Source organism: Halalkalibacter urbisdiaboli, from assembly GCF_002156385.1.
In the GTDB taxonomy this organism is placed as follows: domain Bacteria; phylum Bacillota; class Bacilli; order Bacillales; family Bacillaceae_D; genus Halalkalibacter_A; species Halalkalibacter_A urbisdiaboli.
The window spans coordinates 346,028-403,698 of record NZ_MVJM01000002.1; the positions used below are offsets into that span (position 1 = coordinate 346,028).

Annotated in this window: 54 protein-coding genes, 1 riboswitch and 2 other annotated features (2 of these 57 running past the window's edge); of the genes, 5 read left to right on the forward strand and 49 right to left on the reverse strand. The window is 39.2% G+C overall.

Annotated features, from left to right (window positions below):
- Positions 1 to 223: the 3' portion of a helix-turn-helix domain-containing protein gene (locus tag B1R93_RS09565; RefSeq protein ID WP_088103754.1), read on the forward strand. The gene continues 2 nt to the left of window position 1, outside the view; the window shows 223 of its 225 coding nt (coding positions 3–225); its start codon straddles the left edge of the window (only 1 of its three bases is visible, at position 1); the stop codon is at positions 221 to 223.
- A gap of 130 nt (positions 224 to 353) precedes the next feature.
- Here B1R93_RS09565 and sdhB read toward each other — a convergent pair whose 3' ends face one another.
- From sdhB to B1R93_RS09585, 4 genes are all read right to left on the reverse strand, one after another.
- Positions 354 to 1,106 carry a succinate dehydrogenase iron-sulfur subunit gene (sdhB, locus tag B1R93_RS09570; protein WP_088103755.1) on the reverse strand — a complete coding sequence of 251 codons (753 nt, stop codon included), beginning with the start codon at positions 1,104 to 1,106 and terminating at the stop codon, positions 354 to 356.
- Entirely contained in the window at positions 1,103 to 2,875 is a 1,773-nt protein-coding gene (sdhA, locus tag B1R93_RS09575; protein WP_088103756.1) for a succinate dehydrogenase flavoprotein subunit, read from the reverse strand. The genes sdhB and sdhA overlap by 4 nt, the downstream gene beginning before the upstream one ends.
- Positions 2,876 to 2,888: 13 nt before the next feature.
- Entirely contained in the window at positions 2,889 to 3,518 is a 630-nt protein-coding gene (locus B1R93_RS09580) for a succinate dehydrogenase cytochrome b558 subunit (protein WP_088103757.1), read from the reverse strand.
- Positions 3,519 to 3,871: 353 nt separating this feature from the next.
- A complete protein-coding gene (locus B1R93_RS09585; protein ID WP_088103758.1) occupies positions 3,872 to 5,221 on the reverse strand; it encodes a TrkH family potassium uptake protein in 1,350 nt (449 codons plus the stop codon).
- A gap of 126 nt (positions 5,222 to 5,347) precedes the next feature.
- Between B1R93_RS09585 and B1R93_RS09590 the strand changes: the two genes are divergently transcribed.
- Positions 5,348 to 5,752 (forward strand): YslB family protein, encoded by a 405-nt coding sequence (locus B1R93_RS09590; RefSeq protein WP_088103759.1) that lies wholly within the window; start codon positions 5,348 to 5,350, stop codon positions 5,750 to 5,752.
- 215 nt (positions 5,753 to 5,967) lie between these two features.
- Here B1R93_RS09590 and B1R93_RS09595 read toward each other — a convergent pair whose 3' ends face one another.
- The 12 genes from B1R93_RS09595 to B1R93_RS09650 all read right to left on the reverse strand — a co-directional run bounded on the left by B1R93_RS09595 (position 5,968) and on the right by B1R93_RS09650 (position 21,164).
- The gene (locus B1R93_RS09595) at positions 5,968 to 7,203 is read right to left on the reverse strand and encodes an aspartate kinase (protein WP_088103760.1); all 1,236 of its coding nucleotides are present in this window, start codon (positions 7,201 to 7,203) and stop codon (positions 5,968 to 5,970) included.
- Positions 7,204 to 7,319: 116 nt separating this feature from the next.
- A riboswitch (Lysine riboswitch) is annotated at positions 7,320 to 7,506 on the reverse strand.
- Positions 7,507 to 7,580: 74 nt separating this feature from the next.
- Positions 7,581 to 9,353: an excinuclease ABC subunit UvrC gene (gene uvrC, locus B1R93_RS09600; protein ID WP_088103761.1), complete on the reverse strand. Its 1,773-nt coding sequence runs from the start codon at positions 9,351 to 9,353 to the stop codon at positions 7,581 to 7,583.
- Positions 9,354 to 9,481: 128 nt separating this feature from the next.
- Entirely contained in the window at positions 9,482 to 9,796 is a 315-nt protein-coding gene (trxA, locus tag B1R93_RS09605; protein ID WP_034745400.1) for a thioredoxin, read from the reverse strand.
- Between the two features lie 144 nt (positions 9,797 to 9,940).
- Entirely contained in the window at positions 9,941 to 10,714 is a 774-nt protein-coding gene (locus B1R93_RS09610; RefSeq protein ID WP_088103762.1) for an enoyl-CoA hydratase, read from the reverse strand.
- Between the two features lie 213 nt (positions 10,715 to 10,927).
- Complete coding sequence (locus B1R93_RS09615; protein WP_088103763.1) at positions 10,928 to 11,341, reverse strand: DUF350 domain-containing protein; 414 nt, start codon at positions 11,339 to 11,341, stop codon at positions 10,928 to 10,930.
- Positions 11,342 to 11,356: 15 nt separating this feature from the next.
- The gene (locus tag B1R93_RS09620; protein WP_088103764.1) at positions 11,357 to 13,711 is read right to left on the reverse strand and encodes an endonuclease MutS2; all 2,355 of its coding nucleotides are present in this window, start codon (positions 13,709 to 13,711) and stop codon (positions 11,357 to 11,359) included.
- A 32-nt stretch (positions 13,712 to 13,743) separates the two neighbouring features.
- Positions 13,744 to 15,465: a DNA polymerase/3'-5' exonuclease PolX gene (gene polX / locus B1R93_RS09625; RefSeq protein ID WP_133058632.1), complete on the reverse strand. Its 1,722-nt coding sequence runs from the start codon at positions 15,463 to 15,465 to the stop codon at positions 13,744 to 13,746.
- Between the two features lie 109 nt (positions 15,466 to 15,574).
- Entirely contained in the window at positions 15,575 to 16,114 is a 540-nt protein-coding gene (locus B1R93_RS09630; protein WP_088103766.1) for a CvpA family protein, read from the reverse strand.
- 3 nt (positions 16,115 to 16,117) lie between these two features.
- On the reverse strand, positions 16,118 to 16,393 hold the full coding sequence (zapA, locus tag B1R93_RS09635; protein ID WP_245308254.1) for a cell division protein ZapA: 276 nt from the start codon (positions 16,391 to 16,393) through the stop codon (positions 16,118 to 16,120).
- Between the two features lie 200 nt (positions 16,394 to 16,593).
- A complete protein-coding gene (gene pheT, locus B1R93_RS09640; RefSeq protein WP_088103767.1) occupies positions 16,594 to 19,020 on the reverse strand; it encodes a phenylalanine--tRNA ligase subunit beta in 2,427 nt (808 codons plus the stop codon).
- 13 nt (positions 19,021 to 19,033) lie between these two features.
- Positions 19,034 to 20,068: a phenylalanine--tRNA ligase subunit alpha gene (pheS, locus tag B1R93_RS09645; RefSeq protein ID WP_088103768.1), complete on the reverse strand. Its 1,035-nt coding sequence runs from the start codon at positions 20,066 to 20,068 to the stop codon at positions 19,034 to 19,036.
- 60 nt (positions 20,069 to 20,128) lie between these two features.
- Positions 20,129 to 20,354 (reverse strand) — a binding site (T-box leader).
- Between the two features lie 54 nt (positions 20,355 to 20,408).
- Positions 20,409 to 21,164, reverse strand: a complete 756-nt coding sequence (locus B1R93_RS09650; protein WP_088103769.1) for a TrmH family RNA methyltransferase — start codon at positions 21,162 to 21,164, stop codon at positions 20,409 to 20,411.
- Between the two features lie 122 nt (positions 21,165 to 21,286).
- Here B1R93_RS09650 and sspI point away from each other — a divergent pair, with 122 nt between their 5' ends.
- Positions 21,287 to 21,493 carry a small acid-soluble spore protein SspI gene (gene sspI / locus B1R93_RS09655; protein ID WP_088103770.1) on the forward strand — a complete coding sequence of 69 codons (207 nt, stop codon included), beginning with the start codon at positions 21,287 to 21,289 and terminating at the stop codon, positions 21,491 to 21,493.
- Positions 21,494 to 21,698: 205 nt separating this feature from the next.
- Here the strand turns inward: sspI and B1R93_RS09660 are convergent, their stop codons facing one another.
- Both B1R93_RS09660 and B1R93_RS09665 read right to left on the reverse strand, forming a co-directional pair.
- Positions 21,699 to 22,784 (reverse strand): M42 family metallopeptidase, encoded by a 1,086-nt coding sequence (locus B1R93_RS09660; RefSeq protein WP_088103771.1) that lies wholly within the window; start codon positions 22,782 to 22,784, stop codon positions 21,699 to 21,701.
- Between the two features lie 67 nt (positions 22,785 to 22,851).
- A complete protein-coding gene (locus tag B1R93_RS09665; RefSeq protein WP_088103772.1) occupies positions 22,852 to 23,340 on the reverse strand; it encodes a dUTP diphosphatase in 489 nt (162 codons plus the stop codon).
- 122 nt (positions 23,341 to 23,462) lie between these two features.
- Here B1R93_RS09665 and B1R93_RS09670 point away from each other — a divergent pair, with 122 nt between their 5' ends.
- Positions 23,463 to 23,846 (forward strand): sigma-w pathway protein ysdB, encoded by a 384-nt coding sequence (locus B1R93_RS09670; RefSeq protein WP_088103773.1) that lies wholly within the window; start codon positions 23,463 to 23,465, stop codon positions 23,844 to 23,846.
- Between the two features lie 47 nt (positions 23,847 to 23,893).
- On the opposite strand, the gene B1R93_RS09675 is transcribed toward B1R93_RS09670, so the two are convergent.
- From B1R93_RS09675 to B1R93_RS09805, 27 genes are all read right to left on the reverse strand, one after another.
- A complete protein-coding gene (locus tag B1R93_RS09675) occupies positions 23,894 to 24,493 on the reverse strand; it encodes a TVP38/TMEM64 family protein (protein ID WP_088103774.1) in 600 nt (199 codons plus the stop codon).
- 146 nt (positions 24,494 to 24,639) lie between these two features.
- Complete coding sequence (locus tag B1R93_RS09680; RefSeq protein ID WP_088103775.1) at positions 24,640 to 26,241, reverse strand: S8 family serine peptidase; 1,602 nt, start codon at positions 26,239 to 26,241, stop codon at positions 24,640 to 24,642.
- Between the two features lie 164 nt (positions 26,242 to 26,405).
- On the reverse strand, positions 26,406 to 26,678 hold the full coding sequence (locus B1R93_RS09685; protein ID WP_088103776.1) for a DUF1294 domain-containing protein: 273 nt from the start codon (positions 26,676 to 26,678) through the stop codon (positions 26,406 to 26,408).
- 128 nt (positions 26,679 to 26,806) lie between these two features.
- The gene (gene rplT, locus B1R93_RS09690) at positions 26,807 to 27,166 is read right to left on the reverse strand and encodes a 50S ribosomal protein L20 (protein WP_088103777.1); all 360 of its coding nucleotides are present in this window, start codon (positions 27,164 to 27,166) and stop codon (positions 26,807 to 26,809) included.
- A 37-nt stretch (positions 27,167 to 27,203) separates the two neighbouring features.
- A complete protein-coding gene (gene rpmI / locus B1R93_RS09695; RefSeq protein WP_088103778.1) occupies positions 27,204 to 27,404 on the reverse strand; it encodes a 50S ribosomal protein L35 in 201 nt (66 codons plus the stop codon).
- 26 nt (positions 27,405 to 27,430) lie between these two features.
- Positions 27,431 to 27,934, reverse strand: coding sequence for a translation initiation factor IF-3 (gene infC / locus B1R93_RS09700; protein ID WP_088103779.1), 504 nt, complete (start codon positions 27,932 to 27,934; stop codon positions 27,431 to 27,433).
- 93 nt (positions 27,935 to 28,027) lie between these two features.
- Positions 28,028 to 28,149 (reverse strand) — a sequence feature (ribosomal protein L20 leader region).
- Positions 28,150 to 28,270: 121 nt separating this feature from the next.
- The gene (gene thrS / locus B1R93_RS09705; RefSeq protein ID WP_088103780.1) at positions 28,271 to 30,205 is read right to left on the reverse strand and encodes a threonine--tRNA ligase; all 1,935 of its coding nucleotides are present in this window, start codon (positions 30,203 to 30,205) and stop codon (positions 28,271 to 28,273) included.
- 359 nt (positions 30,206 to 30,564) lie between these two features.
- A complete protein-coding gene (ytxC, locus tag B1R93_RS09710) occupies positions 30,565 to 31,425 on the reverse strand; it encodes a putative sporulation protein YtxC (protein ID WP_088103781.1) in 861 nt (286 codons plus the stop codon).
- Positions 31,426 to 31,857: 432 nt separating this feature from the next.
- Positions 31,858 to 32,970, reverse strand: coding sequence for a cyclic dehypoxanthinyl futalosine synthase (gene mqnC / locus B1R93_RS09715; protein WP_088103782.1), 1,113 nt, complete (start codon positions 32,968 to 32,970; stop codon positions 31,858 to 31,860).
- 102 nt (positions 32,971 to 33,072) lie between these two features.
- Complete coding sequence (gene dnaI / locus B1R93_RS09720) at positions 33,073 to 33,999, reverse strand: primosomal protein DnaI (RefSeq protein ID WP_088103783.1); 927 nt, start codon at positions 33,997 to 33,999, stop codon at positions 33,073 to 33,075.
- A gap of 1 nt (position 34,000) precedes the next feature.
- Positions 34,001 to 35,449, reverse strand: a complete 1,449-nt coding sequence (locus B1R93_RS09725) for a replication initiation and membrane attachment family protein (RefSeq protein ID WP_088103784.1) — start codon at positions 35,447 to 35,449, stop codon at positions 34,001 to 34,003.
- Positions 35,450 to 35,527: 78 nt separating this feature from the next.
- Complete coding sequence (gene nrdR, locus B1R93_RS09730; protein ID WP_088103785.1) at positions 35,528 to 35,983, reverse strand: transcriptional regulator NrdR; 456 nt, start codon at positions 35,981 to 35,983, stop codon at positions 35,528 to 35,530.
- Positions 35,984 to 36,152: 169 nt separating this feature from the next.
- Positions 36,153 to 36,554: a DUF1499 domain-containing protein gene (locus B1R93_RS09735; protein WP_088103786.1), complete on the reverse strand. Its 402-nt coding sequence runs from the start codon at positions 36,552 to 36,554 to the stop codon at positions 36,153 to 36,155.
- Positions 36,555 to 36,661: 107 nt separating this feature from the next.
- The gene (speD, locus tag B1R93_RS09740; protein WP_088103787.1) at positions 36,662 to 37,045 is read right to left on the reverse strand and encodes an adenosylmethionine decarboxylase; all 384 of its coding nucleotides are present in this window, start codon (positions 37,043 to 37,045) and stop codon (positions 36,662 to 36,664) included.
- Positions 37,046 to 37,394: 349 nt separating this feature from the next.
- The gene (locus tag B1R93_RS09745) at positions 37,395 to 38,426 is read right to left on the reverse strand and encodes a glyceraldehyde-3-phosphate dehydrogenase (protein ID WP_088104640.1); all 1,032 of its coding nucleotides are present in this window, start codon (positions 38,424 to 38,426) and stop codon (positions 37,395 to 37,397) included.
- A gap of 123 nt (positions 38,427 to 38,549) precedes the next feature.
- Complete coding sequence (gene coaE, locus B1R93_RS09750; RefSeq protein ID WP_088103788.1) at positions 38,550 to 39,152, reverse strand: dephospho-CoA kinase; 603 nt, start codon at positions 39,150 to 39,152, stop codon at positions 38,550 to 38,552.
- Between the two features lie 12 nt (positions 39,153 to 39,164).
- On the reverse strand, positions 39,165 to 39,797 hold the full coding sequence (gene ytaF, locus B1R93_RS09755; RefSeq protein ID WP_088103789.1) for a sporulation membrane protein YtaF: 633 nt from the start codon (positions 39,795 to 39,797) through the stop codon (positions 39,165 to 39,167).
- A 65-nt stretch (positions 39,798 to 39,862) separates the two neighbouring features.
- Positions 39,863 to 40,687: a DNA-formamidopyrimidine glycosylase gene (gene mutM, locus B1R93_RS09760; protein WP_088103790.1), complete on the reverse strand. Its 825-nt coding sequence runs from the start codon at positions 40,685 to 40,687 to the stop codon at positions 39,863 to 39,865.
- A 12-nt stretch (positions 40,688 to 40,699) separates the two neighbouring features.
- Positions 40,700 to 43,327, reverse strand: a complete 2,628-nt coding sequence (gene polA / locus B1R93_RS09765; protein ID WP_088103791.1) for a DNA polymerase I — start codon at positions 43,325 to 43,327, stop codon at positions 40,700 to 40,702.
- Between the two features lie 147 nt (positions 43,328 to 43,474).
- Positions 43,475 to 44,407 carry a protease modulator HflC gene (hflC, locus tag B1R93_RS09770; protein ID WP_088103792.1) on the reverse strand — a complete coding sequence of 311 codons (933 nt, stop codon included), beginning with the start codon at positions 44,405 to 44,407 and terminating at the stop codon, positions 43,475 to 43,477.
- Positions 44,408 to 45,367, reverse strand: a complete 960-nt coding sequence (gene hflK / locus B1R93_RS09775; protein ID WP_088103793.1) for an FtsH protease activity modulator HflK — start codon at positions 45,365 to 45,367, stop codon at positions 44,408 to 44,410.
- 323 nt (positions 45,368 to 45,690) lie between these two features.
- Positions 45,691 to 47,475, reverse strand: a complete 1,785-nt coding sequence (gene pnpS / locus B1R93_RS09780) for a two-component system histidine kinase PnpS (protein WP_088103794.1) — start codon at positions 47,473 to 47,475, stop codon at positions 45,691 to 45,693.
- Positions 47,468 to 48,193: a response regulator transcription factor gene (locus tag B1R93_RS09785; protein ID WP_088103795.1), complete on the reverse strand. Its 726-nt coding sequence runs from the start codon at positions 48,191 to 48,193 to the stop codon at positions 47,468 to 47,470. Before B1R93_RS09785 ends, pnpS begins: the two co-directional genes overlap by 8 nt.
- Before the next feature lie 201 nt (positions 48,194 to 48,394).
- The gene (mdh, locus tag B1R93_RS09790) at positions 48,395 to 49,339 is read right to left on the reverse strand and encodes a malate dehydrogenase (protein WP_088103796.1); all 945 of its coding nucleotides are present in this window, start codon (positions 49,337 to 49,339) and stop codon (positions 48,395 to 48,397) included.
- 115 nt (positions 49,340 to 49,454) lie between these two features.
- Positions 49,455 to 50,723 (reverse strand): NADP-dependent isocitrate dehydrogenase, encoded by a 1,269-nt coding sequence (gene icd / locus B1R93_RS09795; RefSeq protein ID WP_088103797.1) that lies wholly within the window; start codon positions 50,721 to 50,723, stop codon positions 49,455 to 49,457.
- An 85-nt stretch (positions 50,724 to 50,808) separates the two neighbouring features.
- On the reverse strand, positions 50,809 to 51,924 hold the full coding sequence (citZ, locus tag B1R93_RS09800) for a citrate synthase (protein WP_088103798.1): 1,116 nt from the start codon (positions 51,922 to 51,924) through the stop codon (positions 50,809 to 50,811).
- A 204-nt stretch (positions 51,925 to 52,128) separates the two neighbouring features.
- Positions 52,129 to 52,602: a DUF441 domain-containing protein gene (locus tag B1R93_RS09805; RefSeq protein ID WP_088103799.1), complete on the reverse strand. Its 474-nt coding sequence runs from the start codon at positions 52,600 to 52,602 to the stop codon at positions 52,129 to 52,131.
- A 344-nt stretch (positions 52,603 to 52,946) separates the two neighbouring features.
- On the opposite strand from B1R93_RS09805, the gene ytvI reads away from it, so the two are divergent.
- Positions 52,947 to 54,074: a sporulation integral membrane protein YtvI gene (gene ytvI / locus B1R93_RS09810; RefSeq protein WP_088103800.1), complete on the forward strand. Its 1,128-nt coding sequence runs from the start codon at positions 52,947 to 52,949 to the stop codon at positions 54,072 to 54,074.
- A 16-nt stretch (positions 54,075 to 54,090) separates the two neighbouring features.
- Here the strand turns inward: ytvI and B1R93_RS09815 are convergent, their stop codons facing one another.
- The 4 genes from B1R93_RS09815 to accA all read right to left on the reverse strand — a co-directional run.
- The gene (locus B1R93_RS09815; RefSeq protein ID WP_088103801.1) at positions 54,091 to 54,486 is read right to left on the reverse strand and encodes an FxsA family protein; all 396 of its coding nucleotides are present in this window, start codon (positions 54,484 to 54,486) and stop codon (positions 54,091 to 54,093) included.
- Positions 54,487 to 54,575: 89 nt separating this feature from the next.
- Positions 54,576 to 56,330, reverse strand: a complete 1,755-nt coding sequence (pyk, locus tag B1R93_RS09820; protein ID WP_088103802.1) for a pyruvate kinase — start codon at positions 56,328 to 56,330, stop codon at positions 54,576 to 54,578.
- A 99-nt stretch (positions 56,331 to 56,429) separates the two neighbouring features.
- Positions 56,430 to 57,389 carry a 6-phosphofructokinase gene (gene pfkA / locus B1R93_RS09825; RefSeq protein ID WP_088103803.1) on the reverse strand — a complete coding sequence of 320 codons (960 nt, stop codon included), beginning with the start codon at positions 57,387 to 57,389 and terminating at the stop codon, positions 56,430 to 56,432.
- 210 nt (positions 57,390 to 57,599) lie between these two features.
- Positions 57,600 to 57,671: the 3' end of an acetyl-CoA carboxylase carboxyl transferase subunit alpha gene (gene accA, locus B1R93_RS09830; RefSeq protein ID WP_088103804.1), read on the reverse strand. It continues 906 nt past the right edge of the window; 72 of the gene's 978 nt are visible here — the last part of the coding sequence; its start codon lies beyond the right edge, outside the window; it ends in the stop codon at positions 57,600 to 57,602.

Here is a 57,671-nt window from a genome sequence, read left to right on the forward strand (position 1 = left end):
GAAAGGAGCAGAATTTGGACCAAAACCTTTACTTACGAAAAGGGAACGCGAAGTTTTTGAACTACTCGTCCAAGATAAGACGACAAAAGAAATCGCTCAATTACTTTTCATAAGTGAAAAAACCGTTCGAAATCACATTTCCAATACAATGCAGAAGTTGGGGGTAAAGGGGCGCTCTCAAGCCGTCATCGAACTAATCAGACTAGGTGAGCTTGAAATATAATTAAACACCCGCTTAAACTATGAGCATCACATCAAAACTAAAAACCAGCATCTTGGAATTGCTGGTTTTTAGTTTAATGCTCTTTTTATACAAAAAGGCCTCTTCATTAAGAAGAAGCCTAAAATACTTATCAATCACTCCCGAAGAAGTTTTTGAATGATTGTAATGTCGTTTGACGGTTAAGTGCAGCAATCGATGTTGTTAATGGAATTCCCTTCGGACAAGATTGAACACAGTTTTGTGAGTTGCCACAGTTGGCAAGTCCGCCGTCTCCCATAATCGTTTCAAGACGTTCAGCCTTATTCATTTCACCAGTTGGATGAGCATTGAATAAACGAACTTGCGAAAGCGGTGCTGGACCAATAAAATCAGATTTACTGTTTACATTCGGACATGCTTCTAAGCAAACTCCACAAGTCATGCATTTTGATAATTCATAAGCCCATTGACGTTTTGTCTCAGCCATCCGAGGTCCTGGACCTAAATCATATGTTCCATCAATTGGAATCCATGCTTTAACTTTCTTTAACGAATCAAACATACGGCTACGATCAATGACTAAGTCACGAACAACAGGAAATGTCTTCATTGGTTCAAGACGAATTGGTTGTTCTAGTTGATCAACAAGAGCTGTACAAGATTGACGCGGCTTTCCGTTGATAACCATCGAACATGCTCCACACACTTCCTCAAGGCAGTTCATTTCCCAAGCGATTGGTGTCGTTTGTTCACCTTTTGTATTTACTGGGTTACGACGAAATTCCATCAATGCGGAAATAACGTTCATATTAGGACGATATGGTACTTCAAATTCCTCTTGATAAGGACTGCTGTTCGGGTCATCTTGTCGTGTTACAACGAAACGAATTGATTTTTCACTCATGATTTAACAGCTCCTTGTTGTTTCTTTTGTGAATAGTCACGTTTACGTGGTTGAATTAATGATGTATCAACCTCTTCATATTCGAACTCTGGTGCTTTCGTTTCGGCATTGTATTTAGCTTTTGTTGTTTTTAAGAAGTCTTCGTCATTACGTTCTGGGAATTCAGGTTTGTAATGAGCACCACGACTTTCGTTACGATTATAAGCGCCAAGCGTAATAACGCGTGCTAGCTTAAGCATTCCATCTAACTGACGAGTAAACGAAGCTCCTTGGTTGCTCCATTTAGCTGTATCATTAATGTTAATGTTTTGATAACGCTCCATTAATTCCTGAATCTTTTCATCTGTCTTAAGAAGCTTATCATTATAACGAACGACTGTTACGTTATCTGTCATCCATTCCCCTAACTCTTTATGAAGGATGTATGCATTTTCAGTACCATCCATACTCATGATGTTGTTGAAAGTATCTTGCTCTTTCTTCACTTCATTTTCAAATACTGATGATGCAATTGCATCTGTAGACTTTTCTAAACCATTAATATAGTTAACCGCATTTGGTCCAGCAACCATTCCACCATAAATCGCAGATAATAATGAGTTTGCTCCTAAGCGGTTTGCTCCATGTTGAGAATAGTCACATTCACCGGCTGCAAATAAACCTGGAATATTTGTCATCTGATCATAGTCGATCCACATTCCACCCATAGAATAGTGAACAGCTGGGAAGATTTTCATTGGCACTTTACGAGGATCATCACCCATGAATTTCTCGTAGATTTCAATAATTCCACCAAGTTTAATATCAAGCTCTTTCGGATCTTTATGTGAAAGATCAAGATAAACCATGTTCTCGCCATTAATCCCTAACTTCTGCTCAACACATACATCAAAGATTTCACGAGTCGCGATATCACGCGGAACAAGGTTACCATAAGCAGGATATTTTTCTTCTAGGAAGTACCACGGTTTTCCGTCTTTGTACGTCCATACGCGTCCGCCTTCACCACGTGCTGATTCACTCATAAGACGTAATTTATCGTCACCCGGAATCGCAGTTGGATGGATTTGAATAAATTCACCATTTGCATAGTAAACGCCTTGCTCATAAAGCTTCGCGGCTGCATATCCCGTATTAATAACAGAGTTTGTTGATTTCCCAAAAATGATTCCAGGGCCACCCGTTGCCATAATGACCGCATCTGCAGGGAAGCTACGAATTTCAGAAGACTTCAAATCCTGTGCCGTAATCCCGCGACAGGTTCCTTCATCATCGACAATAGCAGAAAGGAATTCCCAACCTTCATACTTCGTAACTAGTCCACTTGTTTCGTGACGACGTACTTGTTCATCTAATGCATACAATAATTGCTGACCTGTTGTTGCCCCTGCAAACGCTGTACGGTGATGCTGTGTACCACCAAAACGACGGAAATCTAATAAGCCTTCTGGCGTACGGTTAAACATAACACCCATACGGTCCATTAAGTGAATGATTCCAGGCGCTGCTTCAGTCATTGCTTTAACTGGTGGTTGGTTTGCTAAAAAGTCCCCACCGTATACTGTATCATCAAAGTGCTCCCATGGAGAGTCACCCTCACCCTTTGTATTAACGGCCCCATTAATCCCGCCCTGCGCACATACAGAGTGAGAACGTTTAACTGGCACTAGTGAAAAAAGATCCACTGGGACGCCTTTTTCTGCTGCTTTAATTGTCGCCATCAGACCAGCTAGTCCGCCACCGACAACAATGATTCTTCCTTTACTCATATAGACCCACCCCTTATAAGACTGCTAAGTCCGGATTAATGAACGCTAAAATCGCACGAATTCCAATGAAAGTTAAAACAACGAAGATTGCAATTGTTACGTATGTTGCAATTTGTTGCGAACGCGGTGTAACTGTGATACCCCAAGATACGGCAAAAGACCAAAGACCGTTAGCTAAGTGGAATGTTGCAGATACTACACCGACAATATAGAAGATTAACATAAATGGAGAACTTAAAATATCAGCCATCATATTGTAATTTACTTCAGCACCAAACGCTGCCGCAATACGAGTTTCCCACACATGCCATGCGATAAAAATTAACAGGATTATCCCTGAAATACGTTGCAAGCGGAACATCCAGTTTCTAAAAAATCCATAACGACCTGTATTATTTTGCGCTTGAAACGCAATATAAAGTCCATAAATAGCGTGATAAAGCATTGGAATGAAGATGATGAAGATTTCGAGTGCGTAGCGGAACGGTAAGCTTTCCATAAAGTGCGAAGCTTGATTAAAGGCGCTTGCTCCTCGTGTTGCGAAATGATTGACGACCAAATGCTGAACTAAAAATAATCCAACAGGTATTACGCCAAGTAAAGAGTGTAACTTTCGGTTAAAATACTCACGATTACCAGCCATACTTTTCCCCCCAATTTTTTTAATTCCTATCCATACTCCTAGACGTTCTCTTTCTGCTTTCTTCTTCGTATAATATGTACCTCCCCACCGCGAAACATCGTGATATGGAAATGCTACGAAAAAATGAAACTTATATTAAGTTTCTGTGAAAAAAATCCGACAAATTTATTGTACTCCCATCGGATAACCGCGTCAAGAAAACGTATACAGGCTATTATTTTTTTCTAATATAACAATAAAAGGGTAAAAAAGAACAAAAATAAAAAGACATTGCTCCATTAATTTCATTTTACTAAAAATAAAATTATAGAACAAAGCCTTTATAAAAAATTGTTCATCCTAATTATGTATTATTATCCAATTATAATGCGCTCTGTCGGATATTTAAAATGACTCTTTGTTTCTTTTCTTTTTACGGAAAACAGGAATGCAATTAATCCAACCCTTCCGATAAACATTAGGATCATTAAGACAAATTGACTAGGAACCGATAAATCCGGTGTTACTCCCATCGATAGTCCACATGTTCCGAATGCCGATGCTGTTTCAAAAATAATCGCCATAAGTGGCGCATTGTGCTGCCCCTCAAAAGCAACGATTAAGGTAACTGCTGCAAACAGCATGACAATGAAAACAGATAAAACAATGAACGCTTTCTGACGATCCTCAGGATGAATTTCACGACCAAATACTTTAACATCCTCTTTACCAAGTGCAAAGCTACGAATCGTTAAAAACATTACCGCGATTGTCGTAGTACGAATTCCTCCACCCACACTTGAAGGGCTTGCGCCAATAATCATGAGCCCTGACATAAACAGCAGTGTTGCCATTCCAAGATTTGAAACATCCATGGTCGCTAAGCCACCGCTTCTTGTCGTAGCTGAATTAAATAAAGAGTAAAAAAGCTGCTGATGCCATTCTAAGCCAACGTAGTAATGGCCACTTTCCAATGCCCAAATACCGATAACCCCGATAATAAATACGGCAAAGTATGTTGTCGTCGTTATTTTTGTAAACAAACTGAATTTAAAATTGGGATTTTTTCTTGAAAAGTATTCTTTTAATTCCAACAGGACAGGGAAACCAATTGCACCAGCAAATATGAGCAATATCGTCACCAATTGAACGTAATAGTCATTAGCAAATGGAATCAGTGATTCACCGGTCACATCAAAGCCAGCATTCGTAAATGCACTTAATGCGGCAAAGGCCCCTTGATAATACGCCTGCCCGATTGTATCAAAATAACGAAGATAATATGTCCCTAAAATTAATGCACCAATGATTTCAATAATAATGGCTACAAATAAAATCCCTCTCATTAGATTAACTAACCCAGAAAACGTATTCTGATTCTGGTCAACCATAATTAGCATCCGTTGTGAAAAATTGATTTTTCGTCCGAAAAGCATCCAAACAAATGTACCAAGTGTCATAACACCTATGCCACCAAGTTGAATCGCTAAGGAAAGAAAAACAATTCCTGTGTAGCTATATGTTTCGGATACATTGACAACGGTTAATCCTGTCACACTTACAGCACTAACAGATGTAAATAATGCTTCCGAGTATAATACCTCCACGCCCGGTTGATGAGATATCGGTAAATACAGTAAAAAACTAAACAGAATCATTGCAACGATATAGGCAATAATAATGATTCGAAAAGGGGTTAAAAAATGATTTAATGCAGATTTCATAAAAACAAACCTCCGCTTATGTTCGCGCTTTAGTATAACACTTCTTGAAAATTGAAGCTACAAGGGTATAGAGAAATATCAGTACTCAGATTATAATAAAGATATAAAGAGAGGTGTCAGCACACAATGGATTTATTGGAGAGGGATGCTGTTCATTTTGGTTATGATTTAATTCGAAATGACTTATTAAAAGAATTACTTGGCCAAGAACATGATTCACTTTTATATTGGAGTGGGAAAGCATTAGCTAGAAAATACCCTTTACATAGTATCACAGAAACGATTGAGTTTTTTAAAGACGCAAATTGGGGATCTTTAGCTCTCATTAAAGAAAAAAAACGAGAACGACTTTTCGAACTGCGCGGAACGTGGATGGGAAAACAGGACAAGCGATGTTATCAGCTAGAAGCTGGCTTTTTAGCGCAACAGGTTGAACACTTAACTGGATTTACAAGTGGAGCTACAAATACAGTAAAAAAAGGCTTTGTCCTATTCCACATTGAAACCGATGTTCAAGATGAAATTGAATAAGAAAGAGGCTGTGCCAAAAGGTTGTTTTTTTTAACCTTTTGGCACAGCCTTCATGCAATGAGCGTAGTCGCTACATCTTTTAAAAGCCTTACGATGAGAGGGGCACTGAAAAAGGGGTGGGTTTCCCTTTTTCAGTGCCCTTACGATAAGTGGGGTTCTCATCGTAAGTTTCTGACTAGTGACTCAAAAAGAACATAAGACATGAATCACGCCTCTTAGGCGCTTACTTCTGTTTCTTGTTCTGCTAGTTGGAAGGCATCGTGGAGGGCTTCCACAGCCATCACCATGTCATCTTCTTTAATTACGGCCGATACTTTGATTTCGGATGTGCTGACCATTTTGATATAAATATCATTAGCAGCAAGTACTTCGAACATTGCCGCCGCTACACCTGGGTTGGAAACCATTCCTGAACCAACAATTGATACTTTTGCAAGCTCTTCTTCATGGGTAATATCCGTAAAACCAAGTTCTTCTTTCACTTGTTCCAAAGCTCTAATTGTTTCAACGATAATGCTTTGTGTAATCGAAAACGAGACATTTACAGAATCCTCATCTAACTGATTTTGAACGATGATATCTACATTTACGTTGTTTTCAGATAGTGCTGTGAATAATTTTGGTAATGTATCTAATTTATTCGGCAAGCCTGATACTGTTACTTTTGTTACATCATTTTCAAAAGCAATTCCTCTAACAATTAAATTCTTTTCCACTGATACTTCCTCCTCAATCATTGTTCCGATTTCATCGACCATACTTGAAGCGACCATGAGTGGAACGTTATAGTTTTTTGCAAATTCTACTGCACGAGGATGCAATACCCCGGCACCTAGATTGGCCATTTCAAGCATTTCATCATACGAAATAGCCTGCAGCTTTCTAGCGTTTTTTACATAGCGTGGATCTGTTGTGAACACACCTGTAACGTCCGTATAAATATCACAACGGTCGGCGTTTAAGGCTGCTGCTAGAGCAACTGCTGTCGTATCAGAACCTCCACGTCCTAATGTAGTAATATGACCATTCTCTGTTGCCCCTTGAAATCCTGCAACAATGATTACTCTTTTTTCTGAAAGCTCGTTCTCAAGTCGAGCTGTATCTATATTCGTAATCCGGGCATTACCGTGGCTTTCTTCGGTTTGAATTCCAGCTTGCCAGCCCGTGAACGAAATCGTATCAATGCCTCGTTTTTGTAATGCCATTGTTAACAATGAAATCGTCACTTGCTCTCCTGTTGTTAACAGCATATCCATTTCTCGTTTACTCGGTGAATCGGTAATTTCCTTTGCAAGGGTAACTAATTGATCGGTTGATTTCCCCATCGCTGAGACAACGACAACAACTTCGTTACCTTCAAGGAACGTTTTTTCTACCCTTTCTGCAACGTGTTCAATCCGTTCAACGGATCCAACCGATGTTCCACCGTATTTTTGTACAATTCTTGCCATTTTTTTTCATCCTCTCCATTTTCTGGCGTGATGAAAGCAAACAAAAAAGCAACAATAAGGAAAACCCCTCACCGTTGCTGTAAATACCAGACTGGTACCACTCTGCTCCCTTTCTCACGTGAGATAGTTCTCCACATAACTTTGGGTTAGTCATGTGACAGCCTTGTGCTTATTCAACACAAGTCCAGCATAAGTACGTATGAGCGTCACTTACACTTCGGCGAATTCCCCTTTCTCATGCCGTCTTCAAACCTCATCGTTCTCGGACATTTTACTCATGGTTTTCGCGCCTCTACCATCACTTCATATTGAAGCGTGGCATATTCAATTGCTTTTTATTTTAACAAAAGTATCTTCTTGTTGCAAGAGCCAGATCTTTATTCACCTTGCAATTTTTCAATAATAGCTTCTGCAACTTTTTGAGGAATCCCGAGTTCCGTGATTTCATCAACTTTAGCATCCTTCATTTTTTTTACAGAGCCAAAATGTTTTAAAAGCTGTTGTTTTCGTTTTTCTCCTACGCCGGGAATATCATCTAAAATCGATTGAAAAAACGTCTTTGAACGGGTTTGACGATGGAAGGTAATCGCAAATCGATGCACCTCGTCCTGTATCCGCTGCAATAAATAAAACTCATGACTGTCCCGTTTTAATGGAATCTCAACTGGAGGATCCCCCATTAACAGCTGCGAGGTTCGGTGTTTTTCATCTTTTGCTAAACCACAAACAGGGATTGCCAGACCTAACTCATCTGAAATTATTTCTTGAGCTACTGCAATTTGACCCTTTCCTCCATCAATCACGATTAAGTCCGGTAAAGGAAGCTCCTCATTCAATAATCGAATATACCTCCGTCTTACCACTTCTCGCATTGAACCGTAGTCATCTGGACCTTCAACTGATTTTATTTTATATTTTCGATAGTCTTTTCTACTCGGTTTCCCATCGATAAACGTAACCATTGCTGATACAGGATCAGTCCCCTGTATGTTAGAGTTGTCAAATGCCTCTATCCGATAAGGGGTTGCAATCCCCATCGCTTGTCCTAGGTTTTCAATAGCTTTAACAGTACGTTGTTCATCACGTTCAATTAATGAGAACTTTTCCTTTAAGGCAACCTTTGCATTTTCTGTCGCAAGGTCTACTAACTCTTTTTTCTTCCCTCGTTTCGGAAAAATCGTCTTAACCTCAAGGAATTGTTCAATTAAGTCAGTATCAACCCCATCAGGAACGAGAATTTCACTTGGCTTAATATGTTCCTTTTTCATATAAAATTGTCCGATAAAGGTTAATAAGTCCTCCGCCGCATCCATATAGAAAGGAAAGATGGAAACATCTCGTTCAATAAGCTTTCCTTGGCGGATAAAAAACACTTGAACACACATCCAGCCTTTATCATAAGAAAAGCCAAAGACATCACGATTAACATGATCATTTATCGTCATTTTTTGCTTTTCTCGAACTGCCTCCATATGCTGCAAAGTATCACGGATTTCCTTTGCTCGTTCAAAATTCAACTCTTCTGATGCCTTCAACATCTTTTCAGTTAGCTGTGCCTTAATTTCATCATGACCTGAACGGAGAAATTTCGTAATTTCTTGAACCATCTTTTCATTTTCTTCATCCGAAACATCATACACACATGGAGCAAGACATTGGCCTATATGATAATAGAGACAGACTTTATCAGGAAGTGTACGACATTTTCTTAAAGGATAAATCCGATCAAGCATTTTCTTCGTTTCATTTGCTGCACCAGCATTTGGATACGGACCGAAATATTTACCGCCATCCTTTTTAACCTGTCTTGTCGTAATGAGACGCGGATGCTTTTCATTTGTAATTTTTAAATATGGATAGGATTTATCATCTTTCAGCATGACGTTGTATTTTGGATCATGCTTTTTTATTAAGTTCATTTCAAGAATAAGTGCTTCTATATTTGAAGAGGTAACAATATATTCAAAGTCCGCAATTTCGCTTACAAGTCTCTGTGTTTTACCATCATGTGATCCAGTAAAATAGGATCGAACACGATTTTTCAATACCTTGGCTTTCCCAACATAGATAATCGTACCTTGACGATCCTTCATTAAATAACAACCAGGCTGATCAGGGAGAACAGCTAATTTTTCTTTTATATAACCCATTTTCCTCCCCCTTTCTTTCTCTATTGTTGGCGAAGTAAACGTATTTTTCAAGTATGAAAAACTGGGAGACCCTAAAATTCACTAAAATAAAAAAAGCCGAGATAATGTCCTCTCGACTTTTTCTAACCTTATAGGTGCTTGTTTAGTAATTCTGCTAATGCTTCTTTAGGTTGGAAACCAACAACTTGGTCTACGACTTCACCGTCTTTAAAAACTAGAAGAGTAGGGATACTCATGACACTGTACTTACCAGCTGTTTCTTGGTTTTCGTCTACATCAAGCTTTGCAATTTTTACTTTATCGCCCATTTCAGAGTCAAGCTCTTCAAGGACAGGTGCAATCATCTTACAAGGTCCGCACCATGGTGCCCAAAAGTCCGCAAGCACGACTCCTTCACTAGTTTCAGAAGCAAATGTTTGATCTGTTACATTCACAATAGCCATCGTAAAAGCCTCCTTATTTGTTAACATCTTACCAACTTAATCATACCATTTATAACCATACGTGGCGACTAAGTTGCTTATCACGTATTGTACCCTCGATTAGAATAGAAAAACAACTAGATTGCTCAGGAGATAAACGGAACATTAAGATCCTTTAAAGGCTGGTTTTCGTTTTTCAATAAAAGCCGTAATTCCTTCTTGACCATCTTCTGAATCAAAGGCTTTTCCGAAAAGCTTTGCTTCTCGTTCCAAGTTTTTCTCGAAATCAGGCTCACGACGTTGCTGTACTAATTGTAAAATCATACTTATTGTGAGAGGACTTTTATTCGTCATTTTCTGTGCCAATTCTTTCGCTTTTGCCAACAGTGTCTCTTCAGTATAAACGGCATTGACTAGCCCGATTTTTTCCGCTTCACTTCCTGAAATCGCTTCGCCTGTTAGCATCATTTCTAACGCCTTTGCCTTCCCAACAGCTGCAGAAAGACGTTGTGTCCCTCCAAATCCAGGAATAAGTCCTAATGTTAATTCTGGTAAGCCAAGCTTTGCGTTCTCTGTCGCGACTCGGATATGGCAAGCTAGCGCAAGCTCCAGCCCTCCGCCTAAAGCTGCACCATGAATGGCCGCAATAACCGGCTTTGGAAAATATTCAATTCGATTAAACAACTGTTGCGCTTCACGGGCAACTTCGGAAAAGATATCACCTGATTCTATTTCAGTAAACTCCTTAATATCTGCCCCTGCTGCAAAAAATCGACCATCACCATGTAAAAGGACAACTTTTGCTGCCGTGTCCTTTTCAACCTCTTGTAAAGCTCGGTCAAGTTCTTTCAATACATTTGTTGACAAAGCATTGGCTGGCGGACGTGACAACGTAATAACCGCAAGTTGTTCTTCCCTATTCCATTGAACGAAACCCATCCTGACACACCCTTTCTTTCTATTAAGGGGTGTTGTCTTCTCCTTTTTGCTACTCTCTTCCCCTTACCAATTCATTCTTTGTTGAATCGTAAAAACCCTGCAACTAAGCCGCAAAGAAAATCATATAGATAAGACCAGCAAGGAAAAAGGCTCCACAGCTTATATATAATATTTTCATTAATAATTCCATTTTACGCTCTCCTTGCCTCTAGATTACATTGCAATGATGCTAGCGCCAATAACATAAGAAAGACCAATCGAAATGACCATCGAAATAAACCCAACAGCACGGTTATCCCTGGCAAGTTCTTCATCAACTTTGAACATCGGTGTTAGAAATTCAAACATAAAATAACTAAAAAGTAATAGTGTAAATCCGAAAACACCCCAGCCTAGCATCGTTAACAATGTATCTGAATGCTCAATCGAATGTCGGAAAATATTAGCAACTCCGAAAATTTTTCCTCCGGTCGCTAAAGCAACAGCTAGATTTCCTCGCTTAATTTCATGCCAATTTTTATACTTAGTCACCGTTTCGAATACGGCTAAAAATACAAGGAGAGCCAGAACAGACACACTGTAATAAGCGGCTGTTCGGACGATTTCTATTTCGAATAATGTTTCCATTTATTTGCTCCTTTGTTATTTAAGCTCGATGACAGTATTACCGAGGCCACCTTCGTTCATCGCTGCATCACGAGCTCCCTTTACATGAGGATGACGCTTCACAAGCTCTTTAACCCCTTTTCGCAAGGCACCAGTACCTTTACCATGAATAATTGACACTTGATGATATCCTGCAAGTAGTGCATCATCAATATATTTTTCAACACGCATCATCGCTTCCTCATATCGTTCCCCACGAAGATCAAGCTCAGGTTTCACATGGTCTCCACCACGAACAGTCGCTATCGGCCTTGTTTCTACCTGTTTTGGCTGGCCTATCAACTGTAAATCCTCGCGATTAACCTTCATTTTCATGATACCCATTTGAACTTGAAACTCTTGTTCATTAATCTGGTCAACAATAAAGCCTTTCTGGCCAAAGGTTAGTACCTTTACCTCATCACCTGGTTTAATCACTCGTTTTGCCTCAGCTTGCTTTTTTACCTTCTTCTGCTGAGGTGTTAGTTTTGGTGCAGCCTCTTCAAGATGCTTCTTTGCATCAATGATTTGATGCTCCTTAACTGAAAGACCTTCCTTCTGCATTTCGCGAAGCTCTTCAATAATAAACTCTGCTTCTTCCTTTGCCTTTGCAACGGCTTCTGCCGCTTTCTTTTCCGCTTCAGCAAGGATGCGCTCCTTCTCTTGCTCAACGGCTTCAAGCTGTGCTACTAAATCTTGATGAAGCTCCTCAGCCTCCGTACGAATACGCTCTGCTTCTTGCCACTCGGTTTCTGCAGATTTTTGACTTGTTTCCAAGGAGACAATCATATTCTCAATTTGGTTGGAGTCACTATCAATTTGTTGCTTCGCTTGCTCAATAATCTTTTCACTTAAGCCAAGTCGCCGTGAAATCGCAAAAGCGTTACTTCTTCCCGGTACACCGATTAAGAGACGGTAGGTTGGTCTTAATGTCTCGACATCAAACTCAACACTTGCATTCATTGCCCCTTCCCGATTATAGGCATACCCCTTTAACTCACTGTAATGAGTCGTTGCAACAACACTTGCCCCGCGGCGATACACATCATCAAGAATGGATATTGCTAGTGCTGCCCCTTCCGTCGGATCCGTCCCTGCCCCTAGTTCATCAAATAAAACGAGGCTCTGAAAATCAACTTGATCTAAAATGTCAACAATGTTTGTCATATGCGAAGAGAATGTACTTAAGCTCTGTTCGATTGACTGTTCATCTCCAATATCAGCAAACACCTTTTGATAGACAGCCATTTCCGATTCCTCTTCAGCCGGAACTTGCAAACCAGATTGAGCCATTAATGTTAAAAGCCCGATTGTTTTTAACGTAACCGTTTTCCCCCCGGTATTTGGCCCTGTAATAATGAGTGAACGGAATTCTTCACCAAGCTCGACATCAATTGGAACAACTTCTTCAGCATCAATTAAGGGATGCCTTGCCTTTTTCAGGAGAATTAAGCCTTTATCATTCAACTTTGGTTCTGTCGCTTTAATCTCCTTCGCATATCGGGCTTTAGCAAAGATAAAGTCAAGCGTCGCAAGTAAGTCAAGATTAGCGAGTAACTCATTAGCGACTGCACCGACTTGCTCTGATAGCTCACCTAAAATCCGTTCAATTTCACGCGCTTCCTTTACCTTTGCTTCACGAAGCTGATTGTTTAATGTCACAATAGCCTGAGGTTCAATAAATAACGTTGCCCCTGATGCTGATTGATCATGAATAATCCCACCAAACGCGCTTCGATATTCCTGTTTTACAGGTATAACAAAGCGATCATTTCGGATTGTGACGATGGCATCTGAGAGCATCTTTTGTGTATTAGAGGAACGAGTAATACTCTCAAGCTTAGACCGGACGCTTGATTCATAGCTCCGAACTTGATGGCGAATCGTTCTTAATTCTGAGCTTGCTGAATCAAGCACATGCCCATTATCATCGATACACTGCTTAATTGCTCGTTCAAGATCTGTTAAAGGCTCAATTTGCGTAACGTAATCATATAATATAGGAAGGGCAACCTCTTCCTCATCTACCATCACCGCAATAAATTTTTTTAGCTGCCGTCCGCCATATATCGTGCTAGCCACCTCAATTAACTCAGCAGCAGAAAGAGAGCCTCCTATTTTGGCCCGTTTCGCATGTGCCTTCACATCAAAAATTCCACCTAACGGAATATGCCCTTTTAAGCGTAGAACATTGGCTCCTTCCGCTGTCTCCAACTGCCACTTTTGGACTTCTGTGAAATCCGTTGATGGAACGAGTGCTTCAATTTTTTGACGCCCTAGAGAAGATGACACATGCCCTAGCAATTGCTGCTTCATCTTCTCGTATTCTAATACTCGTAGTACACGTTTCATTTACGTAACTCCTTTATTGAGGGTTTCCCGTTTCAGTTCTTATGACGGTCAAGAAATTGTCTAAATCGTTGAACCGACCATGTGTTTAACACGGTTTCTTTTTTAAGCATAGCTTTACGAGCCATCCCTGTCCCATAGCTCATATGATCAAGCATGTTTATATTATGCGCATCCGTGTTGATTGAAATGAGGACACCTTCCTCTTCTGCTTTTTTCAACCAACGTGCAGTAAGATCTAATCGGTGTGGGTTAGCATTCAATTCTAATGCCGTCTTTGTTTCTTTTGCAAGTTCAATCAGCTTTTCTACATCGACTTCATAACCTTCTCTTCTTCCGAGTAGACGTCCAGTTGGATGAGCGATTAAATCAACATGCGGATTCATTAATGCCGTTTTTAAACGTTCCATAATGACATCCTGCTTTTGTGAAAACGAAGAGTGTATCGATGCAATGACAAAATCAACTTCAGCTAATAATTCATCCTCATAATCCAATGTACCATCTGGTAATATATCCATCTCAATTCCCGTAAAAATCGTAAAGTCTTCATATTTTTTATTCAATTCACGAATTTTCGCATGTTGCTCTTTAAGACGCTCCTCCGTCAAGCCATTAGCAACCTTTAAATATTTTGAGTGGTCAGTAATCGCGACATAGTGATAGCCTTTTGAACGGGCAGCCTCGACCATTTCCTCGATTGAATAAGCTCCATCGCTCCACGTCGTATGCATATGGAGGTCTGATTGGATATGTTCTGTTTCTATATATTCGTTTACTTCTCGAAAACGTTCCAATTCTCCTTGATCTTCACGTGCTTCTGGTGGAATAAATGGTAGCTCAAAATGCGCAAAAAAGGCTTCTTCACTATCAAATGTCCTCACCTCACCTGTTTCAACATTTTCAACTCCATATTCGCTAATTTTTTCGCCTCGTGCCTTTGCAAGCTGGCGAAGTTTCACATTATGGTCTTTTGAGCCAGTAAAGTGATGAAGGGTTGTTGCAAATTCCTCTAGCTTCACTAAACGAAAATCTACAGAGATTGTCACATCCATTGATACATCAATAGATACTTTTGTTTCCCCATTTGCAATAACATTTGAGACGTGTGCAAGCTCAAGTAGTTGTTTTCTTACGGTATCAGGTTCAGTCGTAGCAATAATAAAGTCTAAATCTTTGACTGTCTCTCTTAACCTTCTTAAACTACCAGCTCGTGAAAATCTTTGAATTTCTTCTATTTTTTCAAGCTGCTTTTCTATTTTCTCAGCGATTGGTAACACAACCGGTAAGGGAAGTCTTTCAGGACGTTGGTTTGCTTCTTGGATTGCAATGAGCATTTTTTCCTCCGTTTTCTTTCCAAATCCAGCAAGGTCACGAACCTTTCCCTCTTCACACGCTGCTTTTAACGAAGTCAAATCAACTATTCCAAGCTCCTGATATAGCTTCCCTACTTTTTTACCACCAAGTCCCGGTAGCTTTAATAACGGCAAAAGACCATCTGGTAGCTCTTTTTTCAATTCTTCAAGCAAACGAGATGTCCCGCTCTCAACTAGTTCATTGATTACTTCTGCGGTCCCCTTTCCAATTCCTTTAAGCTTTGAAGGGTCATCTATTTCAGCTAGCGTTCGTTCATCTGACTCTAACGCTTGAGCCGCTTTTCGATAGGCTGATATTTTAAATGTGTTTTCACCTTTTATTTCTAAATAGATTGCAATCGTTTCGAGTACGTTGATTACTTCTTTTTTGTTCATGTCCATCGTTCCTTTCTATTACTATGATACCGATATTCACTATTGAAAATCAACGCTCGTCCCTTGGAATTCTACATAAAAAGGAAAGCCGAGACTCTTTTCCCGGCTTTCCTTTTTATATTTCATTTTTGGCCCAAATTTCTTGAAGCCATTCCGATAAAATTGGGGTATGATTGATCATTAATTGTGCAACGATTGATTTTTGTAATAATTCCTGAACAAGTTCTACTGGTAACAATGCTGCAACGTATATGAGTATCAAAATAATCAAATAGGCCTCTAAAAAGCAAAGAATTCCACCTAATAACCTGTTCACTGAACGAAGAATTGGCAGATGGGCAACAAAATCAAGCATTGCCCCAAAAATTTGTAAAATAATACGGGTACCTATAAATAGTAACGCAAACGCAATTCCTGAATAGTACACACTTTCACCATCAAGAACGTTTAAAATCATCCCTACTGGACTATCTGAGGATATTTGTGGATACGGAATCCATAGCCGTATAAACGATGCCAATTCTCCATAGTACTTATAGGCTACTATTAGCGAAACAATAAAGCCAACAAGATGGATTACTTGTAAAATAAAGCCACGTCTTCGTCCAACAAAAAAACTACAAAGTAATAAAAACAAAATGATAAAGCTAAGCATAGATTAGTCGTCTCCTGTCATTCGATCCCGTCCATTCGTGTCTTCTACTTTATTTTGTTCTTTTAGCATTTTCATATATTCATCAACGACATTAACTGCCGTTAACACAGCTAAGCGAGTTGTATCTAAATACGGGTTTCGTTTTTTTATTTCTCTCATTTTTTGATCTACATATTGAGCCACTTCTTTGACATGTTGAGGTGGCTCCGTCCCAACAACCGTATACTGTTGACCATAAATTGATACAGTTGTTCGTTTCTTTTGTTCCTTGTCTGCCACCAAAATGCCTCCAATCTCTGACAAAATCCTACGTTCTATCATAACATGAAGCAGCATCATTGGAAATATATTGTTGTAGAGACTCTACATTATTCATAGTTACGGGCTATCTCTTACTATTATGCTCGAAAAAATTATCGACATTAAAAACGAAAAAAGATGACAGATAAGATAAGAACCTCTCTGTCATCTCCGCTCCTTTATCCTCTTAGTTTAGCGCCAACTTTTCCCTGTAATTCAGACAATACCTTTTCATGTACAACAGATACGTCTTCATCAGTTAACGTACGTTCAGGGTCGAAGTATTGAAGTGAGAATGCCAATGATTTTTTGCCTTCATCCATATGTTCTCCTTGATACAAATCAAACAGTTTGACGCTCTTTAATAGCTTCCCACCTGATTTTACAATAACTGCTTCAACCTCACCAGCAGCACGGTCGGCATCTACAACGAGAGCAATATCACGAGAAATTGCAGGGAACCGCGGCAATGCCACATATCCTACCGTCTCGACTTCGTACGTAATTACCGCTTCTAAATCAAGCTGAAAAACATACGTTTCTTTTAAATCTTCAGCCTTCTGAGTCGCAGGATGCACTTGGCCAATAAAGCCAATTTCCTTCCCAGCTAATGTAATTGTAGCAGTACGTCCAGGGTGTAAACCTGATTTTCTATCTTGAATAAACGAAACATCAGCTTCGAGCCCTAGTTCAGCAAAAACACCTTCTAAAAGCCCTTTAACAACGAAGAAATCGACTGGCTTCTTTTCCCCTTGCCAAGTGTGTTCATGCCACATTCCTGTTAAAGCTCCAGCAACCATCTCACGCTCCGTTGGTTGCTTCGTTAATACTCCCTCTTCACTCGTAAAAATCGACCCCATCTCATATACATGGACATCATTGTTTTTACGATTGAGATTATACTTGAGGACATCAAATAAATGAGGAATTAAGCTTGTACGCATCGTGCTACGGTCTTCACTCATTGGCATTGACAAGCGGATTGGTGCTACGCCGGTATATTCTCCGGCAAAACCTTTTGCCTTTTCTGCACTTGTAAGTGAATACGTAATAACTTGTGAAAGTCCAGCCCCTTCTAAGAAGCGACGAATGCGGCGGCGTTTCGCCTGATACTCTGTTAATGCCCCTTGAGTTGTTGAGCCCTCTGGAAGTGTCGTTGCAATGTTATCATAGCCATATAGTCTCGCAACCTCTTCAATTAAGTCTTCTTCAATTCTTATATCCGGACGACGTGAAGGTGCAATCACAATGAAAGCTTCTCCGTCTTGCTTATAATCAAATTGAAGGCGTGAAAAGATACTTATAATATCATCTCCCGTTAAGCTCATACCAAGGCGCTCGTTTAAGCGTGAAAGTGAAATGTGAACGTCAGGCTCTTCAATAGCTAATGTATCATCCTCGACAACACCAGATACAATCGTTCCACCAGTTAACTCGGCAATTAATGATGCTGCTCTTTCAGCTGCAGCCTTAACTCGTTTCGGGTCAATTCCTTTTTCATAACGAGTACTTGAATCGCTACGTAAGCCTAAATCACGCGACGCCTTTCGAACAGTCGAGCTTTGGAAATAAGCCGCTTCCAGTAAAATCGTCGTCGTATCCTCCTGTACCTCAGATGTTGCGCCCCCCATGACACCAGCAATTGCCATCGGTTCAGTTCCATTTGTAATAACAAGATGATCCTTAGTTAATGTGCGTTCAACGTCATCTAAGGAAACCATTTTCTCACCATCGTTTGCACGACGGACTAACACTTCCTTTGAACCAAAACGGTCATAATCAAAAGCATGCAATGGTTGACCATATTCTAATAGAACATAGTTTGTTACATCTACAACGTTACTAATGGGACGAATCCCGGCTGCCATAAGACGATTTTGGAGCCATAGCGGAGAAGGACCTACTTTAACATCTTTAATTATCGTCGCCCCGTAATAGGGGTTATCATCCTTCGCTTCAACATGAACCGAGATATAATCAGATGCTTTCTCATCGTTTGTTGTGACACTCACTTTCGGAAGGGTAACCTCACGATTGTATAGAGCTCCCACTTCATAAGCAACACCAATCATGTTCAAACAATCTGCACGATTTGGGGTTAAATCAAGCTCTAATACTTCATCCGTTAAATTCAAGGCTTGAAGGGCATCACGTCCAACTTCAACCTCCTCTTGGAATACATAAATTCCTTCAGCAAAATCTTTATGAACGAGCTTACTTTCAATCCCGAGCTCCTGTAATGAACAAATCATTCCATTTGAGGCTTCCCCACGAAGCTTCGCTTTTTTAATTTTGAAATTACCTGGTAAGACCGCCCCTACTTTTGCAACGACGACTTTTTGACCTGCAGCAACATTCGGTGCGCCACAAATAATTTGTACAGGTTCTCCTTCACCAATATCAACCTTACATACATTTAATTTATCCGCATTTGGATGCTGGCTACATTCTAAAACATGACCAACAACAATCCCTGAAATCCCTTTGTTTAATTGATGAATGATATCTATTTCAATCCCACCACGCGTCATCTTTTCAGCAATATCAGCCGCGCTCAAATCATCTACTTTCACATAATCCTGGAGCCAATTATAAGATACTAGCATGTCTGTCTCCTCCTTACACCCGTTTAAATTGTGCTAAGAAACGCACATCATTCGTATAAAAATGACGAATGTCATCAATGTCATATTTCAGCATCGCTAACCGTTCAACACCCATTCCAAAGGCGAAACCACTATATACTTTTGGATCGAAACCACTCATTTCAAGAACACGTGGGTGGACCATTCCTGCACCTAATACTTCAATCCAGCCAGTTTGTTTACAAATACGGCAGCCTTTCCCTCCACAAATTCCACATGATACATCGACTTCAACTGAAGGCTCTGTAAACGGGAAAAAGCTTGGACGTAAGCGAATTTGACGATCTTCTCCGAAAAAGCGCTTCGCAAATGTTTCAAGCACTCCTTTTAAGTCACTCATCCGAACATGGTGATCAACAAGCAACCCTTCTATTTGCATGAACTGATGAGAATGGGTCGCATCATCATCATCACGACGAAATACTTTACCAGGGCAAATAATCTTAACCGGCCCTTGACCTTTGTATTTCTCCATCGTTCTTGCTTGAACTGGAGATGTTTGCGTACGAAGCAATAATTCCTCCGTAAAATAAAACGTATCCTGCATATCACGAGCAGGATGATCCTTCGGAAGATTTAAAGCTTCAAAGTTGTAATAATCTGTTTCTACCTCAGGTCCCTCTTCTACCGTAAAACCAAGGCCAAGGAAAATATCCTCTACTTCCTCAATTACAGCTGTTAATGGATGACGTGAACCGCGACTAACAGGACGACCAGGCAACGTTACATCAATACTTTCAGTCGCCAACTGTTTTTCAACTGCTGCTTCTTCCAGCTTTGTTTCTTTTGCTTCAATTTCAACCTTAATCGCATCACGAACATCATTAGCCATCTGACCGATTATAGGCCGCTCTTCAGCAGAAAGCTTCCCCATTCCACGGAGTACCTCTGTAATTGGCCCTTTTTTTCCTAAATATGCGACGCGAACTTCCTGTAATGCTTTTACATCTTCCGCTGTAGCAACCTTCGCTAACGCTTCATCACGCAGCTCCTCTAAACGCTCACGCATTGTTCATTCCTCCTTTTACTAACTTCTTCCTTGTTTAAAACGCAAAAAAGCCACCGTCACCAAAGGGACGATGGCTCGTGGTACCACCCTTATTTCATAGTAATAACTACTACATACTTCATTGTCATAACGGCTCAGCGCCGGAAACATCTTCACAAGCTTCCTTGCGGTCCGATGTCAGCTCCAGAGTGAATTCAACCATTCCTGCCATAGAAATGCTTTCAGTCACGGCATCTCCTCCCTATATGGTGGGGTAAGGCTTACTACTCTCGTTCACAGCTTTTTGCTTATACATTTGTGCTTCTATATTATAGTGAATCTTGTCATTTGTTGCAAGTCCTTATCCACGTAAATAATAGAGAAGAATTCCTGTTGCGACCCCTACATTTAATGATTCTGCCTTTCCATATATCGGAACATAAATATTTTGATCCGTAATAGCTAATAAATCTGGAGCGACTCCCTCCCCTTCGTTACCGACGATTAACGCGTAATCCGGCTGAGGCTCGATCGCTGTATAGGAACTGGCATCTTGTAATGCTGTCCCGAAAACAGGAATCCCTACACCCTTAAACCGCTCTATCCACTCTAGTACATCCCCACGAATAACTGGCAAATGAAACATCGACCCTTGTGAGGCACGAATCACTTTACTATTAAAAACATCAACCGTTCCTTCGCCGAGAATCACCCCAGTAACTCCAGCAGCATCTGCCGTGCGAATCATCGTTCCAAGGTTTCCCGGATCCTGTACACGATCAAGGATTAAAAACTGGCCTTTTAGCTCCGTAAACAATGGCTCTTGCGGTAACACACAAATAGCAGCTATCCCTTGTGGTGTTTCCGTTTCAGACAGCTCCTTCATGACTTGGTCGCTAACAATAATGTAATCACGTTCACTTGCCTTCCAGCTCGCCGGAATAGTAGCCGTTTCGGTATGCAGCACCCACTCGACTTCAATGACTGATTTTAAAGCTTCTTCAACTAGATGATAGCCCTCAATAAGAAAACGTCCAGCCTTTTCTCGTCCCTTTCTAGTATGGAGCTTTTTCCAATGCTTGACTTGCTCGTTTTTAACAGAATCAATACGTTTCATGACAAACCCCTTTATCCTTTTCAATTCTATTTACCATCATACCCATTTTTTTTCTCATAATCCAGCCAATGATGCGACATACTAACAGTAGCAACGATACTTTAACTAAAGGAGTGTTCATTATGGGATTTAATTTACGCGGTGCAATCATGTCAAACATTCAAGGAAGTAGTCAAGAAGATGTTGAAGCAACAATCGTTGATGCTTTGCAAAGTGGTGAAGAAAAAATGCTTCCAGGCTTAGGTGTTTTATTTGAAGTGTATTGGAAGAATGCTGATGACCAGCAAAAGGAACAGCTTTGCCAGCAGATTAGTCAAGGATTGCAATAATGATGGTAGTAAGGAGTCGGCATTAGAGTCTAAAAATAGATGGCACTGACTCCGTTCGCTCATTGTTTCGAGGATGTCGCAAAAGGATAAACAAACCTTTTGGACATCCTCTTTTCATTTTTAGCAGCTACTCCACTTGATTAGCATTCAATATGGTCAGAACGAAAAAAAACTTGGTGAAGGCCTTTCACCAAGTTTGTAATCTTTAATCGAAAATAATCTTATCAACTGTTTCTCTATCTAGCTTCTTAACCACTTCAACAATCAGCTTCACAGCATTCTCATAATCATCACGGTGTAATATAGCTGCATGAGAATGAATATACCGTGTTGCAATGGTAATGGATAATGCAGGTACACCATTTGCAGTTAAGTGAATGGCACCAGAGTCCGTTCCTCCGCCAGCCATCGTTTCAAACTGATACGGAATGTTATGAGCATCGGCTGTATTTGTTACAAAGTCTCGAAGCCCCTTATGCGAAACCATAGACGCATCATATAACACAATTTGAGGACCTTCACCTATTTTTGCCTGGGCTTCCTTTTCAGTCACACCAGGCGTATCTCCTGCAATCCCAACATCTACAGCAAAGCCGATATCTGGTTGGATTAAATGAGTTGATGTTCTGGCACCACGCAAACCTACTTCCTCTTGAACCGTACCAACCCCATAGACAACATTCGGATGGTCAACTCCTTTAAGTTCGCGTAACACATCAATCGCAATCGCACAACCAATGCGATTATCCCACGCTTTGGCCATTAAGTATTTTTCATTTTTCATTACCGTAAATTCGCAAACAGGAACGACAGAGTCTCCTGGTCTAACGCCAAATTCCATTGCTTCTTCCTTGCTCGATACACCGATATCAATAAACATATCCTTTTTATCTACAGGTTTCTTTCGTACCTCGGGTGATAAAATATGAGGTGGCTTTGACCCAATAACGCCAGGGATGTTTCCATTTTTCGTCATGACAGATACCCGTTGTGCAAGCATTACCTGCTCCCACCAGCCACCAACCGTTTGAAAACGGAGAAAGCCTTTATCATCAATGCTAGTGACCATGAATCCAATCTCATCAAGGTGACCAGCAATCATAATCTTCGGGCCATCCTCTTTTCCAACTTTTTTTGCTACTAGGCTTCCGAGCTTATCTGTCGTTACCTCGTCGGCAAAAGGAGAAATATAGTTTGTCATCACGTCACGTACTTCACGTTCATTTCCGGGAATACCATTTGCATCAGTTAAACTTTTAAGCATTTGCAACTTCTCATCAAGCTTTGTCATTATGTATAGCCTCCCTCAATTGACAATCTCTCCCTATTATAACGAACCATTTATTGTTACTCAAATTTTAATAGCCCTCATCCTGACGCTTATGGTTTACTTGATTTTTTTCATAATACCCTCGCTCTATTTCTTCTTCAGATAACTCAAGCATCTGTCCGAGCATGAGGAAATCCTGAAATAATTGTATGTAGCTTGTTTCAGAACGTTCTTGATGTAGCTGGTGGGTCCGTTCCATTACTCGTGTAAATTGCTTCGTTAATGTTTCTTCTTGTTCAATGGTCCGACCTGGTTCAAAATTCATGAAATCAAGAGCAATACCCATCGTTAATATAAAATGTAGTCCATCAACATACTCTTCAAGGATGACCTCCTTTTCAGAGGAAGGCTTTTTACTCCAATATTTAAAGCACCGAGTTTCATTCGCTAATTCCCCAAGCTCAACTAAAAAAGCAAGAAGCTGTTCCGAAAATAAGTCTTTACTCTCTAATTGATGTTCGTGAATAATTCGTTTGTTTAATGTATGCTGTGTAGTAAATAGTGCAGCAATATTCATGTCCCTCTCCTCCATTCTAATCCATTATATCAGAATTTTTTTGCAACCAAATGACGTTGTCTTTCGTATAGACTATAATAAAAGAACACAGCTCTGATGTATCTTGAAAGGGGAATCGACAAATGGTCATCCTATTTCGTCTTTTGATTTTACTTGCACTCGCGATTCTTGTATATAGCGCTATTAAATATTTGTTTCATCCACGTCGTAAACTTGAACAAGCACATGAGCGCAAGCAATTTTTCTTTTTAGATGATGAGAAAAACGTACGTAAAAACTTTCTAATCACCTATAAAGGCGTCATGTTTGAAGGAGAAAAATATTTAGGAACAACTGAACACTCATTTGATATCGTATCCATTTATGTTTGGGCTAGAAGAACGGACCGATTAAAAGGATTAAACCGAGAAGATTTTACATTCATTGAAGAGGATATTCGTACGAGGTATCCCCAAGCGAACATTGAATGGAAAAGTCCAATTAAAGAATTTTTACGGTCAGAATAAATTCGGAAATACAAGCCATTGTCCGACTTAATAGGAAAGCCATCGCCCTACATTTTTTTGAGTGATGGCTTTTTTGTGTTCTTCGTTCCAAAGAAATCATTCCAGCTAATTTTTGATTCACGCTTTCGAAACAAAATAAATAATATCGTGAGAAAACTAGCAAAAATAACAGTTCCAGCTAAAGGAAGCTCATGAATCATATCACCAAAGGCTGTATAAGCAATGGCTGGCGGGATGCTAACAAGGACTGATTTTTTTATATAATCCTTTATCCCCTTTGAGGTTTCAATCAAATATAACGATACAAGATGAAAATGTATAAACGGCATTAAACGCATGATCATCATCTGTGCAAGCGTAAGGTCATGCTTTTCTTTTAAAAAACGCGTTTTTAATTGCGATATCTTATTTCGAAAACTAGCAAACATATGAATCATTCCATAAAAAACAAGACTTACTGCCGTTAACCCTAAAATTGAATATATCGATCCGTATAGCGTACCAAATAGGTACCCTCCAATTAAACATATAACCAGTACAGGTATAAACAACACTTGCCTAAAAACATGTAGAATAATAAAAAAAAGAGGCCCAAGCCAACCAGCTTCCTCAATTATTCGAAGTGAACGTTCCAAAAGCTCCTCCATGTGTAGCCCTCCTTTTTTTATCCTATGAAAAACTCTGCACAAAGATGATGGCTTATACAAGTTAGTTGAAACTAAAAGCCCATTGTTGAGTATAATCCCCACTATGAGTTCAGTCTCATCGTGGGGTGATGTCACGTTTTATTAGTTTATGCTCCGCCGCTAATATCTAAATAATAAGCTCCACTTCCACGATAGCTGTAGACTTCAATTGTATAGTTTCCTGTTACTCTTGGGACAAATGAAACCTGTTCCTGTCGTCGAGTCGAATTTGAATAGCCTACTAATCTCCCATTTGGGTTATAAACATAAAGATCGAAGTCACTATTTTCGTTATCTAGTAACATCGTTAGAGAAATCGGATATGCTAGCGACTGAACTTGATATTGCCATAGTTGTTGGTCTCGTGATGACTGGAGATATGCGATTTGACGAATATGACGCGGCGTTGTAGGCACGTCGCCTCTCATATTGCCCGCTTGTGTTATTGCCCGGTAGCCACGGAGTCTTCCTGCACCATAATCATGATCTTTTTCAGTTGGTCCCCATTCTTCAGCCGTGTTTACTAAAATCGATTTAATTTCTTCTGGTGTTAGTACAGGATTGGCTTCAATCATTAACGCTACTGTTCCCGCCACAAATGGACATGCCATACTCGTTCCGCTAAAGGTTACATATTCGTTTGTTGTATTAGCGGCAGCAGCAGTAATTTGATAACCTGGCGCTACTATATCTGGCTTTATCCGGCCATCTGCTGTTGGGCCTCTGGAGGAAAACTCTGTGAGAAAATACCCCATCTCACCGACGTCGGACATGGCGCCAACAGTAATCGCTTTTTCTGCTGCACCAGGAGTACCAATTGTATAGCGGGTTGGGCCTGAATTCCCTGCTGCAACAACAACAGCTATTTGTCGATCAACTGCAGCGTTTACGACTTGAGATAATGCATCTGTACCATCTGAAGTGCCACTTAATCCGAGACTTAGTGTTGCTACTTTTATATTAAAACGGTCCTTATTTTCGATCATCCACTCAACTCCTCGGATGATTTGAACCATTGAACCTGACCCATTGGCATTTAATACTTTTATTCCGACAATCGATGCTTCAGGAGCGACTCCTTGATAACGTTGATTTCCATCACCAGTTCCAGCTGCTATACTTGCTACATGAGTTCCATGTCCTTGATCATCATAAGGATTTGCTCTTCCATTGACAAAGTCTCGCCATCCGATGACTTTATGATTATTTAGATCAACATGGTTGTGATCTACTCCTGTATCTAATACAGCAATTGTCACTCCAGCCCCAGTCAAATTAAAATCATCTCGAGCTTTTTGTGTGCCATACCAACGGTTGGCTGTATCTAAATGCATTTCAACATCTACATTTTGTTCGATTAGCGTTACATCTTTATGCTTACTTAATTTATTAATTTGATCGACGGTCAACTCTGCTGAAAAGGCGTTAATATAATTAAACGTGTGTTTTGGATGAAAAGAGTGACCTAAAATAGCCGAACCCTTTTTTAAATCCTTCTTTAATTCAGCTGTTGTTTGGATAATCACTTCAACACGATCAGTTGCTTTGCATTGACCCATTGTCTTAGCTAATGTTGCGGCAATTTTACTACTAGAACCGATTGTTATGCTTGGTTGTTCATTACGATTATTTTTCTTCTCTTTCTCCTGTTTCAGCTGCTCCGCTGCCGCTGTATTCATCTTCTGATCGTTGATTCGTCTTAAAGACATGATCAATCCCTCCTTATTTCACGTACATTGCCATGCTATGTCTTACTGCTAGAATGGTTTGTACGACAGTCCAAAAATCTCTGATTTTTAGCGAATCACTTAAGACTACTAAAGGAAGGACTTTTTTACAGATAGAACATTCTCATAGCTAAAAAGAAAAGGGCTTAGATAACGAATTGAACTAGGAAATAAATGATAATTGCAACTTGCAAAAGGATCATAACCGGTAAGCCTAGCGAGAAACTTCGATGCTTCGTTTTATGCCGAAACAGGTTCATTCCTAAATATACACCGCCACTACCTCCTATTAAAGCTATAAGAAATAACGTACGCTCTCGTACTCTTCGCTTCTTTTTTATCGCCTGACGTTTATCATAGCTCATAAGCACCAGACCACAAATCGAAACAAACATTATGTATATAATCAAGACCCCCATATTTACCTTCCTCTCCCAAAAAAACATCTTAGCATACGATGGTGCCAAGCTCATTTTAATCTTCTTGACGGAGCTTACATCACTTTTCATACAAAAAAAGCGTGGAAGATTATCCACGCTTTTAGTTCTTATGCATTTAAGCTTGCTTTTGCTTTTGAAGCAAGTTCAGCAAACGCTTTTTCATCGTTAATCGCAAGGTCAGCAAGAATCTTACGGTTAACATTGATGTCAGCACGCTTTAAACCATGCATTAAACGGCTGTAAGAAAGACCGTTCATGCGAGCTGCAGCGTTAATACGTGTAATCCATAGCTTACGGAAGTCACGCTTTTTGTTGCGACGATCGCGGTAAGCATATAGTAAGGACTTCATTACCTGCCCTTGTGCTGATTTAAATAATGTATGTTTAGAACCATAATAACCTTTTGCTAATTTTAAAACCTTTTTACGACGACGACGAGCGACATAACCGCCTTTTACTCTTGGCATCGAAGAACCCTCCTTCTTTCTATCCGAAACGAATCAATTATTTTTTGTACGTTAACATTTGACGAATACGTTTGAAGTCTCCAGAATGTACCATTCCAGCCTTACGTAATTTACGCTTTTGCTTTTTTGACTTGTTTGCAAACAAGTGACTTGTAAATGCGTGTGAACGCTTGAGTTTTCCAGATCCAGTCTTCTTGAAACGCTTTGCAGCGCCTCTATGAGTTTTCATTTTAGGCATTCCTTAGGTCCTCCTTTAATCTTCTCTTACTTCTCAGCTTTAGGTGCTAAGATAAGGAACATGCTACGACCTTCCATCTTAGGCATCGCTTCAATTGTTGCAATATCTTCACATTCTTTTGCAAGACGCTCTAATACTTTTCTTCCAATTTGAGAGTGAGTAATCGCACGGCCTCTAAAACGAATCGCAGCTTTTACTTTATCTCCCTTTTCAAGAAACTTACGAGCATTGCGAAGCTTCGTATTGAAGTCATTGTCTTCAATTGTTGGGCTCAAACGAACCTCTTTTACACTGATGATCTTTTGTTTCTTACGAGCTTCTTTGTCTTTCTTTTGTTGTTCATAACGGAATTTACCGTAATCCATAATGCGGCACACAGGTGGTTTCGCATTTGGTGCAACACAGACTAAATCGAGATTCACATTTTGCGCCATTTCTAACGCTTCTTGTTTCGATTTCACTCCGATTTGATCACCATTTGCTCCGATTAAACGTACTTCACGGGCACGAATCCCTTCATTGACCAACATATTGTCTTTACTAATAATGAGCCACCTCCAAAGGATTTTAACGGATCAAAGCAATTTGCCGCAGTTGCTAATTGTTAAGCAACCTTTCATTTCATAAAAAAAGAAGTGTGGGCATAATACGCCCACACTTCGGTTATTCGTCAAAATGAATTCCATGACCTGTCAACAGCCTCTTGCGTCAATCAGGTGAGAAGCGGGCGCTTCTGCTTGCTTTGTGTCCTATTCAATTACTAGGTAACTATATCATACTCTTTTGAAAGGTGTCAACTTAATTAATGGCGACTAGGTTATTTTAGCGAATTATCTCGAGAAATGCAATGGTTAATTTTCGTAAACTTATTTCTTCACTTCTGTTGCTAATTGCTCAACAAAGCTTGCTACTGATAGTGAATGCGAATCTTGCTCCCCGTATTTGCGAACATTGACAGCTTCAGCTTCCATTTCCTTATCACCGAGAACAAGCATATAAGGAATTTTTTGCATTTGTGCTTCACGAATTTTATAACCAATTTTTTCATCCCGTTCATCAATTTCCACACGGACACCGATCGCCTGCAGCTGTTCTTGTACTTTTTTTGCATAATCTAAATGTACATCCGGAGATACAGGAATAATTTGTGTTTGAATAGGGGCTAACCATGTAGGGAATGCCCCTTTATATTCCTCAAGTAAGAAAGCAACAAAGCGTTCCATCGTGGAAACGACACCACGGTGAACAACGACAGGGCGATGCTGCTGACCATCTTCACCGATATACGTCAAATCGAAGCGCTCAGGTAATAAGAAGTCTAGCTGAACAGTTGAAAGCGTCTCATCTTTTCCAAGGGCAGTCTTTACTTGAACATCAAGCTTCGGACCGTAGAAAGCCGCTTCTCCTTCTGCCTCATAATAATCGACATCTCCTAGCTCATTCATTGCATCTTTTAACATGCCTTGTGCCTTCTCCCACATCGCATCATCATCAAAATACTTTTCCTTGTCTTCAGGGTCACGATAAGAAAGACGGAACTTATAATTTTCAAGACCGAAATCTTTATACACTTCACGGATTAAGTGGACGACGCGAAGGAACTCTTCCTTGATTTGGTCAGGACGACAGAAAATATGAGCATCATTTAGCGTCATCCCGCGAACACGTTGCAGGCCTGACACTGCTCCGGACATTTCATAACGGTGCATCATTCCAAGCTCAGCAATTCGAAGTGGCAATTGACGATAGCTTCTCATCTCTTGCTTATACACCATCATATGATGCGGACAGTTCATCGGGCGTAACACAAATTCTTCATTGTCACGCTCCATTACCGGAAACATATCATCTTGGTAATGGTCCCAGTGACCTGATGTTTTATAAAGCTCTGAACTTCCTAAAATTGGCGTGTATACATGTTGATAGCCTAGTCTTTCTTCTTTATCAACGATATAACGCTCGATAATTCGACGAACAGTCGCTCCCTTTGGTAACCAAAGCGGCAAACCTTGTCCTACTTTTTGTGAAAGCGCAAAAATACCAAGCTCTTTTCCTAATTTACGATGATCACGCTCTTTTGCCTCTTCTAATAAACGAAGATGCTCCTCTAAGTCCGCCTTCTTGAAAAAGGCTGTTCCATAAATACGTTGAAGCATTTTATTCTTGCTATCGCCACGCCAGTACGCACCCGCTAGGCTTAAAAGCTTAAATTCTTTAATCTTATTCGTTGAAGGAACGTGAACACCTCGGCATAAATCAAAAAACTCCCCTTGCTCATAAATTGTTAATGTCTCTTCCTCAGGAATCGCCTCGATTAGCTCAAGTTTATACTCATCACCAATTTCTTCATAGCGCTTTATTGCCTCGTCTCTTAAAAGCTCAACACGGACAACCTCAAGATTTTCAGCGATGATTTTTTTCATTTCTTTTTCAATTTTCGGTAAATCCTCTGCTGTAATCGACTCTTCTGAATCAATATCATAGTAAAATCCACCTTCAATAACCGGCCCTACCCCAAGCTTTACATTTTTAAATAAACGTTTAATTGCCTGTGCCATGAGATGCGCCGTACTATGACGAATAATCTCTAATGCTTCCTCTGAATCCTGTGTAACGATTGCAATTTCACCATCTTCATTAATTGGGGTACGAAGATCGAGCAGCGTACCATTTAATTTGCCTGCTAAAGCTTTCTTCTTTAATCCTGGACTAATCGATGCGGCAATATCTTCCGTTGTCGTCCCTTTTGGAAACTCCTTAATCGCACCATCTGGGAACGTAATCTTAACTTGTTCACTCATGCCTTTCACTCCTTTTTATAGTCGTTTAAACAACAAAAAACACCCATCCCTCCAAAAAGAAGGGACGAGTGTGTTAGTCGTGGTTCCACCCTTGTTTACAGCAAAAAACAAGCATTTGCTGTGCTCATCATACAGATAACGGTTGCGCACCGGCTTCAGATAATCCACATATCAGTGTTTCCCTGTTGCAGTTCAGAGGTGGTAAGATCGTTTTCTCGGTTAAGGAGCTCACAGCACTTACTCCTCTCTCTGAAAAACCATTCCAACGTCTCATGTCCTCATCATCACTTTTTATGACTTTTTCCTGATATGTAGTATTATAGGGAGCTCAATTCAGAAAATCAAGAGCCCTTTTTAGTTTAAGTAGTTTCACGTTCATATGATTTAAGAGGAAAGAGCTTCATCCGCTCCTGAAAAATTGCCTGAATTGATAAAATAACTCCGTGGTCTTCATCATCAGAAAAGACGTGAATCATCCGTGGTACCATACTAACAAGTGGACTTATCACCATCTCTTCAATATCAACACCTTGCTCAAAAACAAGCTCTTCTTGTAAATGATAAAGGATTTCCTCTCTCGTCATCTTTCGAAAATGAGTATCATAAAAAGAAAATTGCCCATCATACACGACGTACAATAAATCCATTTTTGGTTTTTTGTATTGAACATATTGACGGTAATCCTCAATCATATTTTGATATTCCTGCTCTAACATATATTCATCAATCGCAATTTCAACACAGTCAATTAGCATTTCCCCATATTCACGTAAACGGAACGTCAAAAAAGGGTCATAGTAAAAGGTTGTGTCTTCCTCCAAATGCTTAGCGAACGCATCGTAAATAAAGGCATGTCGATTAAAAAATGGTTGAATGGACGGTAAGTCCGTTCGATCCCCTTCCAATATCGACCTGGCAATCGTTAAAATCTGCTGCTGCTCTTCTGGATCCGTAAAATAAAACATCGTTTCAATAATATCTAAAAGCCATTCTTCTTCCCTTGTATTAATGACGTGTTCTGTTAAAACCGATGTTAGAAGCGGATGAAAGGAATCATAAAAATCAACATCCTTATTTTCATAGTTTACATGAATGATGGCTTCGCCGTTTGATTCAACCTCCCCACCTAGACCAAACACTGCATATTTTCGCATATAGTCCTTTAGCTGTTGAAATAACTGATTGCAATCATACTCCTCTTCAAAATGAATTGATATCAACACGTACTCCTCCTTACCCAATCAAGAAAAATCATCTATGTCGCGCGCTCATGTAGTTTAGTACAAACAGACTCTACTTCCATCCTATGCGTACGTGTCCAAAACATGATTAGAAAGTTTAGAGGAGTTTCAAATTACTGTTAAGTTTGTCATAGTGCAATCTTGTTTTTATTCTAGATAATGTAACTGATTGCCAAGGAATGTCAGATGCTAACCCTTCTTTTTTTGATTAAGCATTTCTCTCAAATCTGGTATTTTAGGATGAGCCTCATATAATTCTACAATTTGATAAACAGCTAAAATATGAGCGTTTACTCAAATATGCACCGTCAATTTTCCTTGTTTGTTCATAATCTTTTTGAATGTAAATACAACAAGAGGTTGCCTCGAAAGGGGATTTTTCCCTTTTAGGCAACCTCGTTAAGTCTATCCTTAATTTTGCATCACGAAATCTTTTTCTGCTGATTCCTCACCGTCAAAGCGGCGGATAATTTCATACTTTGTATTTCGTTGTGCCGGAATTTTTCCAGCCTCACGGATTAACGTCAAAATTTGATTCGTGTTCACTTTATGTGTTGTGCCGGCTGCCGAGACCACATTCTCTTCCATCATTGTACTTCCAAAATCATTACAACCATATTCTAATGATTTTTTCCCAACTTCCGGTCCCATTGTTACCCATGATGATTGGAAGTTTTCAATATTATCAAGGAAAAGACGAGAAATCGCAACATTTTTTAAGTAATCTCGCGCTGTTAACTTTTTCGTTTTATACATACCAGTATTTTCAGGCTGGAATAACCATGAAATAAACGCCGTAAAGCATTCTGTTTCGTCCTGAGCATCGCGTACGCGTTGTAAGTGAAGTGCTCGTTCTTCAAACGATTCACCAAAACCGATAACCATTGTTGCAGTTCCATGCATGCCGACCTTTTTGCTCACCTTCATTGCATCGATCCATTGTTCCCAAGTAATCTTTAACCGACTAACACGAAGCCTGGTTTCTTCAGTTAAGATTTCAGCACCACCACCTGGCATACTATCAAGGCCAGCAGCATGTAGCTCAGACAACACATCCTCTAACGATAAACCAGACACCTCAACAATTTTCCAAATTTCTGCAGGTGAAAAGGAGTGCATCCAAATATTAGGGAAACGCGATTTTATATTACGTAACAAATCCGTGTAATAAGCCAATGGTAAATCTGGATTCGTTCCACCCTGCATGAGGATTTCTGTTCCGCCAACATCCATCGTTTCTTGGATTTTTTGAAAAATAACATCATCTTCTAATACATAGCCTTCTTTTGAGCCTGGTGCACGGTAAAACGCACAAAAGCGGCAATACGTATCACAGAAATTCGTATAATTAACATTACGTCCGATCACAAACGTTGTTACAGGCTCAGGGTGCCATTTTTTCATTACGGTGTTAGCGGCCTCACCCATTTTTTCAACCTCGTCACTCTCATAAAGCTTTACAGCATCCTCCATCGAAAGACGCTCTCCATTCACCGCTCGTTCAAGTATCCGATCGATGCTCATTTGTAACCCCCACAATCTATCAAAAAATAGGATAGTTTTATCGTATCATAGAAATCTTACCCCGGAAAGAAAAGACAACCACTTTAGAAGATTAAAGACGTTTTATCGTGCCCGACGATTTTTCCCTTTTACAAATATAGGATCCGTATAATGCTTAATTCTTTCCATAATTCGCTTTGCCTTTAACTCCTCAATTCCACTCTTATCAGAATAAGACAGATGGGTTTCCAGTTCATCATAATCATAATTTGAGGTAAATAATGTTGGTAGCTTTTCAAGCATCCGATGCTGTAAAATGGCTCCGAGTACATCATCACGAATCCAACTTGAAGTTGTTTCTGCACCAATATCATCTAAAATTAATACTTGGGCCTGCTTCACTAAATCAAGTTTTTTTTGGAAGCTGCCATCACCAATTGATTGCTTCATCTCACGGAAAAAATCTGGTGTATATACTATAAATGTCTCAATCCCACGATCCTTTAACTCGTTTGCTATTGCTCCCATTAAATATGTTTTTCCAACACCAAACTTCCCGTAAAAATAGAGACCTTGACCATCCTCACCTGGCTGTGCACGAAGCGCAAATTCTAAGGCGGCAGCACTAGCCTCTTCCCGATCGGAATCTAATTGTAATGATTCAAAACGTGCCGTTAAAATATCCTTTGGAATATATAATGATTTAATAAGCTGTTGCTGCTGTTTCTGTTCTTCTTCTTTCCTTTTAAGATCACATGCTTGATAGCGTAAATCTAGATGACCTCGGACAACGATTATCTCAGGCTCATATCCTTTCATCATATTCGGACACTTTGCAAGACCAGGACATTCGGCGCAGTGATGACGCTCTTTTCTATATTCATATAGCTTCATTAATCCTTGGTCAAACATTTCTTCAGTCACCCTTTCGTTTGAAAGAAACTGCATCACAATCGGATCTGTACGTAATTCTTGTTTTGCTGCTTCAAGGCGATCCTGAATCCGGGTAGAATTTGACCATTGTTTTAAAGCCGATTGAATTGACTCCATCTTACACCTCTCCCTTCTTCTCCTTACGTCGCTTAAGTTCTTCCATCATCTGCTCAAAACGATGCTTAGCATCAGATGTTTGTTCTACTGTTTTTCCAGTCTCAAGCTTTTCAGAACTTTCCTTTTGCTTTTGCTTTTCTTCTACCAGCCATTTCGGTAATTTATCACGACGGATATTTTTTCCACGCTGTGTAGGATTTGTGTTTTTCTTAGCTGCTTGTACTTGCGCTACTTTCACTTTGTTCTCTTCTTCCTGTCGAGCTAGCTCCATCGCTGCCGGGACTGTTTTAACCTTTTTCCGAGACCAGTGTCCAGCAATTTTATCGATAAAGGCTTTTGACAGTTTCATATCATTTAGCCAAAGTACGTAATCTAGCAACACATTGACTACACCAGGGAGCATTTGATAATCCAAAATTAAAGACTCGATAATTTTCACATCAGCCAGTGCTACTTTCGCACCATCTGAGCGAATTTCTAACAACGTTAACGGTGGCGTTGTTTCATACAGCTTAACGATTTTCTCTTCCTCTGTCTCAGGCTTCTTAGAATTCATCGTCTGGTGTTCAATAGGGTGACTTCGTAACACTAATGATGGTGGCTCAGAACCATGTTCGAGCTTATACCACTCTTGTGCTTTCTTTCGCAGCTCCGCCAGTTCAATTTCATCGTCATGAACTGCAGCTTGTTGCACAATATGGCTCATTTCTAACGGTTCAATTCTATATACAAAGGCCAGTTTTATAATCGCTTCTTTTACAGATGGAGTTAGTACATGTTCAGGAATAATAAAAGATGATAGTGCCTTTTTAAGCAATTCAAAATCGAAAGCAGTAGAAAATGTTAGGTCGGATTCCTTCTGATTAGATAGTAACTCTTTGTTCTCTTCTAGTCGTAACCCATCGCCTGTTTCTGATTGAAGATTTGAGACGATTTCCGAATGGTGAAGTGAAGTATAAACTTCATCAAAGGAATACGTTAACTCGACAAATTCATCCTGATTTACTTTATCAACCACAAATCGTTCTCTTAAACTACGATACTGGTTTTTTCCAAGACGATTAAATAAGTAAACACTTAGTACATCATTTTCAAAAAATTGCTGAGGAGACATCGGTGCTTGCAATTCATACAAGTACGATGAGCTCTCATCCTCTTTCTTTTTAAAGGTTTTTAATAGACCAATCGCCTCTAGTTTCTTTCTTTCCTCGTAAATCGTTTGAAGGGAGACACCCATCATGAGCATAAGCTGACGGTGCGTTTGTTCTTTTCCCCAATATTGATCCCGCTCAAGTTGTCCCCATAACGTCATATAAAGGCTATACGCTAGAGCTCCAGTTAAAGGCTGATACAAAAGTGTTAAAACTTGTTGATCAACATTTGTTAAATAGTCAGCCGTTCGAACCGTCAATCGATCAACAGGGAGCAGTTCTTTCCAATGCCAGCTCATTTCTCATCCCTCCTTTTTCTTTCTAATGTCAGGTAAAAAAGAGCTTGCAGCGTACTAAACGCTTTAAGCTCTCTATAATTAATTCTTATTCATTAATTCAGTTAGTTCTTTAATAAATACATTAATATCTTTAAATTGACGATAAACAGAAGCAAATCGAACATATGCGACATCGTCTACACTTGCTAAACGCTCCATAACTAACTCACCAACGTCGTGACTATTTACTTCATTTTTTCCTTTTCCACGTAGTTCTCTTTCAACATCATTCACAATCTTTTCTAGTGTTTCAAGAGAAACAGGCCTCTTTTCACAGGCACGAATTAATCCACGTAATATTTTATCACGATTAAATTCTTGCCTTGTCCCATCTTTCTTCTCAACGATAAGAGGTACTTCTTCCACCATCTCAAATGTAGTAAAGCGATGATTACACGATTCGCACTCTCTTCTTCGTCGAATTGAGCGTCCTTCGTGACTCGGTCTAGAATCAAGTACCTTAGTTCCATTATAATGACATGCTGGACAACGCATTCGACCATCTCCACTTCCTGTACGTAGTTAAACCATTTATGTACAGGTTTCCGTTCTTTTTCTTCTAACCCTACTCTACATGATATAGAAAAAGATTGGCACTGACAAGCACCTAGTTCACGATGTTCCAAGGTAATATGGGATAATCTTTCCTATTTTTAAACAGTCCTTAAAGCAGTTCATCCCCAAGACCAGATCCAATGTAAGGTAATTCCTTATCTAGCTTCTCATACAAAGCGATGACTTTTTTGCGACTAAACCCGAAATCTGATGGAAGCATCGTTTCAACAGAACACGAAAAGTCTACTGCCGTACGAAATGGTTTAACTGTGATAACGGTTGCAATGACTAAAACTTTTTTCCCTGAAGTGGATGTTGCAATGACTTCTCCAAGATCTGTTTCAATCCGCTTGACCTTTAATCCATCTTGATTTAATATTTCTTCTACTGCCTGGATTGCTTTATCCTTTGACGTTTTATAATACCTAGTTTTTAATTCATCTAAGAAGTGTTTCTCTGTTGATTCTGCTCTTGCACTAAAAAACATCATTAAATTTTCTTTAAATCCCATTCATTTCACCTAGCCTTCAGACGTTTTATCTTATCATTTTATCATATCAAGAAGAAAAAAAGACTATAAAAAAAAGAAGGGTAGAAAACACCCCCCCTTTTCATATTCTATAATGCCTGAACTTTTGATTTTTCAATTTTAACTGGTCCCATTCCTCTAGGAACCTCGAACACTTCACTCGTTGATGCATTAAGTGCTTCGGCAATGTAGTTTGATGCTACATTTGGATCAATTCTGTTCCCACACGTATAAACATCAATACTTGCATACCCGCGTTCTGGAAAACTGTGAATGGTTAAATGAGACTCAGAGATAATAACTACGCCACTCACCCCATGAGGAGCAAACTTGTGAAATGCAACTTCACGCACTTCAGCTCCAGCTTTTAAAGCAGCATCAACAAAAACTTGTTCAATAAACCCCACATTATTCAACTTTTCTACGTTACAACCCCATAGCTCTGCAATGACATGTCGACCCATAGTGTCCATAAGTTGAATCCCCCTTTACAAAATTCATGCTTTCTCAAAGCATGTAGGAATGTCCAGTTACACGGGGGAAAGTTAGTCCAAAGAGGTCCTAACCCTTACTGCAAGTAAACAATTCCTGAATTGCTGTAATTGAGTTCACGAAAATCAGTATACTTGTTTTATATTTCAAATGCAACTATATCTTTATCCATTTTTTGGACGTTTTACCTCGTTCGCCAAAGCTTCTCTCCACAAACGTCCTTAAGTATTTTGCTGAATTTCGTGAACTTTCATTTTCGGATAATCAGTAACAAAGTTTACTGGTCATCCTTTTTAGGGTTCCTCAATCACTCATGGATTATAAGTGCTTTTAAGCTGAACGTACTTTGGAAGCAACGCTCATCTCATGTGCAACATGATGCATAAGGTCTACAACACGACAAGAATATCCCCATTCGTTGTCATACCATGCTAGAACTTTAATTTGTCGTTCATTCAGCACCATTGTTGATAAGGCATCTATAATGGATGAGTGCTCATTTCCGTTAAAATCAATTGAAACGAGCGGCTCCTCGGTATAGCCTAATACATTTTTCATCGGTCCCTTTGCAGCCGCCTCTAATACCTCGTTAACCTCTTCAACAGTAACCTCCTTTTCAACTGTGACAACAAGGTCCACCAATGAAACATTTGGTGTTGGTACACGCAATGCCATACCATTTAGTTTTCCTTCTAATTGAGGTAACACTTTTGCAATTGCTTTCGCTGCACCAGTCGTTGTAGGAATAATCGATTGTCCACAAGCTCGAGCTCTTCGTAAATCTTTATGAGGGTTATCAATATTCTTTTGGTCATTTGTATAGGAATGAACCGTTGTCATCAAACCGCTTTCAATATGAAACGCATCATCTAAAACTTTTGCTACAGGTGCTAAGCAGTTTGTCGTACACGAAGCATTAGAAATAATATCATGTTCTTGATGATTATAATCTTGTTCATTTACACCAACGACAACTGTAAGGTCTTCTTTAGTAGCGGGAGCCGTTATAAGTACTTTTTTTGCACCTGCCTCAAGATGATATTCCGCTAATTCTCTTGTTTTAAATTTCCCTGTTGCTTCGATGACGATATCGACCCCCATTTCAGCCCATGGTAAACGCCTTGGATCACGAGAATGGAATAATTGAACTTCCTTTCCATTAACAATAATCGTATTATTTTTTGTTTGAACCTCTGCACTAAAGACTCCATGAATACTATCGTATTTAATCATATGAGCGAGTGTTTCCACCGGATAACTTGCATTTATTGCTACAATATCAACATCTGATTGCAGAATTGCTTTTCGAAAAACCATACGTCCAATTCGACCAAACCCATTAATTGCTACCCGTGCCTTCATCATTACAAAACCCCTCTCACAATTAAGTTATACTATATCTTATTATTTATGTTTATTAGTATAACACATTAAGTGTGAATAGGAAGATCATTTTTTAAAAAGAATAAACAAAAAATCCCCCAATTATCTTGGAGGATCGACATTCCACTTTTGTAAAATGATCTCTAGTTGTTGGCGCGTTTCATCTAATGAACCGTTGTTATCAATAATAGCATCAGCACGCTTACGTTTTTCCTTCAGTGGTATTTGCGATTTGATTCGTCTTTGAGCATCTTCTTTCCCTGCCTGATCTCGTTTTTCAAGGCGATTAAATTGGACGTCTGGATCAACATAAACAAGTAACACTTTATCAACAAGATGAAAAAGATTACTTTCGTATAATAGTGGAATATCAAAAATAATGGTTTGATACCCTTCGTTAACATAGTAATCCTTCTTCTGCTGCATTCTTTTACGAACCGCCGGATGGACAATTTGATTCAAGACTTGACGCTCTTGCTCATTGTCAAAAATAATTGCCCCTAGTTTTTTTCTTTCTATGTTGCCTTGCTCATCTAAAATATGATGCCCAAAATGACTAACAATGTCCCGATATGCAGTCTCACCTTGTTCCACCACTTCTCTTGCAATTTGATCTGCGTCAATAACAGGGTGTCCGATTTTCTTTAACATCGCGGATACACTCGATTTGCCACTTGCTATTCCACCCGTAAGTCCAATTAACATTAAGTCCAACTCCTATAAATTCATGACACCTAATAAAATGAGTAATACTCCCGGGATAAAAGAGAACTTTTTAATAATTTCCGAGTCTGCAAAGCGGTAGCCACTCTTCATTCCTAATGTAACAAACAAAGCACTCATCATCGCTACACTAAACGCGAGCCAAATCGGTGAATAACCAATTAACACAGCTCCAATTCCAGCCCCAAATGCATCAAGGGACAATGCAATGCCTAGCAAAAATGCCTCTCTGCCAGTAATTGTTCCGGAGTCATCAAAGTCCGCAACCATCGGCTTTCGTAAAATCCGGATTACTACACCGAACATTTTAATTTCAAAGCTTAAAATGATTTTGTCTTCTTGGGTTTTCTCTGTGTTTTTTGCCGGTCTAATTACTTGATATAGGGCCCATGCCCCGATTAAGATGAGAATTATTCCTCCTAATAATTCAGCAACTTTCACTGATAAGTACGCTTGGATGAAGCTTCCAAATGCCATCGCCAAAAGAATAGACGTTGCTGAACAACAAGCAATAAAAAATAAAGATTTCAGCGGTAATTTCATTTTTCGCAAACCATATGTCAAACCTACACCAAAGCTATCTAAGCTTACCGCTAACGCAAGTGCAAGTAATGAAAGAGTCTCCATCCTGATAAGCTCCTTCCATCATAATCGATATGATAGTATATGGCAGGAGCCTATCCGATGTACGTTTATTTTTGGCAATTCATGCAATAATGCGTTCCCCTACCTCCTACAACGGTTTTAGTGATAGGGGTTCCACAAATCCTACAAGGTTCTTCTTTTCTTCCATACACATCAAGCTTCTGCTGAAACATTCCCATTTCACCTTGACCATTTACATAGGATTTTATTGAACTTCCTCCTAAGTCAACCGCTTCTTGAAGCGTTTCAACGATATGCTTGTGCAGATGCTCATATTCCTCTTCTGATAATGAATTTGCAAGCCTCTCAGGTTTAATTTTCGCACGATATAGAGCCTCATCAACATAAATATTCCCAAGTCCGACAACGGTCTTTTGATCTAATAATGCAACTTTAATTTTCCTGTTTGTTTTTTTCATCCCATCCTTTAAATGTTTCACTGTGAAATCTTGTGAAAACGGCTCAATTCCAAGTTGAGATAAAGGTAGACGCTCCTCTTCTTCACCTTTAGGAAAAACATGCATCGTTCCAAATTTTCGAACGTCTTGATAACGAAGTTCGGTTCCATCTGTAAATTCAAAAATGACGTGAGTATGGGGAGCAACTTCTTCTTCTTTCGGATAAACACCATACCGCCCTTCCATTCTAAGGTGAGAAACTAATACAACATCATCAAGAAAAAATAATAAGAACTTACCTCTTCGTCCCATAGAACGAATCGTTTGCCCGATTAATGATGTCTTAAATTGGTCAACATCATCGGGCTCTTTAATCATTTTTGCCCATGCAATTTGAATGTTTTCAATTTGTTTTCCTACAACTAATTGAGTTAATGTACGTCTAACCGTCTCGACTTCTGGAAGCTCAGGCACTTTTCTCTCTCCTTACTTTGCATCATACCACGTGTCACCTGCCGAAACGTCTACCTTTAACGGTACTTGTAACGTGACAGCTTGCTCCATAACTTCCGGAACGAGTACTAACATCTTTTCAAGTTCATGCTCTGGTACTTCAAAAATCAATTCATCGTGCACTTGTAATAAAAGGCGACTTTCTAAGTTTTCACTTTCTAACCTTCTTGCCATTTCAATCATTGCCTTTTTAATAATGTCAGCTGCACTCCCTTGAATTGGTGTATTCATCGCAGTTCGTTCCGCAAAGCTACGTTTATTAAAATTTCGGCTCGTTAAATCTGGTAAGTACCGTCTCCGATATAGCAATGTAGAAACAAAGCCTTTCTCTCTCGCATTACTAATGCTACTTTCCATGTATTCTTTAACCTTTGGATAGCTTTGCAAGTATCGGTCAATAAATTCTCCTGCTTCTTTTCTAGATATATTTAAGCTTTGTGAAAGTCCATAATCACTAATTCCATAAACAATCCCAAAGTTTACAGCCTTAGCACTTCGGCGCATACTGCTTGTAACCTCATTTTCATTAACATGAAACACATCCATCGCTGTTTTTGTATGAATGTCCATATCATGTTTAAACGCATCAATTAATTTGTCATCCCCTGCTATATGAGCGAGCACACGTAATTCAATTTGAGAATAATCTGCAGCGAGAATTTTCCAGCCCTTTTCAGACGGAATAAACGCCTTTCGAATTCTTCTGCCTTCCTCTAGTCGAATTGGAATGTTTTGAAGGTTTGGATCCGTTGAACTCAATCGTCCCGTTTGTGTTAAAGCTTGGTTAAAACGGGTATGGATTTTACTTGTATCCTGATAAATAACCTTTAATAGTCCTTCAATGTAAGTTGAGTTAAGCTTTCCTAGCTGTCGGTAGTGAAGAATGTGCTGAATAATTTCGTGATCTTCTGCTAACTTTTCAAGCACATCAGCTGATGTTGAATAGCCTGTCTTTGTTTTTTTAATTGCTGGTAAACCAAGTTTATCAAAGAGAATTTCGCCAAGCTGCTTAGGAGAATTAATGTTAAACTCTGTCCCTGCATGCTCGAAAATATGCTTTTCTAAAGCTTGCAACCGTTCCTCTAAGTCCTCTCCCATTTGTTTTAATTGACTAGTATCAACCTTAACCCCTGTTGTTTCCATTCTTCCTAAAACAATCGATAATGGCATTTCCAGATCTTTAAATAATTCAAGCTGCTCATTTTCCTTTAATTCTTCTTCGAATATTTCCTTTAATTGAAAAATAGCATCTGCTTTCCGAACGAGATGATCAGCGAGTTCCTTTTCATTAGGAATGCTTCGTTTTGCACCTTTACCGTAAATCGCCTCATCTTCTTGAACTTCCCCTTTTCCTTTCCTCTTTACAATATCACTAATTTCATGCGATGAAAGCGAAGGGTCTAACAGGTAGGAAGCCATCAATAAATCAAATTCAACCCCATCCAACAGGAGGCCTTGCCAGCCAAGTGCTACCACGGCTCGTTTTGCGTCAAACACCCACTTTTTCTTGTCCTCATCCTTTGCCCATTCAATAAAGCTTTCAGACTGTAAGGCAACATCTGTTGGTATATAATAACGGCCTTTTTCATTTACAAGTGCAATCCCATGAATCGTTGCTTGGTGATAATTTTCATCTAGTACCTCTACAACCATCGCAGAAGGATTTTGTAAATACTCAGCCTTAACTTCAGTTACAACGTCAAAGTTAATATTCTCAAGCTCTTTTTTCTCAACCGCCTCTCCTTCATCAAATTTAGATATAAGAGATGAAAAATCGAGTTCTTTAAAGAGTGCGACTACCTTCTTTGAATCATACTCACCAAACGATAAATCCTGTAAATTCATCTCATTTGGTACCTCAAGATAGATGGTCGCCAGTTCTTTACTCATTAGTGCTTGCTCACGATTTTCTTCTAATTTCTCTTTCATTTTTTTCCCGGATATTTTATCAACTGATTCTAAAACATTTTCAATTGTCCCAAATTCCTTTAGTAGCTTTATGGCCGTTTTTTCACCAATCCCAGGTACACCTGGAATATTATCCGAGCTATCGCCCATCAGACCTTTCATATCAATAATCTGCTTCGGCGTGAGCCCATATTTTTCATCAATCATTTTTTCATCATAAGCTTCTATGGACGTAATTCCTTTTCGAGTTAATGCAACTGTAACCTTTTCAGAAACAAGCTGTAGTAAATCTTTATCACCTGAATAAACCTTAACGTCCCAGCCATCTTTCTCTGCGTCCTTAGCCAAGGTTCCGATAATATCATCTGCCTCATAGTTCTCTGCCTCATAACGAGTGATATTAAAGGCGTCGAGCAGCTCTCGTATTAACGCAAACTGTTCTGAAAGCTCTGGCGGGGTTTTCTGACGGCCCCCCTTATAGTCCTCATACGTTTTATGACGAAACGTCGTTTTTCCAGCATCAAATGCCACCATCATATGTGTTGGCTTCTCTTCTTCTATGATTTTTAAGAGCATTGTCGTAAAGCCATAAACAGCATTCGTATAAACACCCTTTTCGTTATTTAATAATGGCAAGGCAAAAAAAGCGCGATAGGCAATACTATTGCCATCAATTAAAATGAGCTTTTTCAATGGAAAGGCTCCTCCCTATGTAATAATGAATCGCAATCTCTTATATGAACGCTTTTATTGTAGCATATTGATCTAAAATTGAGAAAAAGGGCGACCCAAAGGTTCATTCACCTTATAGGTCCCCCTATTATTCAATGAATTAAATCATTAATCTAAATACCCCATTAAAATACGTGCGTAAGGTGAATCTGAAGGAAGAACGATCACCGTTTCATCATCTATCGTCGTTTCATAGGATTGAAGTGTACGATACAATTGATAAAAGTCTGGGTCTTGACCAAACGAATCATTATAAATTCGCGCTGCCTCAGCTTCCCCTTCCCCGATTATTTCATTTGCATCAGCATTCGCAGTTGAAATAATTTCCTTTACATTTCGGTCCGTCGTTGCACGTATTCGATTTGCTTCCGCATCCCCTTGAGATAAATATTCCTGAGCTGTTGATTGCCGCTCTGAAATCATTCGGCGATACACCGCTTGTTCATTTTCCTCTGGTAAATCCGTTCGTTTCATGCGGACATCCGTTAGAACAATACCATATTGATTACGTGATAAAGCCTCATTCACTCGTTCAAGTACTAATTCATTAAAGCTTCCTCGAGAGGATGTTTCTTCATTAATAATTTCGTCAAAATTCAACTGACCTAATTCTGCACGTATCGCTGAAAAGATCAATTCCCCCATAATCGCTTCTGCGTTTTGCAATGTTCTCGCATTAGAAATCATTAAGAGTGGACTATCAATTTTCCATACGGCGTAATGATCAGCTAGCATTCGCTTTTTATCCTTTGTATTTATTTCTGCTGGTGGAATATCATAAACCATTTGATATTTTGGTAACGTTGTGACTGACTGGATAAATGGAATTTTATAGCTCAATCCAGGTTCTTCCTCAATTCTTACAACCTCACCAAATTGGCGGACAATCTTATATTCCCCTTGTTCAACGATAAAAAGATTGCTAATAATCGTTGCTAATAACACAATCATTATAAAGGCAACTAGTCCAAGCTTTACATATTTTCGCCAGTCTTCATTTGGGCGCCGTTCATTAATATCAACAATATTCTGATCGCTCATTTAGTTCGTCCCCCCTTCAGGTGCTGCCTCTGGCCGTCTTTCAATCGGACGAATCGGTAAATAACTAACTGTATCATTATTATTACTATCCATAATGTAAATTTCTGTATTTGGTAAAACGTTTTCTAATGTTTCAAGAACGAGACGTTGTCTTGTTACCTCAGGATTTACAAGATACTCATCATATAATGCATTAAATTTAGCAACATCCCCACGGGCACGTTCAATCCGTTCAATTTTCGTACCTTCTGCTCTCGACATGATCGCATCCTTTTCGCCTTCAGCTTCGTTCATTTTTTGATTTTTATACTTGTTTGCTTCATTTATTTTCGTCAAACGCTCCTCGCGAGCATCTGTTACCTCCGTAAAAGCACGACGGACTTCTTCTGTTGGTAACTCAACATCCTGTAGTTTGACATCCTGAATGCTAATTCCAATTTGATAGGTTTCTAATAACTCGACCAGGTTTTCAAACACTCGTTTTTCAATTTCTGGTCGTTGATCCGTAAGGGCTTCATCAATATTCGAGCTTCCGATTACGCCACGTAAGGAAGCCGATGTCGCATTATAAAGAACTATTTCTGGATTATGAGTACTATATAAGTACTGTTCTGGATTAGTAATACGCCACTGTACTGCTAAATCAGCATACAGAATGTTTTCATCTCCTGTAATCATTTTTGCTTCATCCGTAAATTCAACCACTTCTCCATTTTCTTCGTTGTACCCTACTTGGAGGTTGAACGTACTTCTTGATAAAATTTCAACCCGCTGAATCGGCCATGGCATTTTAAATTTCAATCCTGGCTCTGCTATTGTTTCATCAACCTTACCAAAGGTAATAAGTGCGGCCTGCTCTGATTCATCGACAGTGTACCAGCCTGTTGCAAGAAACAAACCAAGAATTACAATACCGATTAGAGACAGGAAGCCGATGATTAATTGTTTAATCGTTAACATGTCATCCCCTCTTTCTTTTTACTTCCCTATTAATCTACGAATCTTGACATAATTAGGTTTCATCGATTAATGGCACTCACTTTTACATTATAGTACAAAACAATTGTGAGCAGGGCGGATGAAAGGAAAAAAATTTACAGTAAAAAAAGGACGAAAGCTAAGGGGGGCTCTCGTCCTAACAAAGGGTTTTGTAGCCAAACTGAAGGGATGAGTAGAAACAGTTTGACCACGCGGCATTGATGAACCGTTCATAGTTATATTAAAACAACTACGTTAACAGCACATAAACACCATGTAAATATTTTGTAAAGATTATCAATCGTCTACGATAGATACCATTCCTCTTCATGCTTACGCTTAAACTGAATAATAAATCTCGTTCCTTCACCTATTTTACTCTCAACATTGATTTTACCATGATGAGCTTCCACTAAATGTTTAACAATGGCTAAACCTAAACCTGTTCCGCCAGAGTTTCTGCTTCTTGCCCTATCTACACGATAGAAGCGTTCGAAAATTCGTGGTAATTCTTGTTCACTAATTCCAATCCCTGTATCACTCACCTGAAGTTCAATCAATTCCTCGGTTTCCTCTAATTGAATAAGCACCGTTCCACCTGATGGAGTGTACATGATTCCATTATTAACAAGGTTAATAATGATTTGCTTTAAACGTTCTGGATCACCGTCTAATTCAAAGTTCCCTTCTGCTCGTAGCTCGAGACTAATCCCTTTTTTCTCCGATTTCTCAGATAAAATCATGAACACATCTGACACTATTTCACCTAAATCCGTCGGTTGCCAATTTAGTTTAAAATAACTTTGTTCGATTTTCGACAATTCAAGTAAATCATGAATTAACCCTTGGAGACGCTCACTTTCCTTCCAAATAATATTGATAAACTTTTCTCGAAGCTCTGGTTCTTCCATTGCGCCATCTAGTAAAGTTTCCGAAAAACCTCTAATTGAAGTCACTGGCGTCTTTAACTCATGAGAAACATTGGCTACAAAGTCTTTACGAACCTGCTCTAACTTCTTTAACTCCGTTATATCATGAAACACAAGAACGATCCCCTTGACGATACCATTATTACTAATAACTGGTGCACCGTATACATCGAAATGCCTAATTTCCAGATTAATTGGGAAATGGATTTGCTTTCTCTGCTTATCTTCTGTAAGGAGAATAGTTTGAACGATTTTAATAATCTCTTTATGCTTAATCACATCATGATAAAGATGGTTAAGCCATAAATCCGTATTCTCCTGAAAAATATGCTGACATGTTCGGTTAATGAGTGTGATATCCCCTCTTGAATTAATAAGGATTAACCCACTACCCATATTTTCAATTAATGTTTCCATCCGCTCCTGCTGAGCTTGATTACGATTCGTAATCTGTTCTAAATTATAGGCCAGTACATTCATTGAGCGGGTCATTTGACCAATTTCGTCCTGCTTTCCCTCTGATGCTCTTGCCTTGAAATTACCTTCTGCTAGCTCATTAGCAATCGTCGTAACATTTTCTATCGGACGAATCATTTGATCGGTCACACGATAAGTAACTATCATAATGATAAAGAAACCGACAGCAAAACTTGCGGTAATAATTCCCCAAATTTTTTGTTTCATAACATCTAAAGTTGTCATTGCTAATCCTAGACGTGCGTAACCAAAAAGCTGGCCCTCTGCATTTAACATAGGTACAGCATAATAGAGCATCTCGGCACCAACAGTTGTACTATACCTAGTTTCAACACCATCATTGCCTAGGCGTACTTCCGTTAATTCAGGTCGTTCATAATGATTATCCATCGTAGTCGGATCGACTTCAGACTCTCCAATGACCGTCCCATCCTCTAATATAATTGTTAGACGAGCATCAAGACGAGCACTTATTTTTTCGGTTAATGTTTGGATAGTCGATTCTTCAATTCCATTCGATTCAAGAGTAAAAGCTACAAGTTCAGCTTCTTTTTTTAACCGTTCTGTAAAATTGTCCAAATAAAAGTCCTCATAGAGCTGACCTATGACAATTCCTAAACTAACTAACACAATAAATGTAATCGACAATACGGCAAAGATAAACCGAATGCGAAGTTTAAACATGTAGTTGAGGCTCCTCAAGCTTATAGCCTAAACCGCGAATCGTTTTAATGTAAATTGGTTTTTTCGTATTTGGCTCGATTTTTTCCCTTAAGTGACTTATATGTACGTCAACAATTCTTGTATCACCAACAAATTCATAGTTCCAAACTGCATTTAATAGCTGATCCCGAGTTAGCACTCGACCTTTGTGGTTCGCTAAATAAAGGAGTAACTCGAACTCCTTTGGCGTAAGCTCTAAAGCTTGTTTTTGATAAAATACTTCATAATTCTCCGGGTAAATTTCAACTTCCCCAAATGAAATCATCGAAGGGTTCGTTACTTGCTCTTTCACTTCTGAATGACCTGGTTGCTGTGAGCTTCTCCTCAAAATAGCTCGTACCCTTGCAACAACTTCACGTGGGCTAAACGGCTTGGTCATATAATCATCTGCACCAAGTTCAAGGCCAAGCACTTTGTCAAATTCATCGTCTTTAGCAGTTAACATTAAAATTGGTGTAAAAACTTGATTTTGACGTAGTTGTTTACAAACATCCAAGCCATCAATTTCAGGAAGCATCAAATCAAGCACAATTAAATCAAATGATGTGGACTGTGCTAATTCTAAGCCACGCTTTCCATCCATGGCCGTTTGAACCTCATATCCTGCCTTTTCAAGATTAAATTGTAAGAGCGTTACAATTGACTGTTCATCGTCTACAACTAGCAATCGCTGCGACATTCTTCATCCTCCACTCTAATCTGAGACAATATTAAACGATTCATCAATGACCTTCAATTAACTTTTCTCTATCTCTTTGTTAAGTATACCAAAAATACCAACCAAAATTTACATAATTGTCAAAATCGTAGACATCGAGTTTCTTTTATCAAAAAACTCCTCCCTTCAACAATAGTAGGGAGGAGTTTTTTATTTAGATTATTATTCGGATGGAAGAGCTTGCATAACAGAGCGAACAGAATCAACGGATTTAGCCAATTGTGTCTTTTCTTCTTCCGTTAAGTCTAATTCGATTACTTTTTCAATTCCATCTCCACCAAGAATAGTTGGAACACCTAAGTACAAATCTTCATAGCCATACTCACCTTCAAGATAAGCAATTGTAGGGATTACACGCTTTTTATCTTTAAGGATCGCTTCAACCATTTGTGTAAGAGATGCAGCTGGTGCATAGTATGCACTGCCGTTTCCAAGGAGGGCAACAATTTCACCGCCACCTTTACGTGTACGTTCAACAATTGCATCAATACGCTCTTGAGGGATTAACTTTGTAAGTGGAACTCCACCAGCTGCAGAGTAACGGATAAGTGGTACCATGTCATCACCGTGACCACCTAACACGAATCCAGTAATATCTTCTACAGAAAGGTTGAGCTCCTGTGCTACAAACGTACGGAAACGTGCCGTATCAAGAACACCTGATTGCCCGATAACACGGTTTTTCGGGAATCCTGATTCCTTGTATACTGTATACGTCATTGCATCAGCAGGGTTTGTTAAGACGATGATATAACAATTTGGAGAATATTTAACAACTTCTTTCGTAACAGCTTTCATGATGCCAGCATTTGTGCTAACTAAATCATCACGACTCATACCAGGCTTACGTGCAATTCCAGCTGTAATAACAACAACATCAGAATCCTTTGTATCTTCATAGCTTGATGTACCTGTAACGTTTACATCTACGCCTTGAACTGGAGTTGATTCAAGCATATCCAACGCTTTTCCTTTTGTTGGGTCTTCCATTTGAGGAATATCAACTAATACAACATCACCAAGTTCTTTTTGAGCTACCATAAGAGCTGTCGTTGCCCCAGTAAAGCCGCCGCCAATAACTGAAATCTTTCTACGTTTAATTGCCATCGTCTATTCACTCTCCCACTTAGAATGGTTATCAATAATTCATTTGCTGGTGTGAATAAAATCAACATTTGCTGGTATGAATAAAATCAATACCAGCAAATGTCTTATTTAAATCTTAAAGGTTTTTAATTAGTTCACTTGCAAATCCAGAGCAAGAAACTTCTGTTGCGCCGTCCATTAGACGAGCAAAATCGTAAGTAACAACCTTGCTTGCGATTGTTTTATCCATAGAAGCCATAATTAAGTCAGCAGCTTCGTTCCATCCAAGGTGACGAAGCATAAGTTCACCTGAAAGAAGAACAGAAGATGGGTTAACTTTATCTAAACCAGCATACTTAGGCGCTGTACCGTGAGTAGCTTCAAAGATAGCATGACCTGAATCATAGTTAATGTTTGCTCCTGGAGCGATTCCGATACCACCAACTTGTGCTGCTAATGCATCAGAAATATAATCTCCATTTAAATTCATTGTTGCTACAACATCGAACTCTTTTGGACGAGTTAAGATTTGTTGTAAGAAGATATCAGCGATTGAATCTTTTACGATGATTTTTCCAGCAGCTTCAGCGTCAGCTTGTGCTTTGTTCGCTGCATCTTTACCTTCAGCTTCAACGATTTTATCGTATTGTGCCCATGTAAATACTTTATCGCCAAATTCCTTTTCTGCTAATTCATAACCCCAGTTCTTGAAAGAACCTTCAGTAAATTTCATGATATTTCCTTTATGAACAAGCGTTACACTCTTACGACCTTCATCTAAAGCATATTGAATTGCTGCACGAACTAGTCGGTCTGTTCCTTCCTGAGAAACAGGCTTAATACCGATACCACTAGTTTCTGGGAAACGAATTTTCGTTGCACCTAGTTCATTTTGTAAGAAAGAGATTAATTTCTTTACTTCATCTGAACCAGCTTGATATTCGATTCCAGCATAAATATCTTCAGAGTTTTCACGGAAGATAACCATATCTGTATCTTCAGGACGTTTTACTGGTGATGGTACACCTTGGAAATAACGAACTGGACGTAAGCAAGTGTATAGGTCAAGCTCTTGACGAAGTGCTACGTTTAATGAACGAATTCCCCCACCGATTGGCGTTGTTAAAGGACCTTTAATTGCGATCATGTATTCACGAACAGCTTCTAATGTTTCATCTGGTAACCAGCTTCCTGTTTCGTTGAATGCTTTTTCACCAGCAAGAATTTCTTTCCAGACAATTTTCTTTTCACCATTATAAGCTTTTTCTACTGCTGCATCCATTACGCGAGAAGCCGCAGCCCAAATATCAGGTCCAATACCGTCCCCTTCGATATAAGGAATGATTGGATTATTCGGTACATCCAGTACACCATTATTAACTTTAATTACTTCACCGTTTGACATAAACATTTACCTCCTAAATTTTTAAGTAGCTCTTTACTTACCCATTTATGTACAAGGAGAGATACCCCCTCCTAGTGTACGCTAATTAGCGTTGTTCAATCGGAACATATTTTTGCTTTTGTGGTCCAACATATTCTGCACGCGGACGAATTAGTCTGTTATTGCTATACTGCTCTAAAATATGAGCTAACCAACCTGATGTACGACTAATTGCGAAAATCGGTGTGAATAAATCATGTTTAATTCCGAGACTATGGTAAACACTTGCAGAATAAAAATCAACATTAGGTAATAAACCTTTTTCTCCCGTTACCATATCATTAATTTTAATTGACATTTCATACCATTTCGTTTCGCCAGTAATTTCAGTAAGACGTTTTGACATTTCTTTAAGGTGCTTTGCACGTGGGTCGCCATTTTTATAAACACGGTGACCAAAGCCCATAATTTTTTCTTTGTTATCAAGTGCTTTACGAATATATGGCTCAACGTTATCAACATCACCAATTTCCATTAGCATCTTCATAACAGCTTCATTTGCACCACCGTGAAGAGGGCCCTTTAATGCGCCGATGGCTGAAGTAATTCCTGAATATACATCAGATAATGTAGCAACACAGACACGAGCTGTAAACGTCGAAGCATTTAACTCATGGTCAGCATGAAGCACAAGTGCTTTATTAAAAGCATTTACAGCAATCTCATCTGGCTCTTCGCCATTAAGCATATAAAGAAAATTAGCTGCGAAACCTAAGTCCTTTCGAGGAGCAACTGGGTCTTTTCCATCACGGATACGAGAAAACGCTGTCACAATCGTAGGGATTTGCGCTTGAAGCTTAAGTGCCTTTACGTGGTTTGCCTCTTCTTCCATAACATCTGCATTTTCATCAAATAAAGCGAGACCTGAAATAGCTGTACGTAACGCAGCCATCGGATGAACTTTATCAATTGGGTAAGATTTCATCTGCTCGATGATTCCGCTTGGAATTTCAGCATATTTTGCAAGATCTTCAGCTAATTGACGTAATTCATCTGACTTTGGTAAGCGTCCGTTCCAAAGAAGATATATAACCTCTTCAAAACTCGCGTTATCTGCCAAATCATCAATATCAAACCCTTGATATGTTAGGACACTTTCAATAATAGAACTTACACTTGACGTTGTTGCAACAATACCTTCTAGACCACGAGTTGTACTCACGTTTAACCTCTCCTTTTCCCCTTAGTATCATTCCTGCGATATAGTAAATGCTTACATTTCTAAAAAAAGCCGAAATGTAAGAGCTATGTAGGAAGGAACATCCAAACTTCATTATAAACAGTTTCTCAACGTTTGTGAATGAATAATGTTCACAAAAACTTTAAGATTTGCAGGAGATTTAGCATTTTCGCACATAAAAGCCTATTAGCTACCTAGATTGGCAATAAATTCGACCACCCTCATAGCTAAATAAGCAATTCCAGCACCAATAAGTGGACCTACCGCTACCCCATTAAACAGAGCAACCGCCAGAATGGTTCCAAATACCAATGCTGCCGTAATATGGGGATCATGCTTTAATAAATCAATCCCGCTTGCTGCAATGATGGCAACAAGGATACCTGAAGCTAATGCTATCCAAGCATAAGAAGATCGTACTGCCTCGCCTAGCTGTTTAAAACCGATCTCACCAGTAACAATTGGCGTTAACACTGCAATCGTAATTACCGTAACACCAATGTTAATTCCCTTTTGCTGAAAAAGCGGAAAAGCTTTATCTCCTAAACCCACCCATTTTATGAAAAGCAGGAACAGGATAGCAACGAGAAGAGACTGGTTTTTTGCAATGAGTGCAACGATCAATAAAATCAGCATGAATAACGTTGACTGTGAAATCAAAGTATAGTACCCAACCTTCCTCCGTAGCAATCCTCATAAGCATATCATAGTTTTGAATATTCCGCCAAGACCGTAGTATTTTGTCGAACGATAATCATGATATATTTTCTACCACAACTCACGTACTAACTTCTGTTATCTGACGAAAAGCACATCGAATTCCTGACTGATATTTAGATTATTTCCTCTTACATCTTACAATATGCCAATAAAAGTATGCAGTCACCTTTAGCTTTATGTGAAGAATCTAGCTTCTTGTCTATGAAAATAAATCTTTTCAACATGTCTGTCCAATTTTATTCATAGACTTAACAGGAGACTGCTTAATCGAAAGGAGGAGCGTGATGCCTTTCAGTAATTGGAAGCCTATTTTTCGTTCGTTCATCGTTATTATGTGCTTTTTACTAACTTTAGCTAGTTGCTATCTTCTATTTACATTAGCTTATCCGTTTCTTATCGGTTTTGCACTTGCTTTTCTGATTAACCCTCTCGTTTCTTTTTTGGAGCGTTATGTTCATTTTAATCGTACATTAGCTGTTCTAGTTAGTCTACTTATGCTCATTCTTCTGATTAGCGGTTTTATGACTTTCTTAATTGCCGAAATAATTGCCGGCTCTTCCTATTTAGCATCTACAATTCCGGTTCATCTTTATTCGATGCGGGAAGGTGTTGAACAGCTTTTTTTCACAAAGATCTTTCCAATTGTTGAACAATTAATGGCCCTTTTTGCCACACTTGATCAGCAGCAACAAGAGACGGTGTTATCATCTGTTAAAGCATTTACTACGCAGTTAACAGAAACAGCAAGCCATTCTATTCAGTCCTTGTTACATTCCTTGTCACAGCTACTTATCTCTTTGCCTAACCTAGCTACGGTTTTTATTTTTTCATTGCTATCAACCTTTTTTATAAGTAAGGATTGGCATAAACTAACGAAGCTATTTAAAAAAGTGGTTCCTAATTTAATCTACCTTCGGACCCATACGATTCTCTATGATATAAAGAATGCATTTTTTGGTTATATACGGGGACAATTTCTCTTAATATCAATGACCTGTTTGATCGTATTAATTGGCTTTCTATTTTTAGATATTAAATACCCCATCACAACTGCGCTCATTATTGCGTTTGTTGATCTTATCCCTTATTTAGGAACAGGCCTTATTTTTCTGCCTTGGATTGCATATAGCTTTTTAACTGGTGATACACAGTTAGCGAGTGGCATCGCGATTTTATATTGTATCGTTCTTATACAGCGCCAAGTTTTTGAACCGAGAGTCCTGTCAGCTTCAATTGGTATCGAGCCTCTAGCTATGTTGATTTCAATATTTATCGGGTTCCAGTTATTTCAACTAGCAGGTCTTTTTATCGGTCCAGTATTGTTTATTCTAGTTCGGACCATTTATTGTACTGGTGTCTTGACCGATTTATGGGTTTACATTACAGATCAAAACAACACAAAAAACCGCTAGTATCTGGGCTAGCGGTTTAATGTCTTTTTAAAATAATAAAATTCCCACTTTTAATCATCCGATCAAATAACCTTAATAAAAATGCCTTTGCAATCGTTCTAGTTTGTGGAATAAGTAAGAAAAAGCCGAGAGCATCTGTAATAAAACCAGGTGTTAATAATACAACTCCACCTACCAAAATGCAGAGCCCATCTAATACAACCCCACTTGGTATTTCACCTCTACCTGCTTGGAGCTGTGCAAGACGCATTGTTTGCAGCCCTTCCTTTTTAGCCAACCAAGCTCCTAAAACTCCAGTTAAGAGAATTAGTGAAATCGTTGGCCATAGTCCGATTACTTGCCCAGACAAAAGTAATACCGCAATCTCTAATGCTGGGACAACAATGATAAGCAATAATAATAATCTGAACATTACTCTCTCCTCATTTACAGCGCCTGCAAATTTATCCTCTTAACTTTGTAAAAAAAGGAGAAGGTTATCCCTTCTCCTTTTAAAAATAATTATAATACACTTGCATGACCTCTGTAAATATGGCCACGTGCACTATCAACAGTTATGTCTTCGCCCTCTTTAAACTTCGTTAGAGCGCCTTCTACACCAACGATAACTGGCTTACTTAAGCTTACACCTACTACCGCTGCATGTGATGTTAATCCACCTTCTTCTGTTATAACAGCTGCCGCTGTTTCAAATGCAGGAATCATATCTTTATCCGTACTGTATGTGACTAGAATCGAATTTTCATTTACTTTTTCATTCGCTTCAGCTGCATTACGAGCAATTACAACCTGTCCTGATGCAGAGCGACGTCCAATTCCTTGCCCTTTTGCCACGACTTCGCCAATAACGTGAACCTTCATTAGGTTTGTTGTACCTGATTCGTTAACTGGAACACCAGCCGTAATAACAACTAAGTCACCTTGCTTAATATTCCCTGAGTTCACAGCCGAGTCAACTGTTGTTTGAAGCATTTCATCCGTTGTATTTCCTCTGTTTCCAAGAACAGGAGTAACGCCCCAAACAAGGTTTAATTTACGAAATGCTGCTTCTGTACTTGTAACTGCTACAATTGGAGACTGTGGGCGGTATTTTGAAACAATACGTGCTGTATAACCACTTTCAGTAGCCGTTAAAATTGAAGCTGCACTCAAATTCGAAGCTGTGTATGCTACAGATTGTCCAATTGCACTAGTAATGGACATGTTTGCTTCTTTCACTTTTCTTCTTAAAATTGCCTCGTAATTCAATGCTTCTTCCGTTCTTGTTGCAATGCTATTCATCGTTTTAACAGCTTCAATTGGGTAATCACCCGCAGCTGTTTCTCCAGACAACATAATGGCATCTGTACCGTCAAAAATTGCATTCGCTACATCACTTGCTTCAGCTCTTGTCGGGCGAGGATTGCGCTGCATAGAATCAAGCATTTGTGTTGCTGTGATAACAGGTTTCGCAACAGCATTACATTTTTTAATTAAATCCTTTTGCACAAGAGGAACTTCTTCTGCTGGGATTTCTACACCTAGATCTCCACGTGCAACCATTAATCCATCTGATACCTCAAGGATTTCATCGATATTGTCTACACCTTCTTGATTTTCAATCTTAGGGATAATATCAATATTTGTTGCATTGTGACGCTCTAATAGCTCGCGGATTTCTAAAACATCTGATGCGCGACGTACGAATGAAGCTGCGATAAAGTCTACACCTTGTTCAATACCGAATTTAATATCAGCAGCATCCTTTTCTGTAATACCAGGTAACTTAACACTTACATTTGGAACGTTAACACCTTTTTTATTTTTAAGAGTTCCACTGTTTAAGATTTTTGTTACAATCTCTTCTGAGCGAACTTCAACCACTTCTAAGCCAATGAGTCCATCATCTAAGAGAATTTTGGAACCTGGTGTTACGTCATTAACTAGACCTGGATATGTAATTGAGATTTTTTTCTCATTCCCAACTACTTCATTCATGCTAATAATTAACTCTTCGCCTGCCTTTAACTCAGCGACGCCCCCATCTAACGTTTGTGTACGGATTTCAGGACCTTTTGTATCTAAAAGAATTGCAACTGATTTTCCAGTACGCTCGGAAGCTTCTCGAATATTTTTAATCCGATTTCCATGCTCTTCAAAATCACCATGTGAGAAATTCAATCGACAAACATTCATTCCAGCTTCCATTAATTCCATTAGCATTTCAACACTTTCACTTACAGGACCAATCGTACAGACTATTTTTGTTTTTCGCATAACTGCCTCCTAATCGTTTCCCTAGTTTTCGTATTTTATCTATTTTTTGTTAAAGTTGTTATCGCTTTAATTTATGTAAAGGCAACAATGTGCTGCCCTTTAAATCGATAGCTCTTGAGAGAGCTTATACATTTCCAAGTCAATTTCATGAGGTTTTGACAATGCCTCATTAATATCATGATAGACTAATTTATTATTTTGGATTCCAACAGTTACCCCTGCTTTTCCATCTAAAAGTAGGTCAACTGCTTTTGCTCCAAGACGACTTGCCAATACACGGTCAAAGGCTGATGGAGACCCGCCACGTTGTACGTGTCCTAATACAGTTACACGAGTTTCCATATTTGTTGCTTCACTTAATTTCTTGCTGAAATCAAATCCGTTATCTGCACCTTCGGCAACAATGATAATACTATGCTTCTTTCCTCTATCCATCCCTCGCTGCAGACGGTTTACAATTTGCTCCATTTCATAACCTGCTTCTGGGATAATGATGGTTTCTGCACCGTCTGCCAACCCTGACCATAGAGCTAAATCACCCGCATGACGCCCCATAACCTCAACTATAACAGTACGTTCATGAGACGTTGCTGTATCACGAATTTTGTCAATCGCATCAATGACTGTATTTAGAGCCGTATCAAAACCGATTGTAAAATCAGTACCAGGAATATCATTATCAATTGTACCAGGAACTCCGATAGTAGGAAAACCATGCTCGGTTAATTTTTGGGCACCACGGTATGAACCGTCTCCCCCAATAACAACAAGCCCTTCAATTCCAAACTTCTTTAATTGCTCAATCCCTTTTTTCTGTCCTTCAAGCGTTTTGAACTCCTCACAGCGTGCTGTGTAAAGCATCGTTCCTCCACGGTGGATAATGTCACCAACAGATCCTAACTCCATCTTTTTAATATCTCCGGCAATCATGCCTGCATACCCGTAGTAAATACCATAAACCTCAATATCATGGTAAATAGCTTTTCTTACAACTGCACGAATGGCTGCATTCATTCCAGGTGAGTCCCCACCACTTGTTAATACACCAATTCTTTTCATTACTATACCTCCTTAAAACGTTCAAAAAATACTTATGTAGTAAAACCTCGTTTACTTTTTCACAAATCATAAAAAATAAACGGGTATTTTCAACAATTCAATGGATTATTTTGCTCTCATTTTTTTAAAATACCACTTTAGCGCTGTAAACACAATACAGTTCATCACAAAACAAAAAGTGCTTCTTATTTAAAAAGAAGCACTTTTTCCTTAATTAACAGCATTGATATCGGTTACATATGTATATTGTCCGATATTTTTATATTTTTCATACCTTTTATT

Coding starts and splice junctions, on each gene's coding strand:
- sdhB (WP_088103755.1), bottom strand. CDS start 1,106: ATGAGTGAAAAATCAATTCGTTTCGTTGTAACACGACAAGATGACCCG.
- sdhA (WP_088103756.1), bottom strand. CDS start 2,875: ATGAGTAAAGGAAGAATCATTGTTGTCGGTGGCGGACTAGCTGGTCTG.
- B1R93_RS09580 (WP_088103757.1), bottom strand. CDS start 3,518: ATGGCTGGTAATCGTGAGTATTTTAACCGAAAGTTACACTCTTTACTT.
- B1R93_RS09585 (WP_088103758.1), bottom strand. CDS start 5,221: ATGAAATCTGCATTAAATCATTTTTTAACCCCTTTTCGAATCATTATT.
- B1R93_RS09590 (WP_088103759.1), top strand. CDS start 5,348: ATGGATTTATTGGAGAGGGATGCTGTTCATTTTGGTTATGATTTAATT.
- B1R93_RS09595 (WP_088103760.1), bottom strand. CDS start 7,203: ATGGCAAGAATTGTACAAAAATACGGTGGAACATCGGTTGGATCCGTT.
- uvrC (WP_088103761.1), bottom strand. CDS start 9,353: ATGGGTTATATAAAAGAAAAATTAGCTGTTCTCCCTGATCAGCCTGGT.
- trxA (WP_034745400.1), bottom strand. CDS start 9,796: ATGGCTATTGTGAATGTAACAGATCAAACATTTGCTTCTGAAACTAGT.
- B1R93_RS09610 (WP_088103762.1), bottom strand. CDS start 10,714: ATGGGTTTCGTTCAATGGAATAGGGAAGAACAACTTGCGGTTATTACG.
- B1R93_RS09615 (WP_088103763.1), bottom strand. CDS start 11,341: ATGGAAACATTATTCGAAATAGAAATCGTCCGAACAGCCGCTTATTAC.
- B1R93_RS09620 (WP_088103764.1), bottom strand. CDS start 13,711: ATGAAACGTGTACTACGAGTATTAGAATACGAGAAGATGAAGCAGCAA.
- polX (WP_133058632.1), bottom strand. CDS start 15,465: ATGGACATGAACAAAAAAGAAGTAATCAACGTACTCGAAACGATTGCA.
- B1R93_RS09630 (WP_088103766.1), bottom strand. CDS start 16,114: ATGCTTAGCTTTATCATTTTGTTTTTATTACTTTGTAGTTTTTTTGTT.
- pheT (WP_088103767.1), bottom strand. CDS start 19,020: ATGCTAGTATCTTATAATTGGCTCCAGGATTATGTGAAAGTAGATGAT.
- pheS (WP_088103768.1), bottom strand. CDS start 20,068: ATGCGTGAGCGTTTAGAGGAGCTGCGTGATGAAGCGTTAGCGAAGGTT.
- B1R93_RS09650 (WP_088103769.1), bottom strand. CDS start 21,164: ATGAAACGTATTGATTCTGTTAAAAACGAGCAAGTCAAGCATTGGAAA.
- sspI (WP_088103770.1), top strand. CDS start 21,287: ATGGGATTTAATTTACGCGGTGCAATCATGTCAAACATTCAAGGAAGT.
- B1R93_RS09660 (WP_088103771.1), bottom strand. CDS start 22,784: ATGACAAAGCTTGATGAGAAGTTGCAAATGCTTAAAAGTTTAACTGAT.
- B1R93_RS09665 (WP_088103772.1), bottom strand. CDS start 23,340: ATGAATATTGCTGCACTATTTACTACACAGCATACATTAAACAAACGA.
- B1R93_RS09670 (WP_088103773.1), top strand. CDS start 23,463: ATGGTCATCCTATTTCGTCTTTTGATTTTACTTGCACTCGCGATTCTT.
- B1R93_RS09675 (WP_088103774.1), bottom strand. CDS start 24,493: ATGGAGGAGCTTTTGGAACGTTCACTTCGAATAATTGAGGAAGCTGGT.
- B1R93_RS09680 (WP_088103775.1), bottom strand. CDS start 26,241: ATGTCTTTAAGACGAATCAACGATCAGAAGATGAATACAGCGGCAGCG.
- B1R93_RS09685 (WP_088103776.1), bottom strand. CDS start 26,678: ATGGGGGTCTTGATTATATACATAATGTTTGTTTCGATTTGTGGTCTG.
- rplT (WP_088103777.1), bottom strand. CDS start 27,166: ATGCCAAGAGTAAAAGGCGGTTATGTCGCTCGTCGTCGTCGTAAAAAG.
- rpmI (WP_088103778.1), bottom strand. CDS start 27,404: ATGCCTAAAATGAAAACTCATAGAGGCGCTGCAAAGCGTTTCAAGAAG.
- infC (WP_088103779.1), bottom strand. CDS start 27,934: ATGTTGGTCAATGAAGGGATTCGTGCCCGTGAAGTACGTTTAATCGGA.
- thrS (WP_088103780.1), bottom strand. CDS start 30,205: ATGAGTGAACAAGTTAAGATTACGTTCCCAGATGGTGCGATTAAGGAG.
- mqnC (WP_088103782.1), bottom strand. CDS start 32,970: ATGAGCATCGATCGGATACTTGAACGAGCGGTGAATGGAGAGCGTCTT.
- dnaI (WP_088103783.1), bottom strand. CDS start 33,999: ATGGAGTCAATTCAATCGGCTTTAAAACAATGGTCAAATTCTACCCGG.
- B1R93_RS09725 (WP_088103784.1), bottom strand. CDS start 35,449: ATGAGCTGGCATTGGAAAGAACTGCTCCCTGTTGATCGATTGACGGTT.
- nrdR (WP_088103785.1), bottom strand. CDS start 35,983: ATGCGTTGTCCAGCATGTCATTATAATGGAACTAAGGTACTTGATTCT.
- B1R93_RS09735 (WP_088103786.1), bottom strand. CDS start 36,554: ATGGGATTTAAAGAAAATTTAATGATGTTTTTTAGTGCAAGAGCAGAA.
- speD (WP_088103787.1), bottom strand. CDS start 37,045: ATGGACACTATGGGTCGACATGTCATTGCAGAGCTATGGGGTTGTAAC.
- B1R93_RS09745 (WP_088104640.1), bottom strand. CDS start 38,426: ATGAAGGCACGGGTAGCAATTAATGGGTTTGGTCGAATTGGACGTATG.
- coaE (WP_088103788.1), bottom strand. CDS start 39,152: ATGTTAATTGGACTTACGGGTGGAATAGCAAGTGGCAAATCGAGTGTA.
- ytaF (WP_088103789.1), bottom strand. CDS start 39,797: ATGGAGACTCTTTCATTACTTGCACTTGCGTTAGCGGTAAGCTTAGAT.
- hflC (WP_088103792.1), bottom strand. CDS start 44,407: ATGAGCGATCAGAATATTGTTGATATTAATGAACGGCGCCCAAATGAA.
- hflK (WP_088103793.1), bottom strand. CDS start 45,367: ATGTTAACGATTAAACAATTAATCATCGGCTTCCTGTCTCTAATCGGT.
- pnpS (WP_088103794.1), bottom strand. CDS start 47,475: ATGTTTAAACTTCGCATTCGGTTTATCTTTGCCGTATTGTCGATTACA.
- B1R93_RS09785 (WP_088103795.1), bottom strand. CDS start 48,193: ATGTCGCAGCGATTGCTAGTTGTAGACGATGAACAGTCAATTGTAACG.
- mdh (WP_088103796.1), bottom strand. CDS start 49,339: ATGGCAATTAAACGTAGAAAGATTTCAGTTATTGGCGGCGGCTTTACT.
- icd (WP_088103797.1), bottom strand. CDS start 50,723: ATGTCAAACGGTGAAGTAATTAAAGTTAATAATGGTGTACTGGATGTA.
- ytvI (WP_088103800.1), top strand. CDS start 52,947: ATGCCTTTCAGTAATTGGAAGCCTATTTTTCGTTCGTTCATCGTTATT.
- B1R93_RS09815 (WP_088103801.1), bottom strand. CDS start 54,486: ATGTTCAGATTATTATTATTGCTTATCATTGTTGTCCCAGCATTAGAG.
- pyk (WP_088103802.1), bottom strand. CDS start 56,330: ATGCGAAAAACAAAAATAGTCTGTACGATTGGTCCTGTAAGTGAAAGT.
- pfkA (WP_088103803.1), bottom strand. CDS start 57,389: ATGAAAAGAATTGGTGTATTAACAAGTGGTGGGGACTCACCTGGAATG.